The organism is Peribacillus sp. NPDC076916, from assembly GCF_050269675.1.
Classification (GTDB): Bacteria; Bacillota; Bacilli; order Bacillales; family DSM-1321; genus Peribacillus; species Peribacillus aracenensis.
The window spans coordinates 57672-115342 of the sequence record NZ_JBNNIU010000005.1 but is presented as its reverse complement, the minus strand read 5'-3'; the positions used below and the strand labels follow the sequence as shown (position 1 = coordinate 115342).

59 protein-coding genes and 3 pseudogenes (2 of these 62 cut by a window edge) are annotated in these 57671 nt (G+C 37.6%); 47 read left to right on the top strand and 15 right to left on the bottom strand.

The genetic code is table 11. The annotated features are described in order from the left end of the window. The 4 genes from ACQKFG_RS17355 to ACQKFG_RS17340 all read left to right on the top strand — a co-directional run. On the top strand, positions 1 to 2470 hold the end of the coding sequence (locus ACQKFG_RS17355; protein ID WP_427561043.1) for an amino acid adenylation domain-containing protein. The gene continues 5216 nt to the left of window position 1, outside the view; 2470 of the gene's 7686 nt are visible here — the last part of the coding sequence; the start codon falls outside the window, past its left edge; the stop codon is at positions 2468 to 2470. Continuing rightward, the gene (locus tag ACQKFG_RS17350) at positions 2467 to 5370 is read left to right on the top strand and encodes a non-ribosomal peptide synthetase (protein ID WP_427561040.1); all 2904 of its coding nucleotides are present in this window, start codon (positions 2467 to 2469) and stop codon (positions 5368 to 5370) included. Before ACQKFG_RS17355 ends, ACQKFG_RS17350 begins: the two co-directional genes overlap by 4 nt. A 19-nt stretch (positions 5371 to 5389) precedes the next feature. Further along, a complete protein-coding gene (locus ACQKFG_RS17345; protein ID WP_342615039.1) occupies positions 5390 to 6121 on the top strand; it encodes a thioesterase II family protein in 732 nt (243 codons plus the stop codon). A 482-nt stretch (positions 6122 to 6603) separates the two neighbouring features. After that, positions 6604 to 7620, top strand: a complete 1017-nt coding sequence (locus ACQKFG_RS17340) for an alpha/beta hydrolase (protein ID WP_427561037.1) — start codon at positions 6604 to 6606, stop codon at positions 7618 to 7620. 459 nt (positions 7621 to 8079) lie between these two features. Here the strand turns inward: ACQKFG_RS17340 and ACQKFG_RS17335 are convergent, their stop codons facing one another. After that, complete coding sequence (locus ACQKFG_RS17335; protein WP_427561034.1) at positions 8080 to 9471, bottom strand: hypothetical protein; 1392 nt, start codon at positions 9469 to 9471, stop codon at positions 8080 to 8082. 912 nt (positions 9472 to 10383) lie between these two features. Here ACQKFG_RS17335 and ACQKFG_RS17330 point away from each other — a divergent pair. Further along, positions 10384 to 10845: a DUF4306 domain-containing protein gene (locus ACQKFG_RS17330; RefSeq protein WP_427561031.1), complete on the top strand. Its 462-nt coding sequence runs from the start codon at positions 10384 to 10386 to the stop codon at positions 10843 to 10845. A 53-nt stretch (positions 10846 to 10898) separates the two neighbouring features. Here the strand turns inward: ACQKFG_RS17330 and ACQKFG_RS17325 are convergent, their stop codons facing one another. After that, positions 10899 to 11384 (bottom strand): hypothetical protein, encoded by a 486-nt coding sequence (locus ACQKFG_RS17325; protein ID WP_427561028.1) that lies wholly within the window; start codon positions 11382 to 11384, stop codon positions 10899 to 10901. Between the two features lie 376 nt (positions 11385 to 11760). Between ACQKFG_RS17325 and ACQKFG_RS17320 the strand changes: the two genes are divergently transcribed. The 10 genes and pseudogenes from ACQKFG_RS17320 to ACQKFG_RS17275 all read left to right on the top strand — a co-directional run bounded on the left by ACQKFG_RS17320 (position 11761) and on the right by ACQKFG_RS17275 (position 18151). After that, a complete protein-coding gene (locus ACQKFG_RS17320; protein WP_427561025.1) occupies positions 11761 to 12192 on the top strand; it encodes a hypothetical protein in 432 nt (143 codons plus the stop codon). Between the two features lie 15 nt (positions 12193 to 12207). Further along, positions 12208 to 12528, top strand: a complete 321-nt coding sequence (locus ACQKFG_RS17315) for a hypothetical protein (protein WP_427561022.1) — start codon at positions 12208 to 12210, stop codon at positions 12526 to 12528. A 32-nt stretch (positions 12529 to 12560) separates the two neighbouring features. Continuing rightward, entirely contained in the window at positions 12561 to 12878 is a 318-nt protein-coding gene (locus ACQKFG_RS17310) for a hypothetical protein (RefSeq protein WP_427561019.1), read from the top strand. A gap of 1 nt (position 12879) precedes the next feature. Further along, complete coding sequence (locus tag ACQKFG_RS17305; RefSeq protein WP_427561016.1) at positions 12880 to 13125, top strand: phage holin; 246 nt, start codon at positions 12880 to 12882, stop codon at positions 13123 to 13125. A gap of 47 nt (positions 13126 to 13172) precedes the next feature. Continuing rightward, a pseudogene (locus ACQKFG_RS17300) lies at positions 13173 to 13544 on the top strand (M15 family metallopeptidase); the annotation flags it as partial. Between the two features lie 428 nt (positions 13545 to 13972). Next, the gene (locus tag ACQKFG_RS17295) at positions 13973 to 14116 is read left to right on the top strand and encodes a peptidoglycan-binding domain-containing protein (RefSeq protein ID WP_427561013.1); all 144 of its coding nucleotides are present in this window, start codon (positions 13973 to 13975) and stop codon (positions 14114 to 14116) included. Positions 14117 to 14667: 551 nt separating this feature from the next. After that, entirely contained in the window at positions 14668 to 15102 is a 435-nt protein-coding gene (locus ACQKFG_RS17290; RefSeq protein ID WP_427561010.1) for a hypothetical protein, read from the top strand. 72 nt (positions 15103 to 15174) lie between these two features. Further along, positions 15175 to 16200: an ABC transporter permease gene (locus tag ACQKFG_RS17285; RefSeq protein ID WP_427561007.1), complete on the top strand. Its 1026-nt coding sequence runs from the start codon at positions 15175 to 15177 to the stop codon at positions 16198 to 16200. A gap of 3 nt (positions 16201 to 16203) precedes the next feature. After that, on the top strand, positions 16204 to 17481 hold the full coding sequence (locus ACQKFG_RS17280) for an ABC transporter permease (protein ID WP_427561004.1): 1278 nt from the start codon (positions 16204 to 16206) through the stop codon (positions 17479 to 17481). A 4-nt stretch (positions 17482 to 17485) separates the two neighbouring features. Further along, complete coding sequence (locus tag ACQKFG_RS17275) at positions 17486 to 18151, top strand: ABC transporter ATP-binding protein (protein WP_427561001.1); 666 nt, start codon at positions 17486 to 17488, stop codon at positions 18149 to 18151. A gap of 210 nt (positions 18152 to 18361) precedes the next feature. Here ACQKFG_RS17275 and ACQKFG_RS17270 read toward each other — a convergent pair whose 3' ends face one another. Continuing rightward, positions 18362 to 18541 (bottom strand): hypothetical protein, encoded by a 180-nt coding sequence (locus ACQKFG_RS17270; RefSeq protein ID WP_427560998.1) that lies wholly within the window; start codon positions 18539 to 18541, stop codon positions 18362 to 18364. Positions 18542 to 18762: 221 nt separating this feature from the next. Here ACQKFG_RS17270 and ACQKFG_RS17265 point away from each other — a divergent pair. The 8 genes and pseudogenes from ACQKFG_RS17265 to vanT form a co-directional block, all read left to right on the top strand. Continuing rightward, positions 18763 to 18867, top strand: a pseudogene (locus tag ACQKFG_RS17265) (GNAT family N-acetyltransferase); the annotation flags it as partial. A gap of 572 nt (positions 18868 to 19439) precedes the next feature. Then, positions 19440 to 19667, top strand: a complete 228-nt coding sequence (locus tag ACQKFG_RS17260) for a helix-turn-helix domain-containing protein (protein ID WP_427560995.1) — start codon at positions 19440 to 19442, stop codon at positions 19665 to 19667. After that, on the top strand, positions 19664 to 20365 hold the full coding sequence (gene vanR / locus ACQKFG_RS17255) for a VanR-ABDEGLN family response regulator transcription factor (protein WP_427560992.1): 702 nt from the start codon (positions 19664 to 19666) through the stop codon (positions 20363 to 20365). The genes ACQKFG_RS17260 and vanR overlap by 4 nt, the downstream gene beginning before the upstream one ends. Beyond that, positions 20355 to 21488: a vancomycin resistance histidine kinase VanS gene (vanS, locus tag ACQKFG_RS17250; RefSeq protein WP_427560989.1), complete on the top strand. Its 1134-nt coding sequence runs from the start codon at positions 20355 to 20357 to the stop codon at positions 21486 to 21488. The genes vanR and vanS overlap by 11 nt, the downstream gene beginning before the upstream one ends. 145 nt (positions 21489 to 21633) lie before the next feature. Beyond that, positions 21634 to 22470 carry a glycopeptide resistance accessory protein VanW gene (vanW, locus tag ACQKFG_RS17245; protein ID WP_427560986.1) on the top strand — a complete coding sequence of 279 codons (837 nt, stop codon included), beginning with the start codon at positions 21634 to 21636 and terminating at the stop codon, positions 22468 to 22470. Continuing rightward, positions 22460 to 23545: a D-alanine--D-serine ligase VanG gene (vanG, locus tag ACQKFG_RS17240; protein ID WP_427560983.1), complete on the top strand. Its 1086-nt coding sequence runs from the start codon at positions 22460 to 22462 to the stop codon at positions 23543 to 23545. The genes vanW and vanG overlap by 11 nt, the downstream gene beginning before the upstream one ends. Then, positions 23502 to 24272: a D-alanyl-D-alanine carboxypeptidase family protein gene (locus tag ACQKFG_RS17235; protein WP_427560980.1), complete on the top strand. Its 771-nt coding sequence runs from the start codon at positions 23502 to 23504 to the stop codon at positions 24270 to 24272. The genes vanG and ACQKFG_RS17235 overlap by 44 nt, the downstream gene beginning before the upstream one ends. After that, positions 24259 to 26397 (top strand): serine racemase VanT catalytic subunit, encoded by a 2139-nt coding sequence (gene vanT / locus ACQKFG_RS17230; protein WP_427560977.1) that lies wholly within the window; start codon positions 24259 to 24261, stop codon positions 26395 to 26397. The genes ACQKFG_RS17235 and vanT overlap by 14 nt, the downstream gene beginning before the upstream one ends. A gap of 270 nt (positions 26398 to 26667) precedes the next feature. Here the strand turns inward: vanT and ACQKFG_RS17225 are convergent. Continuing rightward, a pseudogene (locus tag ACQKFG_RS17225) lies at positions 26668 to 26772 on the bottom strand (helix-turn-helix domain-containing protein); the annotation flags it as partial. A gap of 91 nt (positions 26773 to 26863) precedes the next feature. Between ACQKFG_RS17225 and ACQKFG_RS17220 the strand changes: the two are divergent. From ACQKFG_RS17220 to ACQKFG_RS17145, 16 genes are all read left to right on the top strand, one after another. Beyond that, positions 26864 to 27010 carry an N-acetylmuramoyl-L-alanine amidase gene (locus tag ACQKFG_RS17220; RefSeq protein WP_427560974.1) on the top strand — a complete coding sequence of 49 codons (147 nt, stop codon included), beginning with the start codon at positions 26864 to 26866 and terminating at the stop codon, positions 27008 to 27010. Between the two features lie 8 nt (positions 27011 to 27018). After that, the gene (locus tag ACQKFG_RS17215) at positions 27019 to 27165 is read left to right on the top strand and encodes an N-acetylmuramoyl-L-alanine amidase (protein ID WP_427560971.1); all 147 of its coding nucleotides are present in this window, start codon (positions 27019 to 27021) and stop codon (positions 27163 to 27165) included. Between the two features lie 128 nt (positions 27166 to 27293). Beyond that, positions 27294 to 27578, top strand: coding sequence for a LysM peptidoglycan-binding domain-containing protein (locus ACQKFG_RS17210; protein WP_427560968.1), 285 nt, complete (start codon positions 27294 to 27296; stop codon positions 27576 to 27578). A 1382-nt stretch (positions 27579 to 28960) separates the two neighbouring features. Then, on the top strand, positions 28961 to 29353 hold the full coding sequence (locus ACQKFG_RS17205; protein WP_427560965.1) for a DUF2283 domain-containing protein: 393 nt from the start codon (positions 28961 to 28963) through the stop codon (positions 29351 to 29353). A gap of 241 nt (positions 29354 to 29594) precedes the next feature. After that, positions 29595 to 30659: a C45 family autoproteolytic acyltransferase/hydolase gene (locus tag ACQKFG_RS17200; RefSeq protein WP_427560962.1), complete on the top strand. Its 1065-nt coding sequence runs from the start codon at positions 29595 to 29597 to the stop codon at positions 30657 to 30659. Between the two features lie 120 nt (positions 30660 to 30779). Continuing rightward, positions 30780 to 31538: an IclR family transcriptional regulator gene (locus ACQKFG_RS17195; protein WP_349729723.1), complete on the top strand. Its 759-nt coding sequence runs from the start codon at positions 30780 to 30782 to the stop codon at positions 31536 to 31538. Between the two features lie 268 nt (positions 31539 to 31806). Continuing rightward, on the top strand, positions 31807 to 33015 hold the full coding sequence (locus tag ACQKFG_RS17190; protein ID WP_192207831.1) for a CaiB/BaiF CoA transferase family protein: 1209 nt from the start codon (positions 31807 to 31809) through the stop codon (positions 33013 to 33015). Between the two features lies 1 nt (position 33016). After that, positions 33017 to 33970: a hydroxymethylglutaryl-CoA lyase gene (locus tag ACQKFG_RS17185; protein ID WP_427560957.1), complete on the top strand. Its 954-nt coding sequence runs from the start codon at positions 33017 to 33019 to the stop codon at positions 33968 to 33970. Positions 33971 to 34046: 76 nt separating this feature from the next. After that, on the top strand, positions 34047 to 35345 hold the full coding sequence (locus ACQKFG_RS17180) for a CitMHS family transporter (protein ID WP_192207833.1): 1299 nt from the start codon (positions 34047 to 34049) through the stop codon (positions 35343 to 35345). A gap of 65 nt (positions 35346 to 35410) precedes the next feature. Continuing rightward, positions 35411 to 35590: a hypothetical protein gene (locus ACQKFG_RS17175; protein ID WP_228467612.1), complete on the top strand. Its 180-nt coding sequence runs from the start codon at positions 35411 to 35413 to the stop codon at positions 35588 to 35590. Next, positions 35580 to 35771 (top strand): hypothetical protein, encoded by a 192-nt coding sequence (locus ACQKFG_RS17170; RefSeq protein ID WP_427560954.1) that lies wholly within the window; start codon positions 35580 to 35582, stop codon positions 35769 to 35771. The genes ACQKFG_RS17175 and ACQKFG_RS17170 overlap by 11 nt, the downstream gene beginning before the upstream one ends. Before the next feature lies 1 nt (position 35772). Continuing rightward, entirely contained in the window at positions 35773 to 36087 is a 315-nt protein-coding gene (locus ACQKFG_RS17165; RefSeq protein WP_427560951.1) for an RraA family protein, read from the top strand. Between the two features lie 239 nt (positions 36088 to 36326). Further along, a complete protein-coding gene (locus tag ACQKFG_RS17160) occupies positions 36327 to 36617 on the top strand; it encodes a DUF3817 domain-containing protein (protein WP_192207834.1) in 291 nt (96 codons plus the stop codon). Positions 36618 to 36793: 176 nt separating this feature from the next. Continuing rightward, positions 36794 to 37561 carry an ABC transporter ATP-binding protein gene (locus ACQKFG_RS17155; RefSeq protein ID WP_192207835.1) on the top strand — a complete coding sequence of 256 codons (768 nt, stop codon included), beginning with the start codon at positions 36794 to 36796 and terminating at the stop codon, positions 37559 to 37561. Continuing rightward, positions 37548 to 39467, top strand: a complete 1920-nt coding sequence (locus tag ACQKFG_RS17150) for an ABC transporter permease (RefSeq protein WP_427560947.1) — start codon at positions 37548 to 37550, stop codon at positions 39465 to 39467. The genes ACQKFG_RS17155 and ACQKFG_RS17150 overlap by 14 nt, the downstream gene beginning before the upstream one ends. Then, positions 39464 to 39826: a YxeA family protein gene (locus ACQKFG_RS17145; RefSeq protein WP_192207837.1), complete on the top strand. Its 363-nt coding sequence runs from the start codon at positions 39464 to 39466 to the stop codon at positions 39824 to 39826. The genes ACQKFG_RS17150 and ACQKFG_RS17145 overlap by 4 nt, the downstream gene beginning before the upstream one ends. Positions 39827 to 39883: 57 nt before the next feature. On the opposite strand, the gene ACQKFG_RS17140 is transcribed toward ACQKFG_RS17145, so the two are convergent. Continuing rightward, complete coding sequence (locus ACQKFG_RS17140) at positions 39884 to 41284, bottom strand: sensor histidine kinase (RefSeq protein ID WP_427560944.1); 1401 nt, start codon at positions 41282 to 41284, stop codon at positions 39884 to 39886. Next, complete coding sequence (locus ACQKFG_RS17135; RefSeq protein ID WP_427560941.1) at positions 41281 to 41991, bottom strand: response regulator transcription factor; 711 nt, start codon at positions 41989 to 41991, stop codon at positions 41281 to 41283. The genes ACQKFG_RS17140 and ACQKFG_RS17135 overlap by 4 nt, the downstream gene beginning before the upstream one ends. Positions 41992 to 42355: 364 nt before the next feature. Here ACQKFG_RS17135 and ACQKFG_RS17130 point away from each other — a divergent pair, with 364 nt between their 5' ends. Continuing rightward, positions 42356 to 43531 (top strand): MFS transporter, encoded by a 1176-nt coding sequence (locus tag ACQKFG_RS17130; protein ID WP_427560938.1) that lies wholly within the window; start codon positions 42356 to 42358, stop codon positions 43529 to 43531. A gap of 73 nt (positions 43532 to 43604) precedes the next feature. Here ACQKFG_RS17130 and ACQKFG_RS17125 read toward each other — a convergent pair whose 3' ends face one another. The 7 genes from ACQKFG_RS17125 to ACQKFG_RS17095 all read right to left on the bottom strand — a co-directional run bounded on the left by ACQKFG_RS17125 (position 43605) and on the right by ACQKFG_RS17095 (position 50284). Next, positions 43605 to 44342, bottom strand: a complete 738-nt coding sequence (locus tag ACQKFG_RS17125) for an amino acid ABC transporter ATP-binding protein (RefSeq protein ID WP_260287888.1) — start codon at positions 44340 to 44342, stop codon at positions 43605 to 43607. Between the two features lie 29 nt (positions 44343 to 44371). Next, positions 44372 to 45076 carry an amino acid ABC transporter permease gene (locus tag ACQKFG_RS17120; RefSeq protein ID WP_427561273.1) on the bottom strand — a complete coding sequence of 235 codons (705 nt, stop codon included), beginning with the start codon at positions 45074 to 45076 and terminating at the stop codon, positions 44372 to 44374. Next, positions 45060 to 45884 (bottom strand): transporter substrate-binding domain-containing protein, encoded by an 825-nt coding sequence (locus ACQKFG_RS17115; protein ID WP_427560934.1) that lies wholly within the window; start codon positions 45882 to 45884, stop codon positions 45060 to 45062. The genes ACQKFG_RS17120 and ACQKFG_RS17115 overlap by 17 nt, the downstream gene beginning before the upstream one ends. A gap of 309 nt (positions 45885 to 46193) precedes the next feature. Continuing rightward, positions 46194 to 47783 (bottom strand): S-layer protein, encoded by a 1590-nt coding sequence (locus tag ACQKFG_RS17110; RefSeq protein ID WP_427560931.1) that lies wholly within the window; start codon positions 47781 to 47783, stop codon positions 46194 to 46196. Positions 47784 to 48010: 227 nt separating this feature from the next. Next, positions 48011 to 48595 carry a YjgB family protein gene (locus ACQKFG_RS17105; RefSeq protein WP_427560928.1) on the bottom strand — a complete coding sequence of 195 codons (585 nt, stop codon included), beginning with the start codon at positions 48593 to 48595 and terminating at the stop codon, positions 48011 to 48013. Positions 48596 to 48923: 328 nt separating this feature from the next. Beyond that, positions 48924 to 49394 carry a DinB family protein gene (locus ACQKFG_RS17100; protein WP_342615091.1) on the bottom strand — a complete coding sequence of 157 codons (471 nt, stop codon included), beginning with the start codon at positions 49392 to 49394 and terminating at the stop codon, positions 48924 to 48926. Positions 49395 to 49873: 479 nt separating this feature from the next. Then, a complete protein-coding gene (locus tag ACQKFG_RS17095) occupies positions 49874 to 50284 on the bottom strand; it encodes a GNAT family N-acetyltransferase (protein WP_192207845.1) in 411 nt (136 codons plus the stop codon). A 586-nt stretch (positions 50285 to 50870) separates the two neighbouring features. Here ACQKFG_RS17095 and ACQKFG_RS17090 point away from each other — a divergent pair. The 4 genes from ACQKFG_RS17090 (at position 50871) to ACQKFG_RS17075 (ending at position 54715) form a co-directional block, all read left to right on the top strand. Beyond that, on the top strand, positions 50871 to 51761 hold the full coding sequence (locus tag ACQKFG_RS17090; protein ID WP_427560923.1) for a TIGR01777 family oxidoreductase: 891 nt from the start codon (positions 50871 to 50873) through the stop codon (positions 51759 to 51761). A 62-nt stretch (positions 51762 to 51823) separates the two neighbouring features. Then, positions 51824 to 53017, top strand: coding sequence for an LL-diaminopimelate aminotransferase (locus tag ACQKFG_RS17085; protein WP_192207847.1), 1194 nt, complete (start codon positions 51824 to 51826; stop codon positions 53015 to 53017). 753 nt (positions 53018 to 53770) lie between these two features. Further along, positions 53771 to 54043: a phage holin gene (locus ACQKFG_RS17080; protein WP_427560920.1), complete on the top strand. Its 273-nt coding sequence runs from the start codon at positions 53771 to 53773 to the stop codon at positions 54041 to 54043. Between the two features lie 192 nt (positions 54044 to 54235). Continuing rightward, the gene (locus ACQKFG_RS17075; protein WP_342615094.1) at positions 54236 to 54715 is read left to right on the top strand and encodes a C40 family peptidase; all 480 of its coding nucleotides are present in this window, start codon (positions 54236 to 54238) and stop codon (positions 54713 to 54715) included. 85 nt (positions 54716 to 54800) lie between these two features. On the opposite strand, the gene ACQKFG_RS17070 is transcribed toward ACQKFG_RS17075, so the two are convergent. Then, a complete protein-coding gene (locus ACQKFG_RS17070; protein ID WP_427560916.1) occupies positions 54801 to 55337 on the bottom strand; it encodes a GDYXXLXY domain-containing protein in 537 nt (178 codons plus the stop codon). Continuing rightward, complete coding sequence (locus ACQKFG_RS17065) at positions 55330 to 56388, bottom strand: DUF2157 domain-containing protein (RefSeq protein WP_427560914.1); 1059 nt, start codon at positions 56386 to 56388, stop codon at positions 55330 to 55332. Before ACQKFG_RS17065 ends, ACQKFG_RS17070 begins: the two co-directional genes overlap by 8 nt. Before the next feature lie 233 nt (positions 56389 to 56621). Here ACQKFG_RS17065 and ACQKFG_RS17060 point away from each other — a divergent pair, with 233 nt between their 5' ends. The 3 genes in view from ACQKFG_RS17060 to ACQKFG_RS17050 are tightly spaced (each overlapping or abutting the next) and all read left to right on the top strand, a layout consistent with a single transcriptional unit that may run on beyond the window. Continuing rightward, positions 56622 to 56942: a PadR family transcriptional regulator gene (locus ACQKFG_RS17060; RefSeq protein ID WP_192207851.1), complete on the top strand. Its 321-nt coding sequence runs from the start codon at positions 56622 to 56624 to the stop codon at positions 56940 to 56942. Next, positions 56939 to 57493 carry an HAAS signaling domain-containing protein gene (locus ACQKFG_RS17055; RefSeq protein WP_427560910.1) on the top strand — a complete coding sequence of 185 codons (555 nt, stop codon included), beginning with the start codon at positions 56939 to 56941 and terminating at the stop codon, positions 57491 to 57493. Before ACQKFG_RS17060 ends, ACQKFG_RS17055 begins: the two co-directional genes overlap by 4 nt. After that, positions 57486 to 57671, top strand: the beginning of a protein-coding gene (locus ACQKFG_RS17050; protein ID WP_353871496.1) for a DUF4097 family beta strand repeat-containing protein. 609 nt of this gene lie beyond the right edge of the window; the window shows 186 of its 795 coding nt (coding positions 1-186); the start codon lies at positions 57486 to 57488; the stop codon falls past the right edge of the window. The genes ACQKFG_RS17055 and ACQKFG_RS17050 overlap by 8 nt, the downstream gene beginning before the upstream one ends.

The following is a 57671-nucleotide window of genomic DNA, read 5'->3' as shown; positions in this document are numbered from 1 at the left end:
TATCGGCAATATTTCAAATGCTGATACGGTATACGGTTTTCATGAGTACCATGTTTCAAGTTTTAAAGATGAAAAAAGCTTGAAGGAAATTAATGAGCTGGAAGAAAACGCCCAACAAAGCTTGAATATACACAATGGCCCCTTGATGAGGTTCCTTCTATTCAGGGATCAAAGGGAGGTAAGGGTTTTTTGGGTGATTCATCACCTTGTGGTTGATGGTGTTTCGTGGAGGATACTTCTTGAACATTTCGAAAGATGCTATCAACAGATAAAGAATGAACAAGAACCATCACTGCCTCTAAAAACGACTTCTTATAAACAATGGTCCGAAAAACTAAATGAATACAAGAACACTGACCTACCGGAAGAGGCCGTTCAATATTGGGAAAAGGAAATGAATGTTCCGGTTTCTCCGCTGACGGAAGACTTAGGAGAAACGTGTGATTTTGAAAACATGTACAAAATAGTAGTGGATGAGGCCCAAACACAAAACCTCATTAAAAACACTTTAAGAAAACATAAAACGACGATTGATGAAGTTTTATTATCCGTTATCGCACATGCACTTTCCAATCGAATGGGAATCGATGAATTTTGGCTCGATTTAGAAGGACATGGAAGAGAGAATATTGAGGATGATATTGATTTATCAAGGACGGTTGGGTGGTTCACCTCAATCTATCCAGTAAGGATTAAAGGAATGGCGACTTTGGGCTCAACCTTAAGAAATACAAAAAACATATTGAGAAATGTGCCAAACAAAGGGTTTGACTTTGGAATCCTAAAGTATATTTCCAATCGGAATCATAACTATCCAGATAGCCTTGTGAGTTACAACTATCTAGGCCAGTTTAATAACACGGGTGATATGGCACAAACCAATAGCAGCAATATCGATTCGAACTATAAATTTCCATATAAACTCAATTTTGTCGCCAGCATCGTAAACAATAGACTCATGCTGAATATTATTGGCGATAGCAATAATGAGAACTTCCGAATGATATGTAAAGAAGTTGAAGTACATTTAAACAAAATATTAAGTGGAAGTGCAGATTTGTATGACTCCATTGTCGAAACGGATTTTGAAGCTGAGAAAATAGTCGATGGAAGCACGATCACCCATTTCATAAATAAGTTTAATAATATTGAAGAGATTTACCCAGTGACATCACTTCAAGAAGGAATGTTATTCCATAGTGAAGTAACCCAAAGTCCTGAATATATTTCACAGCTATCCATTGATTTAGTGGGTGATCTGGACTTGGCTAAATTAGAAGAAGCCTGGAATGAAACCTGTAGAAAATACGATGTTCTAAGATCGGTTTTCAGGCGCAATCAATTGGGGGACCGTTATCAAATCATACTTAATGACATTTATTATGTGTTTAATCATGTGGATCTTACGATGTTTAGTGAAGACGAGTCAGGATCCAAGATAGACAACCTTTTAGAGCATAGCAAAAACAGACAAACGGATTTAGAAAATGGTCCGCTCATGAACATCACTTTGATACAGCTATCGGATCATCGCTATAAATTCATATGGACACATCATCATGCTTTAATAGATGGCTGGAGCCTGCAAATTGTAATTAATCATTTTTTGGATAATTACCGAAACCCATCCAATACGACAAAAGACAGTGATGAACATAAGAATGCTTATAAACAAGTCATGAATCATGTCAGAAATATTAATAAACAGGAAGAGGCAGCTTTTTGGAATAAAGAATTGAGGGATTTCGAACAAGTAAAAGCACTAGTGAGTAATAAAGCGGATAAGGTAGCTTTTACATCGGATAAAGTTATTGAATATAGCGTACCTGAAGAGTTTACCAAAAGATTAATAGAATTATCCAAGCGACATAGAAAGACCATTAATACCGTTGTTCAAGGAGTTTGGGGCATCGTTCTATCCTACCTAAGTGAAAGCGACTCGGTATGCTATGGGGTGACAAGCTCAGGAAGGAACCTAAGCATTCCGCATATTGAATCAGCTGTAGGCTTATTGATCAATACTCTGCCATTCTCTTTGAAAATCGATTGGGATGTTGATTTGCAATCCTATCTAACTGCTATTCAAAACAAGCAATTACAAATGAGAGAGTATGAGTTCAGTTCACTTACGGATATAAAGAAATACGCTGAAATTCCATGGGATAAGGAATTATTCCAACATATATTTGTATTTGAAAATTATCCGAGCACAGAACTGGCAGAAGATTCGCAAATCATGATTGAAGATTCAGTTGGAAGTGAATCGACCAATTTTGATCTTACGTTCTCTGCGGCTGTAGTGCAATCCAAGCTGCATTATAAAATCATTTATAAAGAAAGTAAATTCGATGAAATTGAAATTTTACGTTTTATGGATTCCATGCAGGAAATATTCTTGAAACTAACAGAAGATGAAACACTACTATCTATTGGTAAATTAATAAATCACTTGAAAGTTGGGGCCCGATGATAAGTAAATCGATGACGACGAATAAATTGATGTCAATAACTGAAGCTTTTATAAAAGTTGCGGAAGATAATCAGGCGAAAGCGGCACTTTGTGAAAATGGCAGGCAAATAACTTATAAAGAATTAGATATTCTTTCAGATAATCTTGCTAAAAGGATCATTGATTTGGGGATTCAAGAAGAAACAATGATCGGGATTCCAAGCAAAAGGTCCATTGAACTGATCATCGGTATGCTTGCCATAATTAAGTCAGGCTGTTGCTATGTTCCGATAGACGAAAAGTACCCATTAAAAAGATTGGAATATATGCTTGCGGATACGGATATGAAGTTCTTTTTATCGTTTAATGGCCAAGGAGGGAAGCTCCGTGAATTGGATATTGAGCCAATTCCATTTGAGATTAATGAACTAGGCAAGGAAGGGCACATTCCCGTTAACCGTTCTTCGGAGAATGGTCTCGCATATGTTATCTATACATCAGGAACGACTGGAAAGCCAAAAGGGGTAATGATAGAGCAAAAGAGTGTAGTCAATTTAGTATTGAACTCTGAGATACTTGAAATAAACGAAAATAATAGAGTGGCTCAATTTTCCAACCCATGCTTTGACGCCGCAACTTTTGAGATATGGGGAGCTTTATTGAATGGCGCAACTTTATTCTTGATGTCGAATGAGTTCACTTCTTTTGATGATTGGAAAGAAGTGATATCCGTTGGAAAGGTGGATGTAGCTTTTTTTACGACAGGTCTTTTTAATGCAATGGTTGATGAGGATCCATTTATTTTTGAAGGATTAAAGAAAATTGTGGTTGGCGGAGATAAAATCTCGGTTTCCCATGTAAAAAGATTGAAGCAAACAATCGGTCATTTTTCCTTGATTAATGGGTATGGACCAACTGAATGCACGACTTTTGCCATTTGCCATGAGGTCGAAGACAAAGATGTCGATGTTATTCCAATTGGAAAGCCGTTAAGCAATGTAGAAATCAAGATTCTATCTGAAGAACAAGTAGAGGTAGAGGATGGGGAAGCAGGCGAGATCTACATTGGCGGACAAGGGGTCATGAGAGGTTATTTAAATCAGCCGCAATTAACGGAACAAGCTTTGATCATGGATGATTTGAATCAGGCGAAGTGGTACAAAACAGGTGATCATGGCGTCCGGTTACACAATGGTGAAATCCTGTACAAAGGCCGAAAAGACAGTCAAGTGAAAATTCGCGGCTTTAGAATTGAATTGAATGAAATTCAGGAAAAGCTTGATAAATACATGAAGATTGAAAGTTCAGTAGTTGCTGTTAAAAACATCAATGGTGAGAATTATGTTATCGCTTATTACAAACATAAAGATGAAAAAGCGGTTGACGCTGAAAAGGATATTGAAGACTATCTGAGCAATGAATTGCCGAATTATATGATTCCCCATTTTTTTGTCAGAGTGGATGATTTCCCGCTTAATGCCAACGGTAAAGTGGATAAAGACAAATTATTGGATATGGATTTCATGCAAAATAAAACTTCCTTAACCAATCAAGAAACTGGAAAGAAAAAAGAAGTATTGGAGATTTGGAAAAATGTATTAGGAAATCCAAGTCTAGGATTGGACGACAACTTCTTTGAAAATGGAGGCCATTCCATTTTAGCTACAAAACTGGTCTATGTAATGAAGGAAACCGTACTTCCTGAGGCCACTTTACAAGTATTATTGGAAAATAACACAGTCAATAAATTTGTTGAGGCACTTGAAGTCGATTCAGCTGGCAGCATGGAAGCAGTGATGGAAAAGGATTCCATTCTCGCTCCAGCGTTGATGGAGAAAATAAGGGAAATATCCACTAAACCAGTGGAGATTGAAAAAAATATAATGATTACAGGTGGAACAGGGTTTTTAGGGGCACATCTATTAAATAAATTGTTACTGGAAATGGAAGATGTCAAAATCTATTGTCTGGTTAGATTTCCTTCAAGAAATAGATTGAAAGATACCTTAATGAAATATGGTCTTTGGCAGGATGATTTCGTAAGTAGAATCGTTGTAATTGAAGGGGATCTTAGTAAGCATCAATTTGGTCTGGATGATATGACATATGAGAAATTAAGCAATGATGTTTCTCAAGTCTATCATGTCGGTGCCGAAACGAATTTCTTCGAGCCATATAGCAAATCAAAGATTTCAAATGTGGATGGTGTAGTGGAGATGATTAAGTTTGCTTCTTCATACACTCGGAAAAACATTTATTATGCCTCAACGCTTTCTGTCTTGACCGGCGAAAGGAAATGGGACGAGGAAGACGAATTGGTTTACTCCCCCGATTTAATGATCGGGTACAGCCAGTCCAAATGGGTTGCCGAGAAATTGCTCCTTCAAGCAAGGGAACATGGACTGACCATCGATATTTTCCGATTAGGCAGGATTTCATCTAATTCAAACGGGGTTTGGAACGAGAAAGATATGTTGTACAAGGTTTTTGAATCATTTATTGAACAAAGGATATTGCCATTTAAAGAGGAAATTCATTTTGAATTGATGCCAGTCGACTTTGTAAGTGAGTTCATTTACAAAATATCAAGATTGAATGCGGATCAAAAGCTCGGGATCTATCATATGTTCAATGATCAGAGGGTTTCAAGTGAATTCGTGACCTCCTTCTTCGAAAAAAATGAAATACCTTACTCCAACTTGGATTTGGAAGAATGGTTACAATCATTAAAAGAAAAGACCCAATCTAACGAGATTCATTCATTAAGTGCTTTGTCCCAGTTAATTGATGAATCAACAAAATTAAAAGAGTCGGAAATCCTGCAATCCAAAACCAAGAAGGAAATGGAATTGATATCAATGAAAATGCCGGAAATCGATTCAGGGTATGTTGAAAGCTTCATGAAGTTCATGCTGAAATAATCGATCCTGGAGAAGGGGGATGGAAGGGCTGAAGAAGACAATTTTTTGTTTCCCTTATGCAGGGGGAAGTGCATCTTTTTATAGGGAATGGAAATTTGATGATGATGTGATAGAGGTAGTCCCGCTGGAATACCCAGGACATGGCAGTAAATATAGTGAACCATTGTGTGACCATATGGCGGATTTGACGGATATATTAATGAAAGAAATGGAAACGAAGCATCAAATGCATACACTGGGAAGCATATCTTTGTTTGGACATAGCATGGGTGCGATCGTTGCCTATGAAATTGCGGCAAAATTAGAAGAGAGACATGCTAAAAAAGTAGAGCATATATTCATTTCAAGTAAATCGTCTCCAAATTATAAAGTAGATCAAATCGATTGCTCTAATGCAAAACGTTTAAAGCAATCGCTTGAAAAAATCGGGGGAACGAACAAGGAACTCCTGGAAACCGAAGATTTCATGAATATATTCCTTCCGATAATCCAGTCGGACTTGAATGTTTTAGCCAACTATCACCATGAAATGAAGCGCAATAAAAAGGTGGGAAATAAAGCCGTTTTGCTTTTGGGATCGGATGATACCGTGACGAAGGAGAGTATCGAAAGCTGGAATGAATATATTGAACATATTGAAGGATTGCATATATTAAAGGGTGATCATTTCTATTTAAAGCAAAACCAAGATATTGTATTAAAAATCATTCAAGAGTATTTACTAAGAAGTCGTTGTGAAATTCTGATTTAGGTATATGCAATTGTTTGTGAACTCGGATTAGGAATAATTAATGTAAAAAGAATATGACCCAAAAGTGTTCGGATCATGACTCTAGAATTATGGATTATATCCAGATTTTAAAGATGAAATGATTTCAGACACTTTTGGGTCCTTTTTTTCTATCTAAGCTATAATGCGACTTTGGTTTTTAAGCTGGTTATTAATGCGCTAGACACAATTTATTCAAATCATGTATATTATCATGTAAGGCTCAAATTGGAGCAATAAAATCTCTAAAGTTAAAGGGGAACAATTATCATTGGTTGATATTGTTATTTTCAGCCAGTATGTTGGGGGATATGATTAAACATTGACTCATAACGGTACGAAAAATTTACCTTTGATATAAAGAATATGAAGCGAAAAAAATGATCCAAATAGTTTTTTTGAAAGAACGGATCTCTATACAGATTTTCATGTTTAATTAGAAAGATAAAGAAAGGTTGACGCAATTGATAATAACGACCAAATTTTATAAGAAAAAACGATGGATGATTCCCATCTCTATCATGATCATTCCAATTATCTTTGTATTAATAATGGGGAATTTCACACCGGTACTTAATACCTTTATGATCAAGCAGCTTTTCGAAGCTGATTCTTTTGCATCTCCTAAAAACATTGAGATAATTAAGGAACAGGTTCATGTCGAAAAAGATTTAACTTATGATAAGCATGGAATGGATAATAGTATTTTAGATATCTATTATCCCAAAAATATGAATAAACCACTCCCCGTTATCATGTGGATACACGGAGGTGCTTTTGTATCAGGCAGTAAAGAACAAACAAAAGAATATGGAATGGCATTAGCCAATGAGGGATATGTCGTGGCAAATATAAACTATGCGATTGCACCAGGACAAAAATATCCCGGTCCAATTCTGCAAGCCAACCAAGCCCTCAAGTATTTACAGGAGAATATCGCAAAATACGGTGGTGATATGAATACTCTATTTATCGGGGGGGATTCAGCTGGTGCGCAAATCGCTAGTCAAACCGTTGCGTTAATAACGAATGAAGCACTGGCAAAGTCAATGGATATTCAACCTTCAATTGATAAAGAACAGTTAAAAGGTGCACTTTTATATTGTGGGATTTATAACATGGACGAAATGGGTACTCAGTCTTCTCCGGTGATAAAAAAGGGGATCGACTCGGTGTTTTGGGCATATACAGGGCAAAAGGATTATAAAGCTTTCGCTAGACTGAATGAGATGTCTACAGTTAAACATATAACACCATATTACCCTCCTACCTTTTTGACAGTTGGAGATGCGGATCCACTAGCACCACAATCAGCAGAACTTATAGACGTTCTTGAAAAACAAGGAGTGGAAATAGAAAGTGTTCTATTTGATGGAACAAATACGGACTTAGGTCATGAATACCAATTTGATTTTACCATCCCGCATGCTGAACAAACTTTTGAACAAACCATTCAATTCTTAAAGGAACATAGTGAATGATTTTTTTGCTATATGATATTCAATTCGGTGAATTTCATCATTATCAGGCTAATATGTTAGTGTAACTGATTATACCCTATACATTTAGGGGTATTGCGATAATCCTTATATTAGAATTGCCACCTAAAAAACGAAATCCCCTGTTTCATTCATGCAGGGGATTTCGTTTTTTTTATAAACAAGCGAGGTTGTGAAAGCAATAACCAGCAATAGAAAGAGGGGAGAACATTGCTTATAAACTGAAAATATTTGTTTCCTTTACAACTGTTAGAGTAGGTTGATACGTCTTCGATAGATGCAGTTGCATATTTAGAGCATTAGCTTTCCCGCTTATCAAGCTATTTTAGGATGAGAATAAAGTAAGATATTGTACTTTATCGATAATCATCCGCTATGTCGATCGATTTAGGATTATTTAAAATCAATCTACCCTGTTTAGGAACACAGGAGTACATTAAGCTAAATGAGAAACATCGCGACTATCGTAGTAACTGCCAAACCAATGGTTACCGGAAGCAGGTTTCGGCGGGCAAGTTCAAAGGGACTGACGTTACATATTGCAGCGGCTGGGATCAATGCCCATGGAATCAGTGTACCTCCGCCAACCCAAATCGCGGTTATTTGCCCGAGTGCAGTCAAGGTGGCGGTTCCGCTTCCGATTGCCGTTCCAAATAGTTTGGCGACAGACCCGGCTAAAGAAATGCCTGAGAAGCCCGATCCATCCAAGCCAGTGATGGCACCGATGCCCGTTAATGTGACGGCGGCTATTTCTTTCGTTAAAGGAACGGAGGCCGCTAAGGCGGCACCGAGGTCATTGACAATGCCGAGTGATGTTTTTGGTAAGTAGTCCCCGATGATCTGGTTGAATCCCGAATCACCTAAATAGAAGAATGCTGCGATTGGAATCACAGGTCCGAATACCTTGAAGCCAAATTGAAAACCTTGAATCAAATAGGCCGTTGATTTTTCCAGTCCTTGCTGTTTATGTGCGACAAGGGATAAAATCAGCAAGATGAAAACGGCTGTACCGCCAACCAACGCCGTGGCATCTCCGCCTTGCAACTTCAAAACCGACAATGCCACAACATCCAACAGAAAGGCAATCGGAATGAAAACGGCAAAAAACTTCTTTTGTCCCAGTGTTAGCAAATCTTCACTGATTGTCTGATCGTGGACGATGCCCTCATTATCCGCCGCCTTGATTCTTCCAAGCTTCATATCCCGCTTTAAAAGGATAAAGGCGGAGAGGGTGGTGACGACCCCCATTGTAATGACAAGGGGAATGCTCGCAGCGATGACATCTCCGACTGGTATGGAAGCGGCATCCCCCGTTAGTTTAGGAGCAGCTTGAATGATGAAGTCCCCTGATAATGCGATTCCATGACCAAAAAGGTTCATCGCCATCGCCACGCCAAGGGCTGGTAAACCAGCCCGTAAGGCAACGGGGAGCAAGACTGCCCCAAGTAAGGCAACCGCAGGTGATGGCCAGAAAAACCAAGATATGATCATCATGACGATTCCAATTACCCAAAAGGCAAGTGTAGGATTCTTAATGAATTTCGCAAACGGTGCAATCATGACATCATTAATGCCGGACCTCGTTAAAACCGTGCTCATGGCAACGATGATTGAAATGATTAAAATCGTTGACATTAATTCCGTGATTGCGAAAATGAAGCTGTTGAATATCCCGCTTACGGATGAGGCTAAACTGCCTGTAGCCACTAAGGCCAAAAGGAAAATGCCAATTATACAGATGAGGGTAGTATCACGACGTTTTACCATAAACCCGATTATCAATGCAATAAATACAACATAAATCCAATGGAGTGCCGTTAATTCCATCTCCATGATCCGTCCCCCTCATAAATGTGCCTAGTTACAGATTATGAGGGAGGTATGGGGTGGTGAGTTGTTTCAAAAATTTTAAAGGCTTATCTTATTTTCAACTTATGATGTAAATATCGAGTTTAAGAGGAGATCACTTGGTGTATTTTTTCTGTTGCTTAAGGCTTAATTGAAATAGGGGAATGTGAACCTGACAAAAAAGAAGAAGAGAACGATGATCCGTTTGCTGAATCTAACTTAACGGATGCCGATTTATTAGACTAATGGATTTTGAGCAACAGACTATAAATAAAAAAAAGACCAGGATTACTCCCGGCAATGGTGTGTATTTGGATGAGATATTATACCATAGGGGGAGAATGAATGAGTAGCCAATTATCCTTCTTTCCGGACGTTGATGAAAAGCAAATTCGTTCTATCGTTGTGAAAGAACTTAAATTATTTAGGGCCTTGAAAATACAGCAATAAAACAAACAAGAGCTTAATGAGAAAGGGATAATAATAAATATCTTTCCTAAGCTTTATGATAACGATCGTGAAAAAGAAATGAAGGTCTTTCATATGGAAAGGGCATTGGATAACCTGGACAGTATTGAAAGGCAAATAATAGAGAAAAAATATCTTGACGTTGAAAAGCGGATGACATTAACATTTACTTGGATTTATGTTTGCAAAAAACGACTTATTATGAAAAAAAGAAACAGGCCATCTTTATGATTGCTCATTGCTTAAATATCATTTAGTTTATTTTCTATGTTTTTGAAACCCATTAGGCATATCCTGTGAAGGGGGACTTTAAAGAATATTATCTTTTGTGCCGCTCAAAAACTCCTTATAGTGGATATATTTTTATATTTAGTAATAAAATGGTATATTATTATTTTAAAAAATATATTATAACTTGAGGTGTTTAGTATGACCAAATACATAATACAAATATTATTATCTGTAATATTTCTTGCAATTTCTTCAATTGCTTCATGGTATGAAGGAAGTGAAATCCTAGAAGATCATTGGGAATGGGAGAATACAGCACACTTTTCTCACATGTTTAATGGTGAAGTAACAAGCACAAATGATATTTCTCAATTAGATTATTTTGTTTATTCTGCTAAGATAAAGCCTACTTTTCCTTTTATAATGATAATCAGTTTGTTATATTTAATAATTTTAATAGGTAAAATTGTATTGAGAAACTATAAGCATGGTTTTAATATATTTCTAACTATCCTAGGATGTTTGCTATTATTACCGTGCCTATTTTTATTTAATTCTCCTACAACAGGTGGTAAGGTCTTTACTTTGACTTTCGGACTAACCGGCTTAATGTGCTTACTGTTTTCATTAGGCTTTTATTTAAAAAAATTGAAGGATTAATTTTTTTAAATAACTGCGCCTTAGCTAAAATGGCTAAGGCGCAGTTTTTGTATTTAGTTGTAATTTATATATCCGCCTATAATTTTTACTGAGCCGGACCCTTCATTTACAAATGCAATTTTGTATGAAGATCCTCTTTTTAACCAATTGAGATCAGCACTTTGCCAACCAGCAAGTCCAGCTCCTTCAAAAGTTACTTTGCCTTTGTAAGTACTGCCAAGATATGCTTTGACTGACATTTTCTTAGGGCGATTTCCCAACTCAAAGTCTACATGATGTGGATTATAAAAAGAAGTACCCTTATTGATATAAACATAATTTGAAAATTCAGTTTTATTATCAATGTTTGTAGAAGCACGTGCTAATATCGGTGGAGTTGAATCCGATTTAACCGTTTCAGATTTGAAAACTTCGTCATTTTCATCATAATAAGTAACTTGTACCTCGTTACTTTCTGTTTCTTCAGCACTTGCAAAACCTGAATTTAAACCAAAAATACTAAAAGCCATCATAGAAATAAATAACAATTTTTTAAACATAAATATCACTATTTAGTAATATATTAGTAATTTTACAGTTTTATATAATTTTTTCAATATAATACCTAGAAGTAGTTTTATTGGGAATTTTGGGAATCTTTACTTTTTAAGTTTGGTATGGAAATAATCTTATAAGAGTCTGAAAAGACGGCGGAAATCAAATTTTTCAGGAGATTTTAGTGCAAAGCGAAAAAATTATAGACAAAAACTGAACAAAACATGGAGAAATGGCCTACCAATTTTGGGGCTTTTTTTTTTTTTTTATTTTTGTAAGATTATCTCAGGTAATAAATTCCTGGGAAACGCACATATCCCATATCAAAGTGCATTACTCGAGTAGTCAAACAGGAACAACATTCTCCAGTACATCTTCCGTATGGGTGAAGGTTCATTTGATTACCTCAATATTTCGGAAGTAACGATTACCGATTCTCTAGCGCGTTTATTTATCATCCAGCCTATTGCGGGAGAGAATCGAATCAATGGATATATAGGCGAAATAAATAAACCCGTACACAAACCTGTCACCATGACTTCCGGATATAAATTGTCGTATGACGAAATGTTCATCAATCAGAACCATGTTGTGGAATTGACTTCATCGAGGGACGTGATGCCTGCCCAGTATCCGTTGCGTGACGGAATCATAGAAGGGCAAAAACTTACATTGTTTTATTCCGCCCAACATTCGGTCCAGGTTAACTGGACCACACGTCTACGAACAAAAGATGAGAAAAATCTACTCTTAAATAAGGACCGCCGTTACCTTCATTTGATTTGGATGAAGAATAGCTGGTACGAATTGTAAAGAGAGGGACAGGTTTTGAGATTTGTAGATAAGAGTTTTGTTGTGACGAAGGAAATTCAATTAACGATTCGTGCTGTAACGGAAGAAGTGGAAGAGATTATCGAGAACAAAACCAATAGAATGGTCGTTTGTAAAGTCGTGTTTAAAGATATGGAGGAGCAACCGGTAGTTAGTGAGTTGCACATCATTGAACATGAATATTACGATTTGCTGATGAGTACCGATGACATGTTTACAGTGGGGAAGTCATTAAATGAATATCGTCTAATTGATCTGTTTAAAGTGATCGATAAAATGCGAGAAGATCGAGAGAAGGCCACTGAGGAGGTATTGTAAAAAAAGCGAATTTAAAAATGGGAGGTGTAAAGGTGAATGTTTCATGGGGTTTATTAATCACACTCATAGGTTCATTGTGTACGGCAACAGGAGTTGTTCTGGGCTTGTTAACATTTATCCGAAATAGAAAAAATGAAATCAAAAGCAATGTCAAAAATGATGCTACAGACTCAGCTATCATCAGTACAAAGTTAGACAATATTGGTCAATCATTGGATTCCATTCGAATTGATCTTAAAACTAGTGATCAAAGTTGGACTACTTTGTCAGGTACAGTCATTCGAATAGATGAAAGTACCAAACAGGCGCATAAACGCATTGATAAAATTGAACATAAAGGAGAGGACTGAATTGGTTAAAACAAAACAATATATAGCTATGATAGGCGGTGCACTTGGTGCACTGCTTTTATTTTTTCAATCTCTGGGTTTTCAGGTTGATTGGTTCAATGAAAATACCATCAATTCGTTTATTAATTTCCTAACAGCCTTAGTTCCACTGAGTTTTGCTTTATACGGAGTATATAAGAATCAATATCTCTTAACCAAGAAAGCTAAGAAACAAGAAGTAGTTTTGAAAGAAGAAGGATTAAAGTAGCTGCCTAACGGTCACTTTTTATTTTGCATGATAAGGAGAGATGGTAAATGACTGTATCATTACAAACATTGTTGGATAGATCAATGGAAAAAATGGGTTCAGGTATAAATTCAATTGTTGAGGCATCGGCATTAGAGATGATTAAACGTGCGTATAACGAAGGGATTTACGTCCAAATAAGCGCAGGTTACCGCTCAATGGAAGAACAAGCTGCCCTATACGGTCAAAGCCGTTTTTATAGTTACAAAGGAAAGGGTTATAGCAATCTAGCTAAGCCAAAAGTGACAAATGCTAAGCCAGGACAATCATTTCACAACTTTGGACTGGCTGTTGATTATTTCCTTGTAACCGAAGATGGAAAAACAGCATTATGGACGGTGAATACAAAATGGAAACGTGTAGCTGCCATCGGTAAAGAACTAGGGTTTAAATGGGGTGGAGACTGGTCAGGTTTTAAAGATTATCCTCACTTGGAGATGACAGGTGGCTTATCCTATTCACAGTTGCAAGCTGGTACAAAACCTACTCTTACCCTGAAATTCAAACCGGATTTTGATGCAGTTGTAACGGATTCACCTAAAAAAGAGGTAGCTCCCAAGGTTACTAAGTTCCCATCCAAGAACAAAGAGGATAACGTGGCCGTTTCCATTCAAAAAACATTGAATAACAGATATGGATGTAATCTCATTGAGGACGGTATTCCTGGACCTAAAACAAAGTCAGCCCTTATAAAAGCTTTACAATTAGAACTTAAGGAAAATGGGGACCTAAAACTAGAGCTGCCATTGTCACGGTTAAAAAAGGTGCAAAAGGCAATCTTACATGGATTCTACAGGCAGCACTTTATTTGGAAGGATTTAACCTTGGATCACTTGATTCAGACTTCGGAAAAAATACTGAATCAATATTATCTAAATTCCAGAAAGCTAAAAAGATTACTGTAGACAAGAAGGCAGGCAAGGCTACTTTCACTGAATTGTTTGCTGCGTAATCAAAAACCCTTACTCGATTTGAGTAGGGACTATTTTTGTTTTAGGCTCTGTTAAAAGTGTTGTTGATTAACTAACTTGAGAATGTCTTTTGTTGCGTATAAGACACAAACTGTGAAATAAAATAGACAGAAAGAAAGAGTATCATATCACTCTTCCTTTCTGTCTACTTTACACTTATCTAACCATAATGAAATGTTTCTGAACATTCACAGTTAACCTCCATAAACCCTTTAATGATAAGGTGTTAAGAAACTAAGGTTTTATAAGACAACCTTAGCACCTTAGCGTATTTTTTCCGCATTTTGATACAGGAACTCCAAATCCACAAAATGTAAGCTAGACCCCTTGTTAAAGTATATTTAGTTATTTCAAAGACGAGACCTGTACCTGAATGGGAAAATAGTCACTAAAAAAGATAGGTAAAAAGTACTGAATATCCATATTTTTTACTTTTTTGATATAGTGTATGGTATATTACTTTTTGTTCTAAAAAATGATAATTTTGGATATTTTCATTTTCTGAAACAAAATAATTGAGAGGGTGTATGAAGTGAAGATCTTAAGTAAAGTGAAAAGTTTGGCTTTAGCAACTGCGTTATTAGGTGGGGTAAGCTTTTTTCCCGGGATGGCAGGTGCTGAAAATTTGGGATGGTCACAAGATGAAGGCTATGCTGACCCCACAATTTCTCATGATGGAGACTCTGCTTTTGCAGACAGCGGATTTACAGTTTATGCAGCAGCAAGTAAGCCTCAAAGCCATACTGCTAAAGTAATTGTTACAGAACCAGTTGGAACTATTTCTTATATTCACGCTGTAACGAAGTGGAAAGATAAATACCACTATACACGCGCTAGATGGGAAATAGGTGATACAATTAAAGGTGATAGTAATAGACAATGGGGCACTAATCAGTCTACGGCTAACTCAGGAAAGCATAGTGATGAGCTTAGTAGGTATATCGCTCATTCATACTGGGGAAGCTAACCAAATTTTTTACAACTACAGAAGCAGAGAGAACACTGCTTCTGTAGTTATAAATAGATTGGAAGATAATGAATGCATAAGTTTATAAAAAGAACAACTATAGAAGATATAATATTGATATTATTTATAGCTATTTTTGCAATAGTTTTTTTGGGGTTATTAAACTACAGTCAAAATAAAAATGAACTAGATTTACTTTCTAACGATTTATATAGTAAGGATAGTATTAAATTCTATCTTGATAACGATAAGCCAATCGATTTTGAAGGCTTTGAAACGAAGTATGAATTTGACAGTAACTATATTATTTTTAAGGAAAATATAGATAATAATATAAACGCTATTTATGTTAATGGTGAAAATACCGCAATACCTATTAAAAGCGGTAGGTTTTTTCAAAAAAGTGATTTCTATAAAGGAAAACATGTTGCATTAATAGGGCGGGATTTTAGAGATGTAGAATCTATAGGGAATAAAAGATATATACAATACGGGCCTGAAAAATTTGAAGTGATAGGCGTTCTAGGTGGAAGCATAAAATCGAAGATTGACAATAAAGCCTTTATAAATATAGACGCCGTATATGAGTTAGGGCAAAAATACAACAATGGGGCTTATATCTTAGATGGACACAATAAGACCAAACCAATCTTTGAATCGTTAGAGGCCTTCCATAAAGATGATGCAGAATTTAAGAAAATAGAGGCTGATGGAAAAGGATTAAGTAGATTGGTTACAGTGAAAAATAACCATTTACTAATTATTCTTTCTCTTGTAATCTTGTCAGTAAACTTAATGGTTCTTAGTTTTTGGCTTTATAAAAAAAGAGTATTAATTGCCGTCTATCAGCTTATAGGCCACCCAGCCTGGATAATATTCAGTTTGAATGTAGTAAAGTTCATCTTTATATCATTTATTTCTCTACTAATAGGCATGTCTGCTTTCTTCCTGATTAGTGGACACTTCATGGATTTTAATGCTGCCAATTTAAGGCTAACTTCGTATACTTTAGTGATTTTTTATCTATATAATTTTATAATCTTCCTAATTTCTACTAACGCCTTCTCAATTAAAAAATGTATAAAGGTGTTGAAATAATGAATGAGACAAATCTTGTTAGAAGCTAAAGAAAGCTTAATGAAGAGGAAATTATTTTCCTCCCTACTCTTTATAATAACGACCTGCTTATTAATTCTATTATCCACGCTATATTTAAATTGGTTTAATGTTGATACAAAAACAAAAAGTTATTACGCACAATATCAAGGTGAGAACATTTATCAAATTTCTGATGAATTAATAAATGATAGAGAAAAGCAATTTTTCTCTGATTCCTCTGAGCTAGAGGTTATAAAGAAGTTTTATAGCTACTTAAATCAACAAAATAGAGATTTTACATATATATATACTAATAACCAATCAATAGGTGTACACAATTTCAAAGGCTCAGAAAAATTCATATATGGGTATGAAACAAACTCTTTACAACCGGATTTTGAGAAAAATGGGTTAACATTCAAAGTTGCAAAAGCTATACAAATTAACGAAAATGTGCTGTATAAATTTGATTTGCCTCTTTTTACAGGTAGGGGTTTCAAAAAGGCAGATTTCATAGATCAAAATAATAATGAAATACCGATTATCTTAGGAGCTGAATATGCCTCGCTCTATAAAGAGGGAGATATATTTAACGTTGATTACCTGAATAAACCATTCAAGGTAAAAGTAATTGGAATATTGAAGTCAAACGTGAATTTGCCGGTAAGAGATGACCTTGAGTTTTATTTAGATAGATACATAATTATGCCGAATATTATAATGGGAAGTCCAAGCGATGCGGAATCCTTGGCATTCCAGCAAAAGTCTTATTTAAGTGCAATTAACGGTCAAGTATTCTCGGAACTTGATAAGTTGCAAGTAAGAAAAGCTCTTGAAGGTATATCAAAAAAAACTGGATTCTATGATTATCAGCTTATCGGAGCAAATGAAAATAATATTGATTTTATGCTTTCGATGCTTTCGGTTAATAAAAAAATACTAACAGCTTTTGCTTTACTTCTTTTAATCTTTTCTGTAATTAGCATCGCTCTTTCATTAACTGTTAAATGGAATGTAAATATGAAAAAATATGCCATTCACCTGATTTCAGGTGCTACTATTAATAAACTTATGATTTATATATTCTTTGAATTATTAATTGTCATGTCTATATCCCTAATATCAGTCTTTATTTATATGAGAACGATTGGCTTAATTTCGTATACTTACTATGTTCCAATGATTATTGTGGTACTAATTATTATTCTAATGGGTATGATCCCTCTATATATGAAATTAAAGAAACTGAATATATCTGAAATGCTAAAAAGAAGGGTGTAATGAATTGATACTTTTAAACGATGTTAAAAAGTCATATAGAACTGGTAAGGAGAAGCATGGTGTACTAAATGGAGTAACTCTTACTATTAAAGAAGGTGAAATGGTCGCAGTTATGGGAAGAAGCGGAGTAGGTAAATCAACATTGTTATACATTCTTGCAGGCCTTGAAAAACCATCGGATGGTTCATTCGTTTTTAATGATTTAAATATCGGAAATTTATCAAGTAGTGAAGCGGCCAATTGGAGAAAGAGGCATGTTGGATTTGTATTGCAAAATCATGCATTAATAGAAGAAAAAACTGTTTTTGAGAATATGGCTTTACCTTTGAGATATTCTAGTAAATCTAAGATTGAAATTGTAGAACGTGTCGCTTATTTATTAAAAGAGTTAGGGTTAGAGAATCAGGGTGATAAATATCCTCGTCAACTTTCTGGAGGTCAATCACAACGAGTTGCAATTGGTAGAGCTTTAGCCAATAATCCCGATTTGATTTTAGCAGATGAACCTACAGGGTCCTTGGATGAGGAAACGGAGGCGACAATTCTAAATATCTTTAAGAAAGTCAATAAACAGGGGAAAACTTTCATTTTAGTGACACATGATGAAAGTGTAGCAAAAGTTTGCGATAGGACTGTGAAAATGAAAGATGGGCTAATAATAGAAATCTAGGTTTATTCTTGACTACAGTGTTCCATACAACTTGTCTCAAAAATCTTATCGTTGCTAAGTCAGTAATTTTTACTTTTAAGAATAGATTAACGTTGTAAATCCGCATTTCCTGATGCTACCCCAAGTAAGAGTCTAAAACAAAAGCTGAATAATTTCCGAAACCAGAATTAGAAAAATATGCAATGCACATAAAAAAAGAAAAAGGTGACGTCACCCATCTTTAAACATGATTTCACCTTTTTCTTTGATTTTTTTCAAATCAATGTCCATTAAAATTTGTTCTTTATTCTTTGTAACGATCATCTCTTCCATACCACAGGCTACTTTCTCGGCTTGATTCGCACCGACAATATCAAAATATTTCTCAAAATCTCTCCTAAATTGAATCAATCTTCATGTTCGCTCTTTTCGTTCTTTTTATTTCAACCTGCTGTTTTCTCGCTTTAATCTGTTCCATCTTTTCCTCTAACTTTCTTAAATATTCCTTGAGACGACAAAGAAAAATATTTCGGTTACTAGATTCTTCATAAAGGGAAAGTAATTATAATGTACTTAATTTTTTCTTCACTTCAATTCTCAGAAAGTGATATTGCAACTCACGAGATTATAGGGGAAAAGGATTTGCACCTACTTATGCAAAAATATTTATAGATCACTGGCTCGAAAAGGATATAATGCCACGCTGGGATTGTCACATATTAAATAAGCCTCTATAAAACTGGCTGGAAAATTAGGATTTGGAGATCCTGTAATATATTCAATACATATTATTAAATGTTGCTTTTAGTTTTTCATACCAATCAGGTAAGTCCGTTGTGCTTAGTGTGCGTTCTGAGAGACGTTCATCCTTTTGAGACCCTTTTCAGTTTTTGTATTTGGCTGTGCTCGTAAAAGTTTTTGCTTACGCATCCATTGGTTACTATCAATGAGGTTATTAACAATTATTAAGACTCCTTTGATGGCGCTAAGCACGCCGAAAGTATGCATCAAATGAACATTTTCTCTTGTTAAGGACAGTCAACTGTAATTATTTAATCAGTTTTATTATCTGCTTTTGTTTGTACATATCTTTTAATTACTTTTTCAAAGGCTTTTTTAATTTCCTCGATTGTATAACCAGGCTCGAATTAATCCTTTAGTTGTTTGTTCTTGAGGGCTTGCTTTGCATGTAGTACAGCCCGTAAATCTGTAACAAAAGTTTGAATAAACGGTCTAAAGGGTTGCGTATAAAGACTGTTGATTTGTGTTATATTTTAATTATTATTATCATTCAATCGTGGAGGTTAAAATGAAAGTCAGTTATAACAGGCTATGGAAGCTACTAATAGATAGAGGTATGAAAAAAAGCCAACTTCGTGAAGCAGTCGGTGCAAGTAAAAGCACCTTTGCAAAACTTGGGAAAAATGAAAATGTTACGCTTCCCGTCTTACTTGGCATATGTCAAGTTCTTGAATGCGACTTTGGCGATATTATGGAAGCTATCTCCGATAACAAGGAAGGAAAAACGCAAGTATGAATGAACATATTTTAATTGTTGACGATGAAAAAGAGATTGCCGATTTGCTTGAGGTTTATCTTAAAAATGATGGATATACGGTATATAAATTTTACAATGGTATGGATGCTCTAAAATGTATTGAGTCCACCAAACTGGATATGGCTATTTTAGATGTTATGCTTCCTGATATTGAAGGGTTTCAAATCTGCCAGAAAATCCGGGAAAAGTACTTCTACCCCATTATTATGCTTACGGCAAAGGTTGAGGATGGCGATAAAATAATGGGACTTACTATTGGGGCTGACGACTACATAACAAAACCATTTAACCCGTTAGAAGTAGTAGCAAGAGTTAAGACCCAACTAAGACGCTATACGATGTATAACAATACATCCGAGAACGAAACAGTTATCGTTAACGAATATGAAATAAAGGGATTACTAATTAATAGAGAAACTCACAAATGCTGTTTGTTTGGAAAGGAAATTTCATTAACGCCCAAAGAGTTCTCTGTCCTTTGGTATTTATGTGAACATCAAGGTAAGGTAGTTTCTTCTGAGGAATTATTTGAAGCTGTTTGGGGCGAAAAATATCTTGATAATAATAATACCGTTATGGCTCATATCGGAAGATTGCGTGAAAAGCTGAACGAGCCTGCCAAAAAGCCAAAGTTCATTAAAACAGTATGGGGGGTCGGATATACAATTGAAAAATAAAAAGATTGATTATAATAGAGAATATAAAGAGCTACGAAATAAGCTGTTTTCCAGAGCAGCCATTATGGTTTTCACTGGCGCTGTTATTATCTATTTAATCTTTGGTTTTGTGCTAAAAGGGCGTTTGGCAAATGGTTTAGTTTGGTTTCTTAATAGTGTGCTAAAAATAGATTACGATGTTTCGTTGAATTTATATCAGCAGATATTTCGGAATAATGCAGATTTAATTACCTTAGCAGCGTGCATCGTTGTGTTTTTTATCCTTTTACGATTTTATCTTAATCAATTTACCAAGTATTTTATTGAGGTCAATCGTGGTATTGATGCGTTAATCAGAGAGGATACTGGAGAGGTTATACTATCCCCAGAATTATCTGCTACTGAAAAAAAGATAAATCAGATTAAGCATACTCTTGATAAGCGGAAAATGGACACCCAGCTCGCTGAACAACGCAAAAATGACCTCATCGTTTATCTTGCTCATGATTTGAAAACACCACTCACATCTGTAATAGGGTATCTCACTCTACTCAGAGATGAAAACCAAATTTCTGAAGAACTACGAGAAAAATATCTATCAATTTCATTGGATAAGGCAGAGCGTCTTGAAGATTTGATAAATGAGTTCTTTGAAATCACCAGGTTTAATCTTTCAAATATTACGCTTGAATACAGCAAAGTTAATTTAACACGAATGCTTGAACAATTAGTGTTTGAATTCCAGACGATGTTCGCAACGAAAAATTTGAAATGTACTTTGCATACAGTACCGGATATAATGCTAAAATGTGATGTGGATAAAGTACAACGTGTCTTTGATAATCTTTTACGTAATGCTGTTAATTACAGCTATGAGGACACTACGATCGAAGTATCCGCCGAACAGGATGACAGTCAAATAATATTAAAGTTCACTAACCGTGGGAATACAATACCAGAAGAAAAACTTGGACGAATATTTGAGCAATTCTACCGTCTAGATACTGCCCGTAGTTCAAGCAGCGGCGGAGCTGGGGTGGGACTTGCTATCGCAAAGGAGATTGTCGAACTTCATCAAGGCACAATTTTGGCATACAGCAAGAACGAATTGACCTGTTTTGAAGTGACACTTCCTCTTTCGTAGGAAAATTGTAAGAAATTCAATATAAAAATAATATAAAGTCGTTGGAGTAAACAAATAAACGGCACTCTTGTTATGGATACAATTATCGTATCAAAACAAGAGTGCTTTTTTGTTTTGAATGGAGTCAGACAAAGGAGTGAATGCAGTGTCACGGAGAAGAGTAACGCAGATATTTCCGTTTCTGCTTCCTTTACGCAAATGGCAAAGGAGGCAACTTTTCTATATAAAGATGCGTTTAGACGGCAATAAATATGCAAAGGAAATCGCCGTAGTTGATTTGCCCTATGAGGTGTTTTCAACATCATCATTGATGCTGAATAAAAACAGCGGATTTGATATGAAGTACCAAGTAAACAAAGTACACAATTTGAAACTTGCCGCAAAACCGCTCGACAAGTTCATTATAAAACGAAATGAAACTTTTTCTTTCTGGCAACTTGTACGGTATGCTGACCGCTTTCAACCATACAAAGACGGCTTAAATCTAGTCGATGGGAAAATTGTAGGCTCATACGGTGGAGGTATTTGTCAGCTCAGTAATATGCTGTTCTGGATGTTCCTTCATACGCCGCTAACGCTTGTAGAGCGACACGGACACGCTGTTGAATCCTTTCCATCGACAGATAGTTTCCCCCATGGAACTGATGCAACTATCAATGAAGGTTGGTTAGATTTGAAAGTAAGAAATGAAACAGATATTACGTTTCAGATCAACATCTCATTTGACGGAGAATTTATGTACGGTCACATTCGTTCTGACAAGGAGCAGACCTATAAATATAAGATTTTTAATCAATCTGTTTCATATTACAAAGTTGGTAGCCGAGTGTTTCAAAAGGCTTCTGTTGATTGCATTAGAACAAATATTTTAAAAGGGCAAAACGAACAAGTTTTTCTATATAACAATACTTGTGAAATAGGTTACGAGCTACCTGATGACATTGAAATCGTAAAACATGGAGGAAATAAAAATGAAACCTAATATTGCAGTGATTTTCGGAGGTAATTCTTCGGAGTATCCCGTATCGTTACAGTGTGCATTCTCAATTTTGAAAAACTTAGATGTAAGGAAATATACAATTATTCCAATTGGTATTACAAGGCAAGGTGACTGGTATCGTTATGACGGAAAATTCGATCATATTCTTAACGACTCGTGGATAGATGACACCGTTAACCTTACCCCTATTATCATTTCTCAAAATTGCTCAGTGGGTGGTATTGTTGAGCTTTCTGAGGAAGGCATCAATGTTACTAAACTTGATTTTGCTTTTCCCCTATTGCACGGAAAAAATGGTGAAGATGGTACAGTTCAGGGGTTGTTTGAATTAGCAGGAATACAGGTTATTGGTTGTGATACCCTTTCTTCGGCTTTATGTATGGATAAGGATAGAGCGCATAAACTTGTTCAAGCCGCAGGGATTGCCGCGCCAAAAGCAATAACACTGCGAAAGTCCACAATGAAGGAAGCACTTAGCTTGTCAAAAGATTTAGTGTATCCGTTGTTTGTAAAGCCCGTCCGAGCAGGCTCATCTTTTGGAATTACAAAGATTTACGAACAATCCGAATTGCAGGCAGCGGTTGATTTGGCATTTGAACATGATTGTGAGGTTATTATCGAGGAAGCTATTGACGGATTTGAAGTTGGTTGTGCAGTTTTGGGAATAGATGACTTGCTTGTAGGCAGAGTAGACGAAATTGAATTATCTAACGGTTTCTTTGATTACACAGAGAAATATAGCCTGAAAACCTCAAAAATTCATATGCCAGCACGAATTGATGATATTTGCGAACAGAGAATACAGGAAACTGCAAAAACTATCTATCAAATACTTGGCTGTTCAGGTTTTGCAAGAGTGGATATGTTTTTGACACCATCGGGAGAGATAGTGTTTAACGAGGTCAATACTATCCCTGGCTTCACTTCTCATAGTCGTTATCCCAATATGATGAAAGGTATCGGTATGTCCTATGCAGAAATTTTGGACAAGCTGATTGGTTTATACACAGGAAATGAAAACTATCATTCTAAACAAATCACAGATTTATACAGGTAACTTAATCCTCGTGAATGCCCATTATCCCGTTCACTCTCATAGCATAGAAGGATTTTCAATCGTTGATGCAAAGTATCCTGATGTACGTATGAAGCGTAATGCTGTAAATGCATTGCAGTGCATTTTTGACAAAATCGGCTGTACGGATCAAATTGTTGCAGTTAGTGGACACCGATCGCTAGCTGAACAAGTAGAAATATATAATGGCTCAATGCGTGACAATGGTCGAAGCTTTACTGAAAAGTATGTTGCTTTGCCAAATCACAGTGAGCATCATACAGGGCTTGCAATTGACTTGGGATTAAAACAAGAGGTTATAGATTTCATTCGACCAGAGTTTCCGTATGATGGCATCTGCAATGAATTTCGCAAAATAGCACCTTATTACGGCTTTGTTGAGCGTTATCAATCAGACAAAGAAGGTATAACAGGGATTGCTCACGAACCATGGCATTTCCGCTATGTTGGGCACCCTCATTCAGAAGTGATGGATAAAGAACATCTGTCGTTTGAGGAGTACATTGATTATATAAGGAACTTCACTTATAACAAAGAACATCATCGTATGTCGGACAATGACGGAAAAGAAATTGAAATATTCTTTGTTCCTTGCCATAAAGAAAGAGTGGAAATAACTATACCTGAGCATTCAATTTATCAAGTATCCGGCAATAATGTAGACGGTTTTATTGTGACTATTTGGAGGTGGAAAAATGAACAGGAATAGAACGTATGCAGGCATTGACTATTTTAGGTTTACTGCTGCATTACTGGTTATTGCAGTCCATACATCTCCATTATCCTTATACAGCCAAACAGGCGATTTCATCTTAACTCGGATTATTGCACGAATTGCCGTACCTTTCTTTTTTATGACAACAGGTTTTTTCCTGATTTTAAGGTACAATTACAATTCCGATAAATTGAAAAACTTTATCAAAAAGACGTCCATTATATATGGTATTTCCATATTGCTGTACATTCCATTAAACATTTATAATGGCTATTTTTCGATGGACAATCTACTTCCCAATATCATTAAAGATATCATTTTTGATGGTACTATATACCATTTATGGTATCTACCTGCATCTATCATTGGTGCTGCAATTGCGTGGTATCTTTTGAAAAGGGTTGGGGTCAGTTTTGCACTGATCGTTACCGGCATTCTCTATGTAGTGGGGATGCTTGGCGATAGCTATTACGGATTTGCAGAAAAAATACCGTTTCTTAAAAAGATGTTCGAGTTGATTTTTGAGGTATCTGATTACACGAGAAATGGACTTTTCTTTGCCCCACTATTTTTTGTCCTTGGTGGCATTATTGCGGATAAAGCAATAAAAGTTACCCTAAAAAAAAGTGTTGTTGGATTTGTAATATCTTTCGCACTTATGTTTGGCGAGGGGATGGCACTTCATCATTGGGGAGTACAACGACACGACAGTATGTATATTATGCTTCTGCCATGTATGTTCTTTTTATTTAATGCCCTTACATATTGGAAGGGACAAAGAATTAAGGCACTCAGCTCGTTAACCTTAATTGTTTATATTATTCATCCAATGATGATTGTAATAGTACGAATGCTTGCCACAATCCTGGGTATGCTGTCGCTTTTGGTAGAAAATAGTCTTATTCACTATGTTGTTGTATCTGTCTTTTCTGTCGCTGCATCTATTGTTATTTTGCGTCTTTATAGTCGCCTAAAATCGCGTCGCAGTAAAAAGGTACAAAACAGTATGGATAGATCGTGGATTGAGGTTGATTTGAACAATCTTGAGCATAATGTACGAATCTTACAGGAATCCATGCCAAAAGACTGCGAACTGATGGCTGTCGTAAAGGCAGACGCATATGGGCATAGTGCCTTTGAAGTTTCGACATTCATAAATCAAATAGGTGTAAAAGCCTTTGCCGTAGCAACCATAGATGAAGGTATTAAATTGCGTAAATATGGTGTTAAAGGTGAAATACTGATTTTGGGCTATACCTGTCCTACCAGAGCGAAAGAACTTCATAAATACAACCTTATACAAAGCCTTATTGATTATGATTATGCGGTTTCTTTAAGTCACCAAGGTTACAAACTCAAATCACATATTAAGATTGATACTGGTATGAAACGCCTTGGGTTTGATGTTGATGATATATCAAAGATTATAGAGATTTTTAAAACAAAGCAATTAGGTGTTTGTGGAATTTATACGCATTTATGTGTTTCAGATAGTCTTTTACCTAAGGATGTGGAATTTACACAGATTCAAATAAGCCGTTTTTATAGTTTGATAGATATGTTGTTGGAAAACGGGGTTAACCCTGATAAAGTGCATATACAGAGCAGCTACGGATTACTGAATTATCCAGAACTCCAATGTGATTATGTAAGAGCTGGTATAGCTTTATATGGAGTTCTTAGTTCTCCAACTGACAAAACCAAATTAAAGTTAGACTTAAAGCCAGTTTTATCACTGAAATCCAAGATTATTCTTATCCGAGCGATAAAGGAAGGCGAGACGGTTGGTTATGGAAGAACATTTGCTGCAAGCAGAAATAGTTTAATTGCAATATTGCCCATTGGTTATGCTGATGGAGTACCAAGAAATTTATCTTGTGGGAAGGGTAATGTACTAATACATGGATATCAAGTACCAATAGTCGGGAGAGTTTGTATGGATCACCTTGCAATTGATGTTACGGATATACCTCATGTGGCAGTTGACGATATTGCTACCATAATTGGGAGAGATGGTGAAAAAGAACTAACTGCACCAGAGGTTGCCGACAAATCAGGCAGCATATCGAATGAGCTGCTGAGCAGACTGGGAACAAGATTGATGAGGATGACAAAATAATTTGGATATCCCCTATCCGTTATTTTAACTATTTTAACATTTTTTATTAATGGAACTTTAGGATACATTCCTAAAGTTCCAACTTTTTTTAAATAGAAAAAAGCCTACTATTATCTGTACTGTTTGGTGATTGTAGTAAAAATTAAAATGAATATTCTTATATTATAGTTTCCGATGAGATAAAAGTTTTATGCAAATATAATAAATTAGTAAAGAAAAAAGCTCTAGGGCACTTATTTACTGTCCTAGAGTTATTTTTATAAAGCCAAAAAAAAGATTGAATACAAAGGGACTGCAACCAATGGTTTTAGCAATTAATATTTCTTGTGCCTTATTGGGATAGTTACGAAATTTATATGCCTTATTTACTAACACAGGTTGCACCTCACTTTTTAATAGGATACCTAAAGTATACAAAAAAAATGAAGGCTTATGCCTACCGACATTCATCTCCCACCTAAAATGGGTGTTTCACACCTTCACATTTTTGAGGAGGGATGCAGGACACGGTGGATCAGATCCAGGTGGGATTGGAAATGGTCTGCAAGAAAAGAACCTTACGTTAAAAATAGCTACAAATATAAAGAGTTTGGTAGAAGATTATAAAGAGTAACAGTTAAAATGAGCCGGGCTGGTGACACCTATCCATCCTTATCTACACGTACTAAAGCTGCTAATGAATGGGCAGCAGACATTTTCTTATCCATCCACATTAACGCTGGTGGTGGTACAGGTTACGAAGATTATATTTACACTTGCAAGTGCTAAGGCAAAAGAATATCAATCTACTATCCATGCAAAAATCATGATGCTAATTGAAATCAAGGATCGGGGTAAAAAATTAGCCAACATTCAAGTGCTTCGAACTAGCACCATGCCTACGGTTTTAACTAGATGTGGATTTTATTGATAATGCCGTGGATACAGCTAAATTAAAAACAAGTGTTTTTATTGAAAACTTGACAAAAGGTCATGTGAACGGTGATACCTTATACTCGATTGCTAAAAGGTATGGAACAACTGTGGACAATCTGAAATCATTAAATCCTAAAGTGGCTCCTAGTTCTCTTCAAATTGGCTACAAGCTTGTTGTAACTTTATTAAAAGCTACTTATCTCACAGTTGTGAAAGGCGACACAGTATCTACTCTTGGTAAAAAATACGGGAGCACAATTATATAGGTAAAGGACTGGAATAAACTTGAAAGTAGCTATAAATCATGGTTGGGCAAAAGCTGCGCGTAAAATAATTTGATAACCAAAAGGCCCTTCTCATTGAGAAGGGCCTTTTGGTTATTTAAACTATTATTGGAGTTATCAACTGCATAACAAGTATTATAAAAAAAAGTATAGATAAGATTAAATAATATATCTTATTGGGTTTATTAATTATAAATCTAATAGTTATTTTGCAAATAATTATTACTAACAAAATTTGCAATGCCAGATTAATAACAGAAAGAGAAGGACTAACTATTGTACATAGGAAGCTTAGAATACAAAGGGAAATTATAATTTTTTCCAATTTAATTAAATTGTTTTTCGTAAAAAATTTGTTCCTATTTGTTTTGAACAATAAAAATAATATCACGACAAATGAAAATATGCCTATACTTATAAGAATAATTTTTTGTCCTAAAATCATATTTATAAATCCTTTCTACTTTCGCTTACCAATTGTCTTGAAATCTTTAATGTAGCTATCACTGTCGACTCCTAAAAATATAACCAAATATTCTCCTTCTTGAATAAGAATATATTCGATTTCTTCTTTTGTAGTTTCAGAAGGATCAAGAGTATATTGTTTGTTTAATTCTTTTAAACTTAGAAAATCACTTTTTTCTTGATCTGTAAATAAATTGTGTAGAATTTCAACATTATCAATGATTTAACACTTATGATATAAATCAAGTTCCTTTGGATCAACTAGATCTCTTTTATCTTGTGATTTAGAAAGATATTCATTTATTAGAACATCTTCTACATCAGATTTGCTTGTATCTCTGTTACAGCGGTATAAGTTAAACCAGCAATAACTACAGCAATCCTACAAGTGAGTAAGTCTTCCCTAATACTACACAGAGAGGAATAAACCACACAAGTGAGGCTTCAAATTCATTTGAGTTAACATTTATGCCTCTACAGTCTCTGTATCAATAAATGTTGCTATGAATTCTTTATCTGCAGCTTCTTCAACTATGACATTATACGTTTTTTTACAATCTCTCCAGTTTCATTTGGTTCACTTGAAACAATAGTAAATATATTTTAGATTATGGGAGAATAGTAATTCGAATTAATTACTCTTACTCATTTTGTGTATGGCTTTAAAAAAACAATTGAATAAATACAATATTAGTGGCTACATTAATTGGCACTCCTTTTACTAAAAAGGAGTGGGCTTTATTTGCGAAATCAAATTGATAATCCATGCATTTAACTTTTGGGTCCCTCGCTTAAAAGTTTTCCTTCTCAGGTATAAGCGCTCTACAGTAACAAACGATAGCTTTTACTACTATCTATAAAAACAGCAAAATCTAAATTAAGGTGGGAGTAGGGATAAAATGAAATCCAAGGTTACATATGATAAAGAAGCAGAGTTAGCATATTTATATACTTTACCCTCATCCGTAAAGTATAAGATAGTGTCCACTATTGAATTAGAAGTAAATGAATATTTAGAGTTGGATATTGATGAAGGTAATAGAATAGTAGGGATCGAGTTTTTTGGTCCAATAACATCAAAGTTGTCTAAAATAGCTGGAAGCAAGAAAATATATAAGAAAAATGGAGAGAATTTTTCATTCCGCATAACTGAAAAGGATATTAAAAGTAAGTTTAGCTTTAAAGGAATTGACTTTTGTTTTGCGGACAATGATTTTCAAGAATTTTTGGGCTTTGATGTAGTTGATATAAAGAAGTACAATGGGGAATCTTTGAAATTCATTACAGAGTAATTCTAAAAGACAATAAATATCGAGGCTTAATTAAATTAATTCCACATGAAACTCTGATAAAATAGGTCTTCTTTTATTTGAAAGGAGCTATTTTCATTTTTAAGGTAAATCAAATTATAGGCATTGGTCTTCTTATCTGAACTACTGACATGTGAAAATTAAATGCTTATCTTCTTTATTTTCAACAATACTTCAAGTATCCTTAATTTGAATAGCAACTACTGTAAATGAGGGATAAGCCGTGAAGCAAATATATAGTGATGTCATACAATTTCGGGGTACACATTATGAGTTTGGATACATGCAAGGGGAGGAATTAAAAGATTCACTAACGGTAAAAAATCGTGAAGATCAGTGGAAGATCAGGCAGCCGCGGTTTACGGTTGAGGAAGAAGAGGTCAAGAAAGCAATTACACAATTCGCCCCTGGAGTTTGGGAAGAATTACTGGGGTTGCAGGAAGCGTTGAAATGGCCAATTGACCGCGTACTGCAAGAGTTCGGTGGATACCGATTGGATTATGTTCGGTCGGGCTGCTCCATCATGACTGGCGATGATTATCTCATTCGCAATTATGATTACCACCCAAAGACCTATGAAGGACGCTATGTTTTATTCCAGCCAACCGATCAAGGGTATGCAAGCATCGGCCCGAGTCAGAGAGGGACAGGCCGGATGGATGGAATGAATGAAAAAGGTTTGGTGATAGGCTATAATTTCATGAATCGCAAGAACCCTGGTGATGGTTTCATTTGCTGCATGATTGGCAGATTGATTGTTGAATCTTGTGCAAACGTACAGGAAGCGGTCGCGATGTTGAAGGAAATCCCGCATCGTCATTCCTTCACTTACGTCGTCTATGATAAAAGCGGAAGTACCTATATCGTTGAAACCTCTCCGAGAAATGTAGAGGTGCGCACGTCAAATGCCTGTACAAATCACTTTGAAATCATGAAAAATGAGAACCGTAACCATCTTATCGATTCGAGGCGCCGATTGGAGATCATCCAAGATCATGAAGGGAGACTTTCATCTGCCTACGATGCTTACAGATTGTTTAATGATACCAATCAAGGTGTATTCTCGGATTTATATAGCAGCTGGGCGGGAACGATTCATACTTCCGCTTATTTACCTAAGGAAATGAAAGCTTGGATTGCCTTGGGGGGGAACCAGGAGCCGACTTCAATAGATTTTGCGAAATGGCTCGAAGGGGAAAATGTTGAGCTAGAACGAATCAGAGGTGTGGTTGATACGGATATTCCCTTCGTGCATATGGATGAGGGAGCGAATTGGTTTCGGGATTGAGCGTATTATGGAAAGCCCTCGTTGGGTAAATGATGCTGGAATTAACATACATAATATAAGTGAAGTACATTTAAATGGCCAAGAATCAGTTGGTGAATAATTGTAAAAGAGGGACATTTAATGGATGAAAATGAAAGCTTAAAAGGGTCAAGAACAGTTCAACGGTCAATTAATATAATGAACTGCTTTACTTTGGAAGAGCCAGAATTATCCTTAACGGAAATCTCGAATAAGATAGATTTGGCGAAATCAACAACTTCCAGACTATTGGATACACTAGTACAAAATGGTCTTCTGCAAAAAAAATTCTCCAATTCAAAATATCAGTTTGGCTATAAAATGTATCAGTTTGGTCGTATTGCAGAAAATACCATTTCATTTGAAATAACGGAACTTGCAAAACCATTCATGAAGAAGCTAAGAAATGAAATTGGAGAATCAGTAAGTTTATATATGCTTGAAAATAAAGAACGAAGGTGTATTGCACGATACGGCAGTAATCAATCAATCCGTCATGTAGTAAGTATCGGAGAGGCACTTCCATTGGAGAAAGGTTCAGGTGGGAAGGCATTATTGGCTTTTCAGTCTCCGGCGTTTGTTGAATCAATTCTAAAAAACTTAGATTCCGAAGCATTACGAATCAGTCTATCAGGCGAATTGCCAATTATTCAAAAGGAATCTATTGCTATGAGTTTAGACGAAAGAGGAGCCGGAGTTAATTCAGTTGCATCACCTATTTTTGGAAAGGATCAAGAAGTGAATTTTTGTCTGTGCGTATCTGGGCCAAGTACAAGATTTACGCAAGCTGTAATCGATTCAATTAAAAATGAAGTGAAGATGAATGCTTTAAAGATTTCGGAATGTTTTAATGACCAATAAGAATAGCCACATTGTGGACAAGTTGTATTGACAGCGCCTTTTTACTGGGCGCTGTTTTTTATTTTAGTAATCAAAAGACAGAATTTTTTAATTTTTTTCGTGACAGATAAAAGTGGCTTTGTTATAATTCATTCATAAAGTTCCGTTTAGTGAAATTGATTGTTCCACTAGATGGAACTTGATAAAAAGAGATTTATGTAAAAGTTCTTATTCACATTTTGTTTAACAAAATTAGCAGACTCATAACTTCGAGGAGGAAGTATTAATTATGGATAATCCAACAAATGGACCTCTGACTGGAATTCGTGTTATCGATGCATCGACTGTGATTGCTGCTCCGTTTGCAGCTACCTTATTAGCGGACTTGGGAGCCGAAGTGTTAAAAGTGGAACTTCCGGATAAAGGGGATCCTTTAAGGGGGCTTGGACCGTGGAAGGGTTCTGAACCATTGAGGTGGCCAGGTCTTGCACGTAATAAGCAGTCTATAACTTTGGACATTCGCACTATTGAGGGGAGGGAGTTATTTAAAAAATTAATTGGCACTGCAGATGTACTGATAGAAAATTTCAGGCCTGGAACAATGGAGAAATGGGGACTGGGCTATGAAGAGCTGAAAGAAGTGAATCCCCGTCTCATTATGACTAGGCAATCGGGTTACGGGCAAACGGGACCATATGCAGAAAAGGCCGGGTTTGGAACACCTAGTACCGCCTTTTCGGGATATACCCATTTACAGGGATTTCAGGACCGCCACCCAGTAAGTCCTTCATTTTCATTACTTGATTATATATCTGGCATTTATATTGCCTTTGGGACTGTAAGCGCTCTCCTTCATCGCGAAACTTCTAAAGCTGAAAAAGGTCAAATCGTTGAGATGGGATTATATGAAGGAATGTTCAGGATGATGGATTTCTTAATTGCTGAGCATGATCAGCTCGGTAAAGTACGTGAGAGAGCACCTATGCTTCATGGTCATTCAAGTCCTTCAGGTACTTACCAAACAAAAGACGGGCATTGGGTTGTTATGGTATGCAGTACACAAAAAACATGGGAACGTCTGGCTCAAGCTATGGGACGGTCGGATTTGATAGAAAACCCTGATTATATAACGAATAAAAAACGAATGAATAACGATAGCTTCCTTCAAGAACTTGTTATGACCTTTATGAAATCATTAAATAAACAAGAGCTTTTGAGTAAAATGGATGAGTTTGGTGTTCCCATTTCACCAATATTAAGCATCAAGGACATCTTTGAAGATCCTCATTATCAAGCAAGGGAAAATATTTTGGAAGTTGATCATCCTCGGTTAGGAACAATTAAAGTCCCCGGCATTGTACCTAAGTTTTCAGAAACACCGGGGCGTATCCGTCATCGTGCACCGGAGCTGGGAGAGCATAACAAACAAGTGTTCAGTGAAGAACTTGGATTATCTGAAGAGGAATTAACGAATCTAAAAGCCAAAGGGGTCATCTAACATGAAAAATGAACAAATGATCTTACCTGATGAAGTGAATATATGGGAAGTTCTCCCGCGAGATGGTTTTCAAATGGAAGACAAATGGATACCGACAGAAGAAAAGATTCGCATTATCCGTGGTCTGGCAAATACAGGAATCAAACATATTGAAGTTACATCTTTTGTGCATCCTCGAGCAATACCTCAATTAAAAGATGCTGAAGAGGTGGTAAAGCGGGTTCAGGACTTAGATGGAGTGAAGTTCCGAGCGCTGGTTCCCAACTTGCGCGGAGCGGAACGAGCCATTAATGCAGGGATGAAAAAAATAAAGATATTATTATCTGCCACGGATTCACATAGCCTATCCAATTCCAACTGTATGGTTAAAGAAGCACAAATGGATCACCTGCCGATTGTAGAACTGGCTGGAAAATATGGTGTAGAAGTAGGAGGTTCAATTGCGGTAGCATTTGGCTGTCCATATGAAGGTAAGGTACCTCTGGAAAAGATAGTATCCATTCTTGAAGGATACAAAGATATGGGGGTTAACGAAGTTTCTTTGGCAGATACGGCTGGAATGGGAAACCCAAAGCAAGTATCTGAATTGTTAAGTATCATTAGAGAATTATTCCCTAGTTTCAAGATCACTTTACATTTACACAATACAAGAGGAATGGCATTTGCCAATGCAGTGGCAGCCTTGCAGCAAGGGGTCACTGATTTTGATAGTTCCACAACTGGATTGGGAGGATGCCCTTATGCCCCTAACGCTGCAGGAAATATCCCCACAGAAGATATCGTACATGGCTTTCATGAAATGGGAATCCGGACAGCCATTAATCTTGACTCATTACTCGAGGTCGCCAGCAATATCAAAAGTACAATGGGGCACGATGGTGGAAGCTTTATTCTTAAGGCAGGGCCGAACGACAGGCTGCATTCTAAACCAAAGGGTCAAAAAAAGCTTGGTTGATTACTAAAGGGGATTCAAGTGAATCCCTTTAAAGTAATTATGAATGAAAACGGATACAAAACAAGGGGGGGTATATATGTTATCAATATTAGGGTTCATGATGATTGTTGTTTTTATGTATTTAATTATGAGTAAGCGATTGAGTGCACTTAATGCCCTGATTATCATTCCGGTCATTTTTGCTCTGATAGGCGGATTCACTGATTTAGGACCTATGATGATGAGTGGGATTGAAACAATTGCACCAACTGCGATAATGGTGATATTTGCCATTTTATATTTTGGAATATTAATAGATGCAGGCATGTTTGATCCTTTGGTAACAAGAATGGTGAAGATATCAAAAGGGGATCCATTAAAGATTTCCGTTACTACTGCAGTATTGTCTTTATTGGTAGGATTGGACGGGGATGGAACGATCACGTATCTTATTGTCGTTACAGCATTATTGCCATTATACGAGAAGTTAGGGATGAATAAGTTAATACTTGCTTGTCTCCCAGCAATGTCAATGGGAATCATGAATGTACTTCCTTGGGGGGGACCAACTGCAAGGGTAATGTCCATCTTTGGATACGACGCTATGGAACTCCTGGGACCAATTATCCCTTCTATCATCGCTGGGGCATTATATGTCATTGGGCTAGGCGTGTTTTTTGGTGTTAGGGAACGCAAAAGGTTAGGTGTATTTGGTCATTATACAGAAACAGAGGGTGAAATAGCCGTATCAATGGAGGACATTACGGACCAATCATTAAAAAGACCCAAATTGTATTGGTTCAACATCATTCTTACACTATTATTGGTTTTTGCCCTAGTTAAAGCAATTTTACCATTACCTGCTCTATTTATGATCGCATTTGTCATAGTCATAGTTGTAAACTATCCGAATTTAAAAGAGCAACAGAGAAGAGTTGAAGCACATGCAGGAAACATTCTAACTGTCACTTCCTTGATCTTTGCTGCGGGTATTTTCGCAGGAATATTGGAGGGAACTGAAATGGTGGATGCCATGGCCTCAACTTTAGTGCATATTATACCAGACTTCCTAGGTCCACAATTGCCTGTAATTGTAGGATTGACCAGTATGCCATTTACGTTTGTGATGGCAAATGACCCTTATTATTTCGGTATTATTCCAATCATTGCTGAGACTGCTTCGGGATTCGGTATTGATAAACTGGAGATTGCACAGGCCTCTTTATTAGGGCAGCCATTACATTTATTAAGTCCATTGGTCGGGTCAGTATATGTATTGATTGGGCTTGTCGGCATAGAGTTTAGGGAGCATATTAGGTTTTCACTTAAATACGCTGTCGGATCAGCGTTGGTCATGATTATTACAGCTATCCTTTTCGGCACATTATCAATTTAGTTATTATTGTTTGCGGAATTGAAAGCAACGATCCATGAATAAATAGCAAAATGAGGTGTTAGCAATTGAATAGATTAACTTCAAAGCCTCCGTTATTACCCAAGTCTATCATTGAAAGAGCTAAAAAGTTAAATACGACCCTTATAGCAGACGCTTTGTATGAATCTAATGCTCGTGTAATGGATTATAAGATAAAGCCTGTGTCATCCGGAATGAAAGTGATGGCAACAGCAAATGACGGTTGATATGATTGCGGGGGATAATCTACTACTGCATCAAGCCATATATGCTGGAAGTGAAGGCTATGTGTTAATTGCGGATGGGAAAGGTCACGAAGGAAATGCCTACCTTGGAGAGTTAATGGCTGGGGCTGCGCACGCAGTAGGACTAGATGGGATTATCATTGACGGTTTAGGCACTTTGTGAATTGGGGTTTCCGATTTTTGCAAAGGGATTCACTCCAAACGGGCCGTGTAAAGATCGACCGGGAGATGCGACGATCACATGTGGCGGTGTAACTGTTCATCCTGGTGAGTTAGTCATAGGAGATGAGGATGGTGTAGTTATTGTTTCACCGGTTGAAATTGAAGAGGTATTTTCCAGGGCGGAGAAAAAATTAGCTTATGAACAAAAGCGTCTCGAAGAAATAGCGGAATATGGAAGTAACCGTAAACAAGGTGTTACAGAAGGAAATATTGAACCTTGCTGGTTGAAAAGTGAAATAGGCAATTTCAACAAGTGACGTAAGATGCTATGGTACTAAAATCAACTACTTGGTAGTCAGTAATTGGCTATAGAAATAATTAGGCCCAATACTTGGATTGGGCTTCTTTTGTTGTTCTATTTTTAGGAAAAGCTGGTACTATTTATTAGGGGATCTGCCAGTAATATAATATGATAGAGGAACATATTTTGGATGGGGGACAAGAAGCTGGAAGTCTGTTTGTGCCATACTTGTACAATGAATAAGGGGATGTGCGAATGTTTTCTACAGCTATTGGATGGTTTCGGTTTATTACAATAATTGAGGGAATCTCATATGTTCTATTGCTTGCCATTGGTATGCCCATTAAGTACATATTGGATATTGGGGAAGCAACACTCATTTTAGGCAGCATCCATGGTTTCTTATTTGTCGTGTTTGGGCTTTTATTACTTTATGTGAGCGTCATATCAAAATGGTCCTTTTTAAAAATGGCGATGATTTTCATCGTTTCATTCATCCCATTTGGGAATTTTGTAATCGACCGCAGGCTATTGAAGCAAAGTTAAATGATAAAGATCCATGCCCTGATACTTTACCTTTTGAAAAATCCAAAAAAACGTCTTTCCATTTAAATGGAAGGCGTTTTTTTTTGGATTTAAGCTTGCTGTAAGGTTGGGACAAAGATGCTGTAAGAATGAGCATGTAAAGTATAAGTATCAACAATACTGAAGAGGTGAAACAAATGGAACCATTATTAAAAGTGGAAAATATAAAAAAAACATATGGTAAATCAAGCGCTGCCTACACAGCGTTGGAAAATATATCTTTTGACATTCATGAAGGGGAGTTTGTAGGGATCATGGGGCCTTCTGGAGCAGGGAAATCGACGTTGCTCAATATGCTGGCAACCATTGATTCGCCGACTGAAGGGAAAATTTTCATGAATGATACGAGCATTCACGATATGAAAGGGGCAGACTTAACGGATTTCAGACGTGATAATCTTGGTTTCATCTTCCAGGATTACAATTTGCTCGACTCATTGACTGTGAAGGAAAATATATTATTACCACTGGCTATTGCGAAAGTTCCAGCGAAAGAAATTACTAAATTGGTGAATCGTATTGCTAAAGTATTTGGGATTGAAGCTTTATTAGCTAAATACCCTTATCAAATCTCCGGTGGGCAAAAGCAAAGAACAGCTGCTGCAAGAGCGCTTGTGACAGAGCCTGCATTGATCCTGGCTGATGAGCCAACAGGTGCACTTGATTCAAAATCAGCAACAGGCCTTCTGGAAAGTTTAAGTGAACTAAATGAAAAAAATAATTCGACCATCATGTTGGTGACACATGATGCATATGCCGCAAGCTTCTGCCGGCGGATCATTTTCATCAAGGATGGAACGCTTTCTACAGAAATTTATCGCCGTGGCCAATCACGTAAAGCTTTCTTCCAAGAAATTATGGATGTCCTTGCAACAATTGGAGGTGAGGTAGATGACGTTATTTAGTCTGGCGAGGAAAAATATTGCCCGGAACCTCTCCAAATATTTTATATATATCGCATCCATGGTATTTAGCATTATCATCTACTTCACATTTGTAACATTAAAATATAGCGATACAGTTGCAGAACAAACGGCTTCATCACAGAAATTAGATTCATTGATGAGTGGTGCGGCAGTCATCCTGATTTTCTTCGTTGCCATTTTTATTGCCTATTCCAATTCATTCTTTATGAAAAGGCGTAAAAAAGAAGTGGCATTATATGCATTGCTTGGCGTACGTAATCGTCAGATTGGTTTTATGCTCTTCTTTGAGAACCTATTGCTAGGTTTGGTTTCATTGGTTGTGGGGATTTTACTTGGATTTCTTTGTTCAAAAGGGTTCATGACGATTTTGATCTATTTAATGGGCTATGATGTCATGGCACCATTTACATTTTCGGGATCTGCAGCTTTGAACACCTCTATCGTATTTCTTATGATTTTCTTGGTGACATCATTCCAGGGCTATCGTTTGATCTATCAATTTAAACTAATTGATCTCTTCCATGCATCGAAAAAGGGGGAAGCTGCACCGAAGCCATCGATGATTGTAGCCTTTCTGGGAATTTTCCTGATTGTCATGGGCTATTGGTTGGCGATGCAAGATATTTTTACTTCTAAAGTATGGGAAAAGGTCGGCTTTTTAATGACGGCACTCATTATTTTGACAACGGTTATTGCCGGTACGTTTTTATTGTTTCATAGTGTGACGGGCTTTGTTTTGGCCATGATCAAGAAAAATGAAAAATGGCTATGGAAAGGCCTGCATCTGATGACGATTTCGCAACTGCTATATCGAATACGGGGGAATGCACGTACATTGACCGTAATTGCGGTGTTAAGTGCTACAACGGTAACGGCTGGCGGTGCGGTTTATGGTCTTTATTATAACGCGAATGACCAAGTTATGACCGTTGATCCGAATACCTTCATGTATCAGCAAACGGATGCAAAAAGCGATCATCAAGTCAGCGATGTATTGCCAAATACAAAGTATGATGAAAATGTCGAAGCACTATCTGTCACATTTAATACGAAAGAATTGAATAATGGATCGGCATTCGATAGCTCGGATAAAAGGATTTACACGATAATCGATGAAAGAACATATAACAAATTAGCAGAAGTGCAAGGCAAGGAAGCACTGCATGTGAGTAATGAAAAAGCAGTCATTTTAGATATTGGATATGACAAAAGATTCTCACCTGAATACAAGGACAAGACCATCAGGACAGAAAACAACACGGCAATCACATTCCAAAGCTTTAAAACACAAACCGTTTTAAATGCCGGAACAGCAGGCATTGCAGTGGTCGTATCGAATGAGCAATTTAAATTATTGCAAAAAGAAGGGGAAGCGCTAAAATATCGTGTCATCGGTGTTGATCAAGCTTCCACGGATTTATCGGAAAAAATTGCAACACAAGTGCCTGAAGAAGCGCTATTTTCCAGTGCCCCTCAAGATTTCCAAACAAGCATCGAAAGTGTCGGCTCATTGCTCTTTATCGGAAGTTTTCTTGGTCTGGTTTTTTTAGCAGCAACAGGCAGTATCATTTACTTTAAAGTTCTAACGGAAGCGGAGGAAGATAAAACACAATACAATATGCTTCATAAATTGGGCGTTAACGCAAAAGAAATGCGGAAATCCATTGCATCACAAGTGCTTGTAATCTTTTTCGTTCCACTGGCAGTGGGGTTATTACACAGTGCGGTTGCTTTAAAAGCCTTCTCGGGCTTATTGATGATGAATCTAGCAAAACCTGTGATGATCTGGATGGTCGCTTATACGGTTATTTACGGTATGTATTATATCTTAACGGCAGCTTCCTACAATCGTATTATCATACAAAATAATAAAACAGAAGGATGATCGAAGTGAAGAAATTTCTTATGGTAGTTGGCATTTTGTTTATACTTGGAGCCGCAGGAGTCATCGCGCTTACTAAAATCGACTTCAACCGCATGAATGCGGACAATTATTATTTGCAAATTACAGAGGATGGGGTACAACATGAAACCAAACTGGATGATGGTTCGGTGATGACGTACTATTCTTATAAACTTGACGCCAAAAATGCAGATGGTGAAACGATTCCGCTTGAATTCACGGCACAAAAAAATCTTCGAAAAGATGCTTACTTAAAGATGTACGTGAAAAATGGTGATGAAGTTTCGTCATATGATGAAGTGAAATTCGAAGACATTCCAAAAAAGGCACAAACAAAATAATAGGAAAGAAGGGCTGTCTTGAAGTTGCGGACAGCCCTTTCTCTGCAAGAAAAATACTTATAAAAGTATCGTGATCGTGGTTCCTTTATTTTCAATGCTAGTCAAATCTATTTTACCTTTATGAGCCAGGATGATGTCCCTTGCAATGGCCATTCCTAAACCGGTCCCATGTGTACTTGCAGTATTCGTACCTCGATAGTAGCGTTCAAAAACCTGTTCTAAATCTTTGGCGGGAATACCGCGGCCATTATCGGCAATGGTAATTTGGGTATGCAGTTCTGATTGTGGACCAATATCATCAATTTGTATTTTAACAACGACATTTTCCTCGTTATGTACGAGTGCGTTATAGATAAGGTTAAAAATCGCCCGTTTCAGTAATTTTTTATCCACTTTATGTGTTGCTTTGTCCACATTTGCCACGAACTCAACCTGTTGATCACCAAATTGTGAATCATTTAAAAGCTCGATCGTCATTTCTTTTATGAACCCAACGATATCAACATCTTCAAATTGCAAAGGAAGTCGTTGGTTGCGCAAACGCATCGTTAAATTCAGATCATCCAATAAATCTTTCATATAAACGGACTGTCTATTAATAATGGATGTAAACTCATACAATTCCTGTGGAGTTAATGCAGTGGCGTTATCTTTCATCAATTCTGTATAACCATGGATGGAAGCAAGTGGTGTCTTCATGTCATGAGAAATATTGCTAATCCATTCCTCACGCATTTGGTCTAGTTGATCACGTTCTTTCTCATACTGATCCAACTTCACCGATAGTTCATTCATATTACGAAATACATCTTCATAAACGCCTTTTGGTATGTTCATTTTTTTAAAGCGCCGCTCCCGAAGCTGCTGAATTCCTTCTATTAATATGTTCAGCGGACTCGTTAATTTTTTTCCAAATAAGAATCCAATGACTAATGCAATGATGATATCCACGATTAAAAATATTACTAGTAAGATGTTAAAGTTCTTAAAAACTTTTTCATAATCATAGGTTATTACATAGCGGCCAATTTTCTGTTCCTTAACTCCTACAAAATAGCTGAAATTATGGGCTTCGCCGACAAAAACAGTCGTCTCTGCATCAATTTCCTTATACTTATACATTTGGACGATTTCAATGGGAGAATATACGGTTTGCAATTTTTGAGGTGTATAAAAGGCTGCAACTTGCTCACCCTCATCATTCAAAAATTGTATCCAGGCGTTATTGTTCCGCAGTTTTTCCAGCCCTTCTTCATTTACGATCGGTTTGTTATCTATTAGTTCCACATATTGTGAAAATGTTCTGCTAAAGTTTTCAGCAGAAACTTCTTCTGCTTCGAAATTATGCATGGCTCGATAAATGAGAAGGGATAAAAGTAAAATTGTATTTACAATCCCTACGATTACAACAATTGTCACAACGGATCCTAAAAAGCGCCGTGTCAATTTCCACTTCATTTTGTTTCACCCTTGGTTTGTAATTTATAACCAAGCCCTTTAACGGTTATTAAAAAAGAAGGATTTGAAGGGTCAGTCTCGATTTTTTCGCGTAAACGACGAATATGTACCATTACTGTATTATCAGAGCCAAAGAAATCATCGCCCCACACAAGTTCAAATAAGGTTTCCTTGCTTAAAATCTGATTCGGATGATGCATAAAACAGCCCATTAGTCCGATTTCTTTAGCTGTGAGCTCAAGCGTTTTGCCATCCTTTTTCACTTCATTTTCATTTGCACTAAGCTCAAATGGACCAACTTGCCGTTTTTTCGGAACGGCCTTTTCCTCTGAAAAGCCCGCACGTCTCAGCTGCGCCTTTACTCGATATGCCACTTCTTTCGGACTGAATGGTTTGGTAATATAATCATCCCCGCCAATCGCCAACCCTAGAAGCTTATCAATTTCCTCATCCTTTGCCGACAAAAATAAAATGGGTACATTCGACACTTCACGAATTTGCTTGCATAAATCATAGCCTTCACCATCAGGCAGCATAATATCAAGCAAAACCAGTGATGGATCGAACTCCTGAAACTTTGCCCACCCATCCGCAATCGTCCCCGCCGTAACAATATTCGGGATACCTTCTTTATGTAAAACTGTCTCCATGAGACGTGCCAAATCTTCTTCATCGTCAATAATTAAAATCCACTGATCATTCGACATTCTGCTACCTCCCAAACATCAATCATACCCTACAGTATAGAGTACCCCTAAAGGGGAGGAAAGATATTTAACGAACTCATTCATTATTTTCACGAAACAAAGCGGAAAAAACGTAAGTGCAGTTACCTGAAAAATCACTGTGAATTTCAGGATTCTGATGCCTGTCTTTATTTAGTTAAGGCAGTTTCGGAAAGAAGAGCGTACTTCATACTGATTTGGTAAAGGTTGTATGATAAACTGTTTAAAGTATTGTTAGGAAGATTATGCTAAGTAATATGATTAAGGAATTCGTTGCTGTTCTTTTGACCCAAACCTTTATATATAAGTATGCAGCGAATGTGGAAGAATAAAAGGAGAAAAAATAATGGAAACAAAAAAGGTGTTACCCGTTCTTTTTTTAGTGATGTTTTTAGTCATGGTCGGATTTGGGATCATCATTCCCGTCATTCCGTTCCTTGCCGAAAAGGTTGGTGGCAGTCCTACTGAGCTTGGTCTTTTAATGGCTGTTTATTCATTAATGCAATTATTTTTTGCCCCGATGTGGGGACGTATATCTGACCGGATAGGACGGAAGCCAGTCATGATTATCGGGATTGCTGGATTGGCCCTTTCGTTTTTCATCATGGCCTCGGCAGATTCCTTATGGGTATTATTTGTAGCCAGGATCATTGGCGGGATTTTGTCATCGGCAAACATGCCAACCGCCATGGCGTATGTAGCTGATATTACGACGCCGGAAGATAGGGGAAAAGGGATGGGAATAATCGGGGCCGCTACAGGGCTTGGATTCATCTTCGGACCTGCAATTGGCGGGGTATTCTCCAAATCAAGTTTGAACTTACCGTTTTACATTGCAGGAATATCCTCTTTGATTACTTTATTCTTAGTGATTGCGATACTAAAGGAATCACATAAGGTTGAAAAGAGAGCCCAACAGTCAATAAATAAAGAGTCCATGTGGAAAGCTTTTAAAGGGCCACTTAAAACCATGTTCTTTCTGCAAATGATCGTCACCCTTTCAATGGCAGGACTCGAAACGACTTTTGCCTATTTTGCAGCCAAAAAGGCTGATATAAGTCTTGTACAATTAGGCTATATCTTTATGATCATGGGGTTTGGCAGTGCGATCGTTCAAGGTGGATTGGTGGGTAGGATGACAAAGAAATATGGGGAAGGCGCGGTTATCCGAATGGGAATCATCCTGTCGGCAGTTGGTTTCATTCTCATCCTGTTCTCTTCCGGTTTTTGGACATCGGCGATCTTCCTGACTATCTTCGGATTGGGTAATGGGTTCATCCGGCCGGCAATTTCGGCACTGCTGACCAAAAGTTCCATGACCGGCCATGGCAGTGTCACTGGCCTGCTATCTTCCTTCGACTCGTTCGGCAGGATTGCGGGTCCCCCGATAGGCGGTTGGTTATTTTCGATTTCGATTGAATTACCTTTTATATCCGGCGCCATACTTTCCGTTTTTGCTTTGATTCTTTTTCAGTTATACCATGCACGGAAACAGACTGAGCGGGTCCAAGTATCTCATTAGTTTAATGATATGCAAAACCCCCATTTCCAAAAATGGGGGGGAGTCGTAAGCGGTGCTTGAATAGCACCGTTTTTTATTGAATCATATTGAGGAATTTACGTGTACGCGCTTCTTTAGGATTTGTGAAAATTTGCTCGGGTGTTCCCCGCTCCATTATTTTTCCTTCATCCATGAAAATGACTTCGTCGGCGACTTCACGGGCGAAACGCATTTCATGGGTAACCACGATCATTGTCATTCCTTCTTCTTTCGCCAGGTCTTTCATGACCTGTAGCACGTCTCCGACTAGTTCGGGGTCTAAAGCGGACGTGGGTTCATCGAATAGCATGACTTTAGGCTCCATGGCCAGGGCCCTTGCAATTCCGACTCGTTGCTGCTGGCCGCCGGACAATTGAAATGGATAAAAATCGATTTTTTCACCTAAGCCCACTTTTGTAAGCAGGGCAGCAGCCGTTTCTTTCGCTTGATGTTTGGCTATGTTTTTTACAATGATGGGGCCTTCCATTACATTTTCCAATGCTGTTTTATGGGGGAAGAGGTTATAGCTTTGGAAAACCATCCCTGTCAAACTGCGAAAAGATGTAATTGAATTTTTTTTAACGGGTTTTTTGAAGTCCATTACGGTTTCATCGATTTCAATCGTCCCGTCCGTGGGTACTTCAAGGAGATTCAAACACCGAAGAAAGGTTGTTTTACCTGAACCCGAAGGACCGATCAATACAATGACTTTACCTTGCTCCACTTCCAAATCGATGCCCTTTAGTACGTCAAGGTCACCAAATGATTTATGAAGATTCTTAATGTTGATCATGTTAAAATCTCCTTTAACTACTGCGGTTCTTATTTTGCTACATAACGATTAAGTCTCTCCTCTAAACTTCCTTGAATGAAAGATAGAATGGTACACAAAATCCAATATAAAACAGCTGCCTCTATGTATAGTAGTAGAAATTCATAGTTTTTTGCAGCGATTTCCTGGGCTTTACGGAATAATTCCGTTACAAGAATGAGTGATGCAAGCGATGTATCTTTTAAAAGGCTAATGAACGTATTGGATAATGGGGGGATGGATACCCGAGCCGCTTGCGGCAAAATGATGCGCTTTAAAGCTTGGGTATATGTCATCCCGATTGAATAGCCTGCTTCCCATTGCCCTTTTGGTATCGATAAAATGGCTGCTCGTATAATTTCCGAAGCATATGCTCCTACATTTAAAGAGAATCCTATAATAGCCGATATGAAAGGATCGATGGTTACACCTAAATTTGGAAGTCCATAGAAAATGATAAATAATTGCACAAGTAAAGGTGTCCCGCGGATGATTGACACATATACACGCGCAATTATTTGAAGAATTCTCATGGAAGATAATCTAGCCAATGCTGTGAGTACAGCGAGAACAAGGCCGAGAACGAATGAGATCAATGTTAGTGGAATCGTATATTGAATAGCTCCCTCTATCATTGGATAGAGGGAGGTTTGAGCGATGGAAACAAGCTGGTTCATACGCTCGGGGTCCGTGAAAATATTACTTAGGAGAAACATCTTCGCCAAACCATTTATCCGAGATTTTCGCGTACGTGCCGTCGTCTTTCATTGCTTTAAGTGCTTTATTTACTTCTTCCACTAATTTGCCGCTGTCTTTTCTGAACATTAAACCACTGGCGACTTCGCTTTCTTCCTCATCAGCGACTTTGATAGGTGCATCCGGATGTTGCTTTTTATAATCAAGGTACGATAATTTGTCATTGATCGTGGCATCTACACGTTTAGAGCCAATAAGCTGTACGGCTTGAGAAAATCCTTCAATGCCTGTAACTTCAGCACCATGTGATTTGGCTAGATCATTGTAATTACTCGTTAAGGATTGTGCAGAGGTCTTGCCTTTCAAATCATCGAAGGATTTAATATCCGAATTATCTTTGTGTACAAGCAATACGGCCCCTGATTGAATATATGGATCAGAGAAATCATATTTCTTTTGACGGTCTTCATCGATGCCCACTTGGTTTGCGATCATATCAAAACGTTTAGCATCCAAGCCTGCAAACATGCCGTCCCATTGTGTTTCCTTGAATTCAGCTTTCACTCCAAGGCGTTTTGCCACTTCTTTAGCAATTTCAACATCAAACCCCGTTAGTTTATCTGAATCATCGTGGAATGTGAAAGGAGGGTATGTACCTTCAGTTCCAACAGTTAATACGCCTTCTTTTTTGACTTTATCATATAGACTTTCTTGTGATGAAGATTTATTGCCGGTATCGTTTGCCTCATTTTTGGTATTGGTACCACAAGCGGTAAGTACAACCGTGAAAGCTAACAATAGCGATAAAAGTGCAACCATTTTTTTCATTTTGGTAAACCTCCTAGTAATCTGATAGGGATTGATACTCTGTGATACTATACAAGAAAAGGAAAAAAGTCAATGAAAATAACTTACATCATTAGTGTTAATGAAACTTGGTGAATTATACGGATTTTCGCGCATTGAAGTGAAATAATAATAAAAGAAAGATGCATCTTTATCCGAGGAAGGATTTTAAAGAAAAGGAAGGGCATTAAGAATCCAAGGAGACAAAAAGCCCCTCATCCACATGATTAACAGCTAAGTGGAAAAGGGGTTTTTTGGGCCATCGAGAACTATTGCAAGATTGTTTTTAACTTAGTGTTTATCATGATTCCTATCCTCTACGCTGACGAAAATAGGGTTCGAATAGAACCAAAGGTCTTTATAGTTACGTTTGTTTATTTCCGAAAAACGCGTTTCGTTATCCTCGATTTCAGTCTTTTTATCGATCAGCGGTTCCCCGTCCATCGTTTCTCCAGAGACATTTTCCCCTAGGTTCGTGCCTCTCAAACGGAAATATTGATCCTTATTCGCTTTGACTTTGTAAGTGATGGTATGAAAACCATCACGATCGGTTTTCCAGTCTTTACTTGTAAAGCGTTTAACCACTTTTGTCGTATCATTGGTGGCTTTATTATAAGCAGGTGTTCCAGGAACTGCTTTCCCGGTTACTTCCCCCGAAATTAGGTCCACGTGATCCACTTTGACGGGGTCCCCGTTGTTGTTCTTTTGGGGGCTCTTAAATCGGATGGTGATCTTGACCATCTGACCCTCCTTTACCTTAAGGTCCCCGCCCATATCAACCGTGTTGTTCCCATTTTCAGCTTGGAAATTAAGGGCATCGATCAAGTCACCAAAAACGGAGAAGGATTTCCCAGATCGCATGCCGTCAAGGACGGATTTTATTGATGAGCCATTTACCCATGTATAATTCTTGGAATATTCTCCTGGCCAGTAACCGCTGGAGTATAGGCGATTTTCACTGATTTCGAAATGGGAGTCCGAATTGGAAAAATTCCAGAACTTACGACCTTCCCCAAGAAGCGCATCCCATGCACCTCCTACCTTAGCAAGCATGTAATCGGATCCGCCATAGGTCCGGTTTTCCGGTGTTGTCAGATTTAAACCGCCTCTATCTGGCTCCATCTGGTTACCTGGCATACCTTCAAATCCGAACATGACATCCGGGGCGATATTGTTGAAGTCACGAAAATCAGAAATGTTGTACACCATTTTTCTTGATGGGTGGTTCAATATGGCATAACTTGTATGCTTATAATTTTTCTCAAGCCATGCCAATGCTGTTCGGGCATCCTCGGATGTCTTATTGGCTCTTTGATCCTGTGCTTTCCAAACGGCTACATCCTTAGAATCAAACATCTTTTCATCCTGGTTGGTGAACAGATATTCGAACTGATTGGCAGCTTTCAGACTTTTAGGTGAGCCCGGCTGATCTCCCAAAATGCCTATGCCGACATGCTCGTATGTAGGCATATCCCATTCGAAGCCTGAAAAGATGACTTTATTTTTAAACTTGCCCTCTTTTTGCAGTTGTTCCATTTTCGGGGCTTGATATTGAATGATTCCTTCAGACAGCGGTATCGGCCCGCCTGGAATCAATTGTCCCTGATCATCCCTTGAAGACATCCTTAAGTGGTCGGAAATTCCCATCCAATCCATGCCATACTTCTCAAATGCGTTATTTAGCAAGCTTTCAAGGCTCTGTGATCCCTCGGCATCATCTGACTGAGTGGTATGGGCATGATATTCCCCCTTCATCCATCTGCCTCCCGGATTTGTCTGATTGTCTTTTGCATCTTTTGCAGCACCCTCGACCGGTAGACCCTGAAAAAGGATGGCTATGCTTAGAACCGATACTGTGAAAGCCCTGAACTTATTAATCATCTTACCGACAACCTCCATATATTGAAATAATATTGAACAAGCTAATTTTATTGTAAAAATATTAAGAATCCGTTTGGGGTGGGTATGGTTTTTGTAAATGGAAAGACCGATTCTGATAACAGTGGTTCGGAAATTGAAAGGGAAGAAGAGGAGGGGCTCGAAACAAAAAAGGTTGTAGAGAAAATTTTCGTTCTCTACAACCTGTAACGACTATATTGCCGTAAATATTATTTAGCTTGTAGTAGATTGATATGATCTACAGTTTGATCTTCACCGACAATGAATTGCAGTTCATAATTTCCTGTCTTGTAAATGTAGTTGATTTCATTCGTACTGGAAATATGGCGTATTTCGTCAGCACTGCCAAGTTGTTTTCCTAAAACTTTTGGTGTGATGCTTCCTAGATTATGGTCCCGTTCTACATTTGTCCCAAAATATCGGATCTGTGAGATGGTCTTGTCATCGTTATAGGCAAATGCAAATCCCGGATGCCCCATTTCTGCATGGTAATAGTCAAAAGTTTCTGTGTTACCTGGTTCAGGGGGAGAACCAAATGTCTCATATACTTCTTTTTGGGTGTTTTCATTAATTTTCAAACCCATGGCAGTATAAGGCATTTCACCTGAAAAAGCTTTGTTGTAGATTTCATGTAAGGTGGTAAGAGCGTGTTCCTTAGCTATGTCAGAAGTGGAATCCATTGTGGATGCAGCCTCAACCGATTCTGTTGAAAACGATGCACCTGCCCCTAATAGAGAACCGGTTAGAATAACGGAGCTAACCATTCTGGCCGCTGTTTTTTTTGATAACATCATTTCTTATCCCTCCTTATCATTACTTTTCCACAATTTCCTAGCATGAAACATTTTCTTGGTGAACGATTGGAATGTTTGAAAATGGTGTTGCATCATGAAATATGGTTGGGTTGTCTGCTAAGGAGACTATTTGAAACCCGCTCCCCGGAGGCTTCAGTAAAAATATAGGACCGCTTTTCGTCCACATTTAGAGAATATATAAAAATCATAGATTTGATTATGGCAAAGCTATCTTCGAACTCAGGTTATAGGTCAATAGGGGATGTGTATGCAGTCGAACATAAAAAGGTGCTTCACCATGATGAAACACCCTTTGAAAATGATGTGATTAATCCCAAACGTTAATTCTAGGAACTCCAGCAGTTCTTAAGTAGTCTAATAATTGACCAGTATGTACAGACTCATGATAAGCGATTCTTAACAACATGTCTCCTAAATCCCTGATATATCCCATATCGGAGCGGTCGATTTTAATATTGGATAAGTCATCCTCGCTGAAGGACATGATTGTTTCCAAAAAGTCACGCCTGTATGGTTCGGCAAAGTTCAATTCCGCTTCAACAGATGTAAGTGGCTGTTTTTCAAATGGTGATTCATAAACTTGTAGGCTACCTTGATTTTTAATGGATAAATGATAGTAATGCTCACTATCAAGGACATGTCTAACCATTTCTAAACAGCTCATTGCCTTGTCGTCCGGTTTCCAATGGAGTGTGCTTTTAGGTATTGATGTCCATATTTTAATGTTTCTTCTTCTGACCTCTTCTAGATTTAAGATGATTAGTTCTGTCGATTTCATAATTATCTCCCCTTTTAGCAGGTATATTTCAACTATACACGAATGGATGCTGAGAATATGGGTTAATTTTGAAAAAACAGAAAATTTAATGATCTGTTCAAGTGTTAATCTTTGCGTATCCTTCTATTATGTAAAGTATCGCTCCTGTTTAATTCAATCAGGACCAGTTTATTTTCCTGGTTGCCTTTTATATGGGAGCTCTAATATAGAAGCAGCCTGGAGAGGGATTAAATCAAGGATCAGGGTTTCAAAAACTACAGGGAAAATGCCTATGAATTCGTGTAGAATTTACAGGCGATTTCATTCCCTAGTTGTTCCTTTGCGTGGGGATATGATTCATATATCCGTAAAACCTTAGTATCCCTTATTAGGGTTAGTATGAGACAGAGAAGTCCAGTTAAGAAGGGGGAAACAGATGAATGATTCGTATTAGATGAGCTCTGTATTACAAGATTCTAATAGGTTGCAGGAGGACTTTTTTAAATTAAGGATTGAATTAGAATGTCATCATGATAAATTAAAACCGGTTTAAACCCAAGGGCTTTAAACTTTTGTAATGCTTCTGGGTTGTTTTTGTTCACAAAACCGGACACTACAAGAATCCCTTGTTTTCTCACATAAGTTACTAATTCGGGTAAAAGGGATTGCAGAATTCCTTTTCCTCTATATTTCTTGTCAAGTACTACATAATTAATATGAGCCACTTTATATAAGTAAAGATTATAAGAAAGAAACCCCACTACTTTACCTTTATCATTACAAACTACGAGTACCTTATGTGCCTTTTGCAATATTTCATTCACTTTATTAGGCGAAACCTGAAAATTACTTACCGTAATATCCGTTAATTTCTTGATATCTTTTTTAGGTTTCCATTCTCGAAAATACATCATGATTTCTCCTTTAGCTCTATTAGATATAACAGCTATTCACCAGAAATATATAGCTTGTACATATGGAAAAATAATAAAAATATTTGAAATAAGTAATAATGTTTTATTAAGATGGAATTCCTTTAGAATAATTCCAAATGAATTCCATCTTAATCTCAAAAAAGCAATCTCTTAACCCCTTTTAAATTTAACCTTCTTGTTAGAAGTGGGTTGTACGATGGAAGTAGGTTCCTTGATGGAAGTAGGTTCCTTGATTGAAGTACCTGTATTATTGTTTAAAAAATTATTTAAGATTCTTCTCAAGGCTGACCTACGGCTATTTTCACTTTCGGAACTGCCAGTTCTTCTTAGTCTTTTGTTTGACACTGAATTCATCCCCTTTGTTTTATAAATTTCCACATTACTAATTTATGTGTAATATTCTTTTTTGCTTGGACAAGTTCACCAATTGTTGCACGCGTATGTAATTTATTCGTAATACCAATTAATGTAATTAGGTGATATACTTGTGAAGTAATTCACAAAAAGGTTGAAACTGGTTATAGCTCGGCCTATTCACTCTAAAAGAAAGCGGGTTGGTTATATGCTGAAGAAAGTGGTTTTAGCTGGCGGGACTGGTTTTGTCGGTCAAAACTTTGAAAAGCATTTCAGGAATTTGGGATATGAAGTAAGGATCATCTCCAGGCAAACCCCGCATACTGGCTGGGAAGATAAAGAAGGAATAAGGGAAACGATCGATAATTCGGATATGTTAATCAACCTAGCAGGAAAAACGGTCAATTGCCGCTACAATGCCAAGAATAAGAAAGAAATATTGGATTCACGAACTGATACGACTGAAATGCTAGGTAAGGCGATTGAACAATGCGAAAATCCTCCTTCATTATGGATAAATTCAAGTACGGCAACGATATACAGGCATGCTGAAGATAAAGCAATGACGGAGGGAGATGGTGTGATCGGTTCAGGCTTTTCTGTAGATGTTGCGAAAGCGTGGGAGCGCTCATTTTTTGATTTTCGATTACCCAAGACGAGACAAATTGCTTTACGGATCGCCATTGTATTGGGCGATGGGGGAGTGATGAACCCATATAGGAATTTGGTTAAACTCGGACTGGGAGGCCATCAAGGATCGGGAAATCAGAAATTCAGTTGGATACATATAGAAGATTTATTTAACATTGTCCTTTTTCTGAGAAAGAATCAAGAGTTGAACGGGGTGTTCAATTGTTCATCGCCTCATCCAGTTACAAATCGTGAACTGATGGCTCATTTGAGAAAGCTCATGAATATTAGGATAGGATTGCCCTGTCCAACACCCATGCTTGAAATGGGGGCTTTCTTTATGGGGACCGAAACGGAATTGATATTAAAAAGCCGGTGGGTCATACCTGAGAGGTTGAAAAAGGCGGGGTATGCATTTAAATTCCCTCATCTTGATGAGGCTTTGGAACAGATACTGATGAATTCTTAAAATATTGGAGATTGATTGCTATAATGATAGATAGAAAATCATTAAGAGAGGGGAATCGTAGAATGAATATGACTCCATCTGAAAAAGTCGGAAGATTCACAACAGGAATATTTTCAGAGTTGGCGACCCGCAAGCAGGATGCGATGAAACGAGGAGTGGATGTTATCGATTTGAGTGTGGGAAGTCCGGATTTACCACCGCCTGATTTTGTAGTGGATACGCTAGTGAAATATGTGCAGGATCCCAATTCTTACGGGTATACGTTAAAAGGTACGCCTGAATTCAATGAGGCAGTCCGTTATTTTTATCGGATGCGTTATGGAGTGGAGCTGGAAGCAGAAAGGGAAGTCCTCCAATTGATGGGATCGCAGGATGGCCTTGCACACTTGGCAACGGCGATGATAAACCCTGGAGATTATGTGCTGGTGCCAGATCCAGGATATCCAATTTATGAAGCGAGTGTAGAGCTTGCCGGCGGAATCATTCATCCGATGCCGCTTACTGCCGCAAATGGATTCCTGCCGCAGCTCAACGTTATTCCTGATGAAATAGTGAAAAAGACCAAAATGATGATCATCAGTTATCCGGGAAATCCTGTCACCGCCCTTGCTGATGAAGCTTTCTTTTCGGAAGTCATATCGTTTGCGAAAAAGAACGAGATCATGGTGGTTCACGATTTTGCTTATTCAGAGTTGATTTTTGATGATCATCCGCAAATTAGTTTTATGTCCATTCCTGGTGCCAAGGAAGTGGGGATTGAATTTAACTCACTTTCCAAAACTTTTAATATGGCGGGCTGCCGCATCGGGTATGCGGTGGGCAATCGAGAGGCGCTGAACATACTGGGAACGTTGAAATCACACATCGATTATGGGGTTTTTTATCCAATCCAAAAAGCTGCCGAGATGGCGCTAACTTCCAATCTTTCGCTACTATCAGAACAGGTTAAGGAATACCAGTCCCGGCGTGATGCCTTGATATCAGGTCTTGCGGAAGGGGGATGGCATGTGCCGAAAACCTCAGCTACCATGTTTATTTGGGCCCAAATTCCTGCTGGCTGGAAATCACGTGATTTTTCCTATGCATTGATTGAAAAAGCAGGGGTTACGGTCGTCCCAGGCGATGCTTTTGGGAAGCAGGGTGAAGGGTATGTCCGGATGGCCTTGGTCCAGCCTGCCGAGAGATTGAAAGAGGCTGCTGAACGGATCAAATTGTTTTTGGGGGAAAAATTGGAGTGTGAAAAATCTAGCATTTAATATATTCAGGTTTTAAGAACGCTCGATCACGGAACGGACGTTCTTTTTTTTATTCTCTCCCGCTTAATCACTTTCCTTTCCTTTATTTAAAATGATATGCAAAAAAGTTTGCGAACGCTGCCGGAATAATGCCCCGCCGATATATCCTGATCCTGAAAAATCCAGGGCATATGCCGCCGTTCATTCTCATACCTTTTCATGCTGATATTCGAAAGATGGTGTTCCTATATCAGGTTAAATTCAATTTGATATGGAGATAAAACCCAATTTGTGGTTGCGAAATGGATATCGGCAGGCTTGCCGATTACCTGATATTTTTAAACCGGGGGAAAATGGCAGGAGAGTTCGAAAAAGACAAATTGGCTCAGTAGTATAAACGGTTTTGGCTGGCAGAGTACTTGCACCAGGTATCCATTCCGGGGGAGATTGATAGAAATGGTTTGCGGACTGTGACTACCAGTTTACTTATAGAGGCAGAAGCTTATTTTTAACAGGAAGAAATCAACTTGCACGCTGAGGAGGTTGTTACTTACTTGTTAAAGTGAGGAGCACTCTAGTGTTTATAAAAAACTACTCTGAAGTTTAAGAGAAGGTCCATCCTCGGATGGGCTTTTTTATGTTTATGGGAAACTAGCGTGATAGATTATGAATGGAATTTCCGAACGTAAGATGGACAAGCCGCATAATATATAGCAAGTCCGTAACCCTCTTAAATGAAGTGGGCTTAATATGATAGAGAGGGGGGGGAAAGCAATGATCAACTGGAAAGTGCGTCTTAAGAATCCTACGTTTATTTTCACGGTACTCCTTCCTGGGCTTTTAATATTGACGCAGATGGTTGCCGCGTTCATAAACAATTTCATTACCCCTATAGGCTTTACCATTACTTATGATGCATTGAACGGGGCTTTAGGCATCATTAACTTCATAGCGCTTACATTCTTTGGGGTCGGCGGTGTGGTCGATCATACAACTAAAGGTCTAAGCGACAGTGAAAATGCCCGCCAATACAAGGAACCTAAGTAATGGACACTATTCTTTCATCTATTGAAGAGTGGAATAAACCAGATAACACCGTTACTTGCTACACAACGGCGTTATCTGGTTATTTGTTTTTTGGGCAGAGATGATGATTGCTGAAAATGATTGTGGTCTAAAAACCGAAATTCAACATACATTTAAAATTGTGGTTCATTTTCAGCATGGGGAGGAAAAAGAATGAGTTATAGTTTACCAGTTTCAAAATGGCTTGCGGCCATAGTTTTAATCGGAGCATTATTGATGGCAGTCATTTTCAGTCCGGCTAATGCTTCAGCCTCTATCAATTATGGTGATGAAGTTGCCGCTTTGGCAAAGAAGCAGGTTGGGAGCAAATATAAATATGGAGGGACGACTCCAAAAGGGTTTGATGCTAGCGGTCTTACCCAGTATGTATATAAAAATGCCGCAACAGAAATGAAGATTCCGAGAACGAGTGCGGAACAGTATAAAACCGGAAAGGCCGTGAAGCAAAATGATTTAAAAGCGGGCGATTTGGTCTTCTATGCGACAGGTAAGAAAGGGCAAGTCTCTTTTGTAGGAATCTATTATGGAAATGGTACATTTGTCGGGACCACCACCAAAGGGGTCAAGGTGGTCAAAATGAGTGATAAGTATTGGAAGGAAAAATATATAGGGGCAAAACGAGTCATTAAGTAACAATCTGATGTTCATATAAAAAAGTCCAGCAAAAAGAGCATCGAAAAACCGATGCTCTTTTTGCAGGTCATATCCGGTGGTTTATTCATTCAATGATGATATCGGTTAAAACAACGTTGCCATTACGAACTTTTACGACGGCCACTGAAGGATTGGCCAATGCGTCCTTCTCCATTTCCTTTGCCTTTTCTTCGGATGCGAAATAATTGTCCAGACCGTATCTGATCTGAATGGTTTCAGCATTTTGCAAGTCATAGGGGATTTCCAATTCCCCTTTTAGGTAAACGCCGTTGCCGGGTCTTTCTTTCGTTACGTAATCGACGACATATAGTCCATCAGTGTTTTGTTTTAAACGTACATATACCCTTTTATAATCACCCATATTTCTTGTATTGAACCTAGTTTTAATCGAGTCATCGACTTGTGATGGCTTAACTGATTCAATTTCGTATTCCAAAGCCACATAGCTTCCCCTAAACAAATCAGTCGGGTCGACCGGGGCTGTTTTGATCTTGATTAAATCTCCTGTCATTGTTGTCCAGACCGGAGGAAACGCCAAGATTAACAGAATCAAGACTGGGATGGAAAATACGATGAGTGGCCGGAATGATGGATTACTCATTGAGTTCCCCTCCTTTTTTTCGTTGATTTTCAAAGAAGAAACCAAAACCGATAAGCATGATTCCGCCAATGATGAATGTAAGCGATTTTGGCAGGAAGTCAAAGGAGTAGATGTAATATCTGAAAATCAGTGCACATATTATCACGATGCTGGTCAAACTGCCTTTTAGAATGAGATAAAGCAGAAAAACGAAATAAGCTAAAGGAAACCAGATTGAAAAATCAAAGGTAAGGAAGAGTGCGGTAATACCATGTAAGATATGCCCTTGTATGTGTGTGATGTTCTGTAATTTTGCTCTTACCGGAATATAGGCAAGCACGATCCCCAATACAAACAGAATGGAAAGGACAATCGTATTCGAATTTTCAAAACCCAGCTTCGGCACGAACTCCATAAGAAATAAGGCAATTGTATTGATGGCTAAAGCGTTAATGAAAAAGGCCAGATATTTAGGGTAATCGAATTTCTTTAACACAATGTATAAAGCCGGTAGAAATATAAGAATGGCAAGCGGATAAGACGTTTCATCAACGAATATACTTCCGTTAATATAAATGAAAAGCAGGAAAGCTGTAAAAAGGAGAACAAAGACATCCTTCAAATAGTAACCAATTAATATCGTACCCATCGCCCATAATAAAAAGGAACTGTTGAAATTTATGCTGATGTTAAACATCTGCTCGATTAGAAAAATCCCTGCACCAAAAATCAGAATACCTGCATAATGCAGACTTCGTGACGTTTTGGGCAAGCGTGCCTGCACCTTCACGCCAGCAAAGTTCACTCCGATGAGGCCTGCAATGATAAGCAGGAATTTAACCGCTTTACTTAAATAGATCCAGTTACTGGCTACGAAGGTCAATACGCCTAAACCTAAAAGAAGTGCCCCAATGGATAATAGAATAGTGATGAAGTTCAAATTACCTTTTACTTCATAGGAACCTAACATCCTCACTTTCTCTTGCTGGGAGATGACTCCTTCCTTTTCAAGGTAATTAAATTCATGTTCAAGAAATTCGAATTGCTTTTTTGTTATTTCTTTGTTGGCCAAAGTAATTCCTCCTTCCATATTTTACTATTATACATCGTATTCTCTTGCAGCTTTGAATATAATGTTAATTTCCTTCTACCCTAATTGAAATGCATGTAAGACCAAAAAAATATTTATAGTACCTTGCAATGAACAGTACCATGTGGTAAATTATTTACATAAGATGTATTGTTCGGTGTTCAGTACTGTTTATTGAACTGTACTAAAAGACTCTTGGAAGGAGTGATGGTGCTATGAATGTACAATTTAAGAAAGGTGTCCTGGAACTATGTGTCCTGGTCTTACTGGATAAGCAGGATCGCTATGGATATGAACTTGTACAAAAGATTTCGGATCAAATTGAAATATCGGAAGGGTCAGTATATCCACTTTTACGACGTTTGACGAAGGAGGAGTATTTTACGACATATTTGCAAGAATCAACGGAAGGGCCTCCGCGCAAGTATTATAAATTAACGGAAAAAGGCCGGAGATACCTTCAAGAGCTGCTGAAGGAATGGTATGAATTTTCTAATGGGGTCAATCAATTAATCAAGGAAGGTGTGAACCAATGAATAAAGAACAATTTTTAAACCAATTGAATGCCTCTTTAACCAGACTTTCCTTAGAGGAACGGGAAGATATCCTTCAAGATTACGAAGAGTATTTCGAAATTGGAATGGAAGAAGGGAAGTCAGAGCGGGAAATCTCCAGATCCCTTGGTAATCCTAAACAGATTTCCAAGGAACTGATGGCATCCTATCATCTTGGTCAGGTCGAACAAACGACTTCTGCAGGTAATGTAATGCGGGCGGTTTGGGCAGTCATTGGTTTGGGATTCTTTAATTTAGTGATCGTTTTGGGACCATTTATAGCATTGGTCGGAGTTGTCATTGCAGGATGGGCTTCGGCGATCGCGTTCATTCTTGCTCCATTTGGCGTTCTTTTTAACCTTGCCATGGGCAATTTTCAATTATTCGATCTTTTCTCCGCATTGGGACTATGCGGGATTGGCATTTTCATTGCCATGGGAATGTTTGTCGCTACGAATGCTTTAACTAAAGGATTCGTTCGCTATTTAAAATTTAACGCTTCCCTTGTGAAAGGCGGTTTGAAAAATGATTAATGTAAAAAAATTATCGATCATTGCTCTTGTATTGTTACTGGTCGGAGTAATAGGAAGCCTATTTACGTTTTCCCAAGTGACGAATAAGGAAACGACTACAGAGGAAAAAACGATTTCGGAGATTGTGACGGACATTCAGATCGACACTGACAATGCAGCTGTAGAAATTGTTCCAACG

Bases quoted from the DNA above. Each gene is read 5' to 3' on its own strand.
- ACQKFG_RS17110 (WP_427560931.1), bottom strand. From the start codon at position 47,783: ATGATTAATAAGTTCAGGGCTTTCACAGTATCGGTTCTAAGCATAGCC.
- ACQKFG_RS17125 (WP_260287888.1), bottom strand. From the start codon at position 44,342: ATGATCAACATTAAGAATCTTCATAAATCATTTGGTGACCTTGACGTA.
- ACQKFG_RS17335 (WP_427561034.1), bottom strand. From the start codon at position 9,471: ATGGAGATGGAATTAACGGCACTCCATTGGATTTATGTTGTATTTATT.
- ACQKFG_RS17185 (WP_427560957.1), top strand. From the start codon at position 33,017: ATGAAAAATGAACAAATGATCTTACCTGATGAAGTGAATATATGGGAA.
- ACQKFG_RS17280 (WP_427561004.1), top strand. From the start codon at position 16,204: ATGAGACAAATCTTGTTAGAAGCTAAAGAAAGCTTAATGAAGAGGAAA.
- ACQKFG_RS17160 (WP_192207834.1), top strand. From the start codon at position 36,327: ATGTTTTCTACAGCTATTGGATGGTTTCGGTTTATTACAATAATTGAG.
- ACQKFG_RS17145 (WP_192207837.1), top strand. From the start codon at position 39,464: ATGATCGAAGTGAAGAAATTTCTTATGGTAGTTGGCATTTTGTTTATA.
- ACQKFG_RS17075 (WP_342615094.1), top strand. From the start codon at position 54,236: ATGAGTTATAGTTTACCAGTTTCAAAATGGCTTGCGGCCATAGTTTTA.
- ACQKFG_RS17100 (WP_342615091.1), bottom strand. From the start codon at position 49,394: ATGAAATCGACAGAACTAATCATCTTAAATCTAGAAGAGGTCAGAAGA.
- ACQKFG_RS17135 (WP_427560941.1), bottom strand. From the start codon at position 41,991: ATGTCGAATGATCAGTGGATTTTAATTATTGACGATGAAGAAGATTTG.
- ACQKFG_RS17130 (WP_427560938.1), top strand. From the start codon at position 42,356: ATGGAAACAAAAAAGGTGTTACCCGTTCTTTTTTTAGTGATGTTTTTA.
- ACQKFG_RS17215 (WP_427560971.1), top strand. From the start codon at position 27,019: ATGAGCCGGGCTGGTGACACCTATCCATCCTTATCTACACGTACTAAA.
- ACQKFG_RS17105 (WP_427560928.1), bottom strand. From the start codon at position 48,595: ATGATGTTATCAAAAAAAACAGCGGCCAGAATGGTTAGCTCCGTTATT.
- ACQKFG_RS17205 (WP_427560965.1), top strand. From the start codon at position 28,961: ATGAAATCCAAGGTTACATATGATAAAGAAGCAGAGTTAGCATATTTA.
- ACQKFG_RS17095 (WP_192207845.1), bottom strand. From the start codon at position 50,284: ATGTATTTTCGAGAATGGAAACCTAAAAAAGATATCAAGAAATTAACG.
- ACQKFG_RS17195 (WP_349729723.1), top strand. From the start codon at position 30,780: ATGGATGAAAATGAAAGCTTAAAAGGGTCAAGAACAGTTCAACGGTCA.
- ACQKFG_RS17285 (WP_427561007.1), top strand. From the start codon at position 15,175: ATGCATAAGTTTATAAAAAGAACAACTATAGAAGATATAATATTGATA.
- ACQKFG_RS17320 (WP_427561025.1), top strand. From the start codon at position 11,761: ATGGGTGAAGGTTCATTTGATTACCTCAATATTTCGGAAGTAACGATT.
- ACQKFG_RS17330 (WP_427561031.1), top strand. From the start codon at position 10,384: ATGACCAAATACATAATACAAATATTATTATCTGTAATATTTCTTGCA.
- ACQKFG_RS17235 (WP_427560980.1), top strand. From the start codon at position 23,502: ATGAAAACTATCATTCTAAACAAATCACAGATTTATACAGGTAACTTA.
- ACQKFG_RS17080 (WP_427560920.1), top strand. From the start codon at position 53,771: ATGATCAACTGGAAAGTGCGTCTTAAGAATCCTACGTTTATTTTCACG.
- ACQKFG_RS17180 (WP_192207833.1), top strand. From the start codon at position 34,047: ATGTTATCAATATTAGGGTTCATGATGATTGTTGTTTTTATGTATTTA.
- ACQKFG_RS17115 (WP_427560934.1), bottom strand. From the start codon at position 45,884: ATGAAAAAAATGGTTGCACTTTTATCGCTATTGTTAGCTTTCACGGTT.
- ACQKFG_RS17155 (WP_192207835.1), top strand. From the start codon at position 36,794: ATGGAACCATTATTAAAAGTGGAAAATATAAAAAAAACATATGGTAAA.
- ACQKFG_RS17260 (WP_427560995.1), top strand. From the start codon at position 19,440: ATGAAAGTCAGTTATAACAGGCTATGGAAGCTACTAATAGATAGAGGT.
- vanG (WP_427560983.1), top strand. From the start codon at position 22,460: ATGAAACCTAATATTGCAGTGATTTTCGGAGGTAATTCTTCGGAGTAT.
- ACQKFG_RS17055 (WP_427560910.1), top strand. From the start codon at position 56,939: ATGAATAAAGAACAATTTTTAAACCAATTGAATGCCTCTTTAACCAGA.
- ACQKFG_RS17150 (WP_427560947.1), top strand. From the start codon at position 37,548: ATGACGTTATTTAGTCTGGCGAGGAAAAATATTGCCCGGAACCTCTCC.
- vanT (WP_427560977.1), top strand. From the start codon at position 24,259: ATGAACAGGAATAGAACGTATGCAGGCATTGACTATTTTAGGTTTACT.
- ACQKFG_RS17085 (WP_192207847.1), top strand. From the start codon at position 51,824: ATGAATATGACTCCATCTGAAAAAGTCGGAAGATTCACAACAGGAATA.
- ACQKFG_RS17140 (WP_427560944.1), bottom strand. From the start codon at position 41,284: ATGAAGTGGAAATTGACACGGCGCTTTTTAGGATCCGTTGTGACAATT.
- ACQKFG_RS17325 (WP_427561028.1), bottom strand. From the start codon at position 11,384: ATGTTTAAAAAATTGTTATTTATTTCTATGATGGCTTTTAGTATTTTT.
- ACQKFG_RS17350 (WP_427561040.1), top strand. From the start codon at position 2,467: ATGATAAGTAAATCGATGACGACGAATAAATTGATGTCAATAACTGAA.
- ACQKFG_RS17170 (WP_427560954.1), top strand. From the start codon at position 35,580: ATGACGGTTGATATGATTGCGGGGGATAATCTACTACTGCATCAAGCC.
- ACQKFG_RS17070 (WP_427560916.1), bottom strand. From the start codon at position 55,337: ATGAGTAATCCATCATTCCGGCCACTCATCGTATTTTCCATCCCAGTC.
- ACQKFG_RS17190 (WP_192207831.1), top strand. From the start codon at position 31,807: ATGGATAATCCAACAAATGGACCTCTGACTGGAATTCGTGTTATCGAT.
- ACQKFG_RS17090 (WP_427560923.1), top strand. From the start codon at position 50,871: ATGCTGAAGAAAGTGGTTTTAGCTGGCGGGACTGGTTTTGTCGGTCAA.
- ACQKFG_RS17345 (WP_342615039.1), top strand. From the start codon at position 5,390: ATGGAAGGGCTGAAGAAGACAATTTTTTGTTTCCCTTATGCAGGGGGA.
- vanR (WP_427560992.1), top strand. From the start codon at position 19,664: ATGAATGAACATATTTTAATTGTTGACGATGAAAAAGAGATTGCCGAT.
- ACQKFG_RS17060 (WP_192207851.1), top strand. From the start codon at position 56,622: ATGAATGTACAATTTAAGAAAGGTGTCCTGGAACTATGTGTCCTGGTC.
- ACQKFG_RS17120 (WP_427561273.1), bottom strand. From the start codon at position 45,076: ATGTTTCTCCTAAGTAATATTTTCACGGACCCCGAGCGTATGAACCAG.